Source organism: Algoriphagus litoralis, assembly GCF_003259255.1.
GTDB lineage: Bacteria > Bacteroidota > Bacteroidia > Cytophagales > Cyclobacteriaceae > Algoriphagus > Algoriphagus litoralis.
In genome coordinates, this window is the sequence record NZ_QGOL01000006.1 from 115344 (window position 1) to 173014 (window position 57671).

General features: G+C 44.6%; 46 protein-coding genes (2 of these 46 cut by a window edge). 25 read left to right on the forward strand and 21 right to left on the reverse strand.

All coding sequences use genetic code 11. The annotated features are described in order from the left end of the window. Positions 1-539, forward strand: the 3' portion of a protein-coding gene (locus DK188_RS06250; RefSeq protein ID WP_111669954.1) for a helix-turn-helix domain-containing protein. The gene continues 541 nt to the left of window position 1, outside the view; 539 of the gene's 1080 nt are visible here — the last part of the coding sequence; the start codon falls outside the window, past its left edge; it ends in the stop codon at positions 537-539. Then, positions 539-1048, forward strand: a complete 510-nt coding sequence (locus DK188_RS06255; RefSeq protein WP_111669955.1) for a PIN domain-containing protein — start codon at positions 539-541, stop codon at positions 1046-1048. The genes DK188_RS06250 and DK188_RS06255 overlap by 1 nt, the downstream gene beginning before the upstream one ends. Before the next feature lie 109 nt (positions 1049-1157). Here DK188_RS06255 and DK188_RS06260 read toward each other — a convergent pair whose 3' ends face one another. Further along, positions 1158-1673: a hypothetical protein gene (locus DK188_RS06260; protein ID WP_157963179.1), complete on the reverse strand. Its 516-nt coding sequence runs from the start codon at positions 1671-1673 to the stop codon at positions 1158-1160. 65 nt (positions 1674-1738) lie between these two features. Beyond that, a complete protein-coding gene (locus tag DK188_RS06265) occupies positions 1739-2155 on the reverse strand; it encodes a helix-turn-helix domain-containing protein (RefSeq protein WP_111669957.1) in 417 nt (138 codons plus the stop codon). Positions 2156-2547: 392 nt separating this feature from the next. Here DK188_RS06265 and DK188_RS06270 point away from each other — a divergent pair, with 392 nt between their 5' ends. Beyond that, positions 2548-2874: a hypothetical protein gene (locus DK188_RS06270; protein ID WP_157963180.1), complete on the forward strand. Its 327-nt coding sequence runs from the start codon at positions 2548-2550 to the stop codon at positions 2872-2874. A 95-nt stretch (positions 2875-2969) separates the two neighbouring features. On the opposite strand, the gene DK188_RS06275 is transcribed toward DK188_RS06270, so the two are convergent. From DK188_RS06275 to DK188_RS06285, 3 genes are all read right to left on the reverse strand, one after another. Then, entirely contained in the window at positions 2970-4349 is a 1380-nt protein-coding gene (locus DK188_RS06275) for an MATE family efflux transporter (protein ID WP_111669959.1), read from the reverse strand. A gap of 161 nt (positions 4350-4510) precedes the next feature. Continuing rightward, the gene (locus tag DK188_RS06280; protein ID WP_111669960.1) at positions 4511-6202 is read right to left on the reverse strand and encodes an AMP-binding protein; all 1692 of its coding nucleotides are present in this window, start codon (positions 6200-6202) and stop codon (positions 4511-4513) included. 74 nt (positions 6203-6276) lie between these two features. Continuing rightward, on the reverse strand, positions 6277-7434 hold the full coding sequence (locus tag DK188_RS06285) for an acyl-CoA dehydrogenase family protein (RefSeq protein ID WP_111669961.1): 1158 nt from the start codon (positions 7432-7434) through the stop codon (positions 6277-6279). 144 nt (positions 7435-7578) lie between these two features. Between DK188_RS06285 and DK188_RS06290 the strand changes: the two genes are divergently transcribed. Further along, positions 7579-8541, forward strand: coding sequence for a phosphotransferase (locus DK188_RS06290; protein WP_111669962.1), 963 nt, complete (start codon positions 7579-7581; stop codon positions 8539-8541). 2 nt (positions 8542-8543) lie between these two features. After that, a complete protein-coding gene (locus DK188_RS06295) occupies positions 8544-9788 on the forward strand; it encodes an ADP-ribosylglycohydrolase family protein (protein WP_111669963.1) in 1245 nt (414 codons plus the stop codon). Between the two features lie 50 nt (positions 9789-9838). Here the strand turns inward: DK188_RS06295 and DK188_RS06300 are convergent, their stop codons facing one another. Together DK188_RS06300 and DK188_RS06305 are read right to left on the reverse strand one after the other, a co-directional pair. After that, the gene (locus tag DK188_RS06300) at positions 9839-10429 is read right to left on the reverse strand and encodes a hypothetical protein (RefSeq protein WP_111669964.1); all 591 of its coding nucleotides are present in this window, start codon (positions 10427-10429) and stop codon (positions 9839-9841) included. A 367-nt stretch (positions 10430-10796) separates the two neighbouring features. Next, a complete protein-coding gene (locus DK188_RS06305; RefSeq protein ID WP_232825671.1) occupies positions 10797-11366 on the reverse strand; it encodes a hypothetical protein in 570 nt (189 codons plus the stop codon). A 213-nt stretch (positions 11367-11579) separates the two neighbouring features. Here DK188_RS06305 and DK188_RS06310 point away from each other — a divergent pair, with 213 nt between their 5' ends. The 4 genes from DK188_RS06310 to DK188_RS06325 are packed head-to-tail and all read left to right on the forward strand — an operon-like array spanning position 11580 to position 13827. Further along, positions 11580-12107 carry a hypothetical protein gene (locus tag DK188_RS06310; protein ID WP_157963181.1) on the forward strand — a complete coding sequence of 176 codons (528 nt, stop codon included), beginning with the start codon at positions 11580-11582 and terminating at the stop codon, positions 12105-12107. Positions 12108-12112: 5 nt separating this feature from the next. Then, positions 12113-13180 (forward strand): alpha/beta hydrolase, encoded by a 1068-nt coding sequence (locus DK188_RS06315; protein WP_111669966.1) that lies wholly within the window; start codon positions 12113-12115, stop codon positions 13178-13180. Positions 13181-13240: 60 nt separating this feature from the next. Beyond that, positions 13241-13471, forward strand: a complete 231-nt coding sequence (locus DK188_RS06320) for a hypothetical protein (RefSeq protein WP_111669967.1) — start codon at positions 13241-13243, stop codon at positions 13469-13471. A gap of 11 nt (positions 13472-13482) precedes the next feature. After that, complete coding sequence (locus DK188_RS06325) at positions 13483-13827, forward strand: type II toxin-antitoxin system VapC family toxin (RefSeq protein WP_111669968.1); 345 nt, start codon at positions 13483-13485, stop codon at positions 13825-13827. On the opposite strand, the gene DK188_RS06330 is transcribed toward DK188_RS06325, so the two are convergent. From DK188_RS06330 to DK188_RS06350, 5 genes are all read right to left on the reverse strand, one after another. After that, the gene (locus tag DK188_RS06330) at positions 13824-15728 is read right to left on the reverse strand and encodes a sialate O-acetylesterase (protein WP_111669969.1); all 1905 of its coding nucleotides are present in this window, start codon (positions 15726-15728) and stop codon (positions 13824-13826) included. The genes DK188_RS06325 and DK188_RS06330 overlap by 4 nt on opposite strands. Positions 15729-15781: 53 nt before the next feature. Beyond that, positions 15782-17095 (reverse strand): xylose isomerase, encoded by a 1314-nt coding sequence (xylA, locus tag DK188_RS06335; protein ID WP_111669970.1) that lies wholly within the window; start codon positions 17093-17095, stop codon positions 15782-15784. A gap of 36 nt (positions 17096-17131) precedes the next feature. Next, the gene (locus DK188_RS06340) at positions 17132-18640 is read right to left on the reverse strand and encodes a xylulokinase (RefSeq protein ID WP_111669971.1); all 1509 of its coding nucleotides are present in this window, start codon (positions 18638-18640) and stop codon (positions 17132-17134) included. Positions 18641-18649: 9 nt separating this feature from the next. Next, on the reverse strand, positions 18650-20293 hold the full coding sequence (locus DK188_RS06345) for a sodium/sugar symporter (RefSeq protein WP_111669972.1): 1644 nt from the start codon (positions 20291-20293) through the stop codon (positions 18650-18652). A gap of 125 nt (positions 20294-20418) precedes the next feature. After that, positions 20419-21222 (reverse strand): aminotransferase class IV, encoded by an 804-nt coding sequence (locus DK188_RS06350; RefSeq protein WP_111669973.1) that lies wholly within the window; start codon positions 21220-21222, stop codon positions 20419-20421. 165 nt (positions 21223-21387) lie between these two features. On the opposite strand from DK188_RS06350, the gene sdaAB reads away from it, so the two are divergent. Genes sdaAB through DK188_RS06365 form a run of 3 tightly spaced genes read left to right on the forward strand, consistent with a single transcriptional unit; the run spans position 21388 to position 24780 of the window. Continuing rightward, positions 21388-22065, forward strand: a complete 678-nt coding sequence (gene sdaAB, locus DK188_RS06355) for an L-serine ammonia-lyase, iron-sulfur-dependent subunit beta (protein WP_111669974.1) — start codon at positions 21388-21390, stop codon at positions 22063-22065. Between the two features lie 36 nt (positions 22066-22101). Further along, complete coding sequence (locus DK188_RS06360; protein WP_111669975.1) at positions 22102-23454, forward strand: TolC family protein; 1353 nt, start codon at positions 22102-22104, stop codon at positions 23452-23454. 3 nt (positions 23455-23457) lie between these two features. Continuing rightward, positions 23458-24780: an efflux RND transporter periplasmic adaptor subunit gene (locus DK188_RS06365; RefSeq protein ID WP_111669976.1), complete on the forward strand. Its 1323-nt coding sequence runs from the start codon at positions 23458-23460 to the stop codon at positions 24778-24780. 102 nt (positions 24781-24882) lie between these two features. Here the strand turns inward: DK188_RS06365 and DK188_RS06370 are convergent, their stop codons facing one another. Beyond that, the gene (locus DK188_RS06370; RefSeq protein ID WP_111670204.1) at positions 24883-27162 is read right to left on the reverse strand and encodes a TonB-dependent receptor; all 2280 of its coding nucleotides are present in this window, start codon (positions 27160-27162) and stop codon (positions 24883-24885) included. 201 nt (positions 27163-27363) lie between these two features. On the opposite strand from DK188_RS06370, the gene DK188_RS06375 reads away from it, so the two are divergent. Then, a complete protein-coding gene (locus DK188_RS06375) occupies positions 27364-28023 on the forward strand; it encodes a metal-dependent transcriptional regulator (protein ID WP_111669977.1) in 660 nt (219 codons plus the stop codon). Between the two features lie 283 nt (positions 28024-28306). Here the strand turns inward: DK188_RS06375 and DK188_RS06380 are convergent, their stop codons facing one another. Together DK188_RS06380 and DK188_RS06385 are read right to left on the reverse strand one after the other, a co-directional pair. Continuing rightward, positions 28307-28660, reverse strand: coding sequence for a hypothetical protein (locus DK188_RS06380; protein ID WP_111669978.1), 354 nt, complete (start codon positions 28658-28660; stop codon positions 28307-28309). Between the two features lie 60 nt (positions 28661-28720). Beyond that, complete coding sequence (locus DK188_RS06385) at positions 28721-29833, reverse strand: hypothetical protein (protein ID WP_111669979.1); 1113 nt, start codon at positions 29831-29833, stop codon at positions 28721-28723. A gap of 408 nt (positions 29834-30241) precedes the next feature. Here DK188_RS06385 and DK188_RS06390 point away from each other — a divergent pair, with 408 nt between their 5' ends. Beyond that, positions 30242-31192 carry a YihY/virulence factor BrkB family protein gene (locus tag DK188_RS06390; RefSeq protein ID WP_111669980.1) on the forward strand — a complete coding sequence of 317 codons (951 nt, stop codon included), beginning with the start codon at positions 30242-30244 and terminating at the stop codon, positions 31190-31192. A 113-nt stretch (positions 31193-31305) separates the two neighbouring features. On the opposite strand, the gene DK188_RS06395 is transcribed toward DK188_RS06390, so the two are convergent. Further along, positions 31306-32508: an NAD(P)/FAD-dependent oxidoreductase gene (locus DK188_RS06395; RefSeq protein ID WP_111669981.1), complete on the reverse strand. Its 1203-nt coding sequence runs from the start codon at positions 32506-32508 to the stop codon at positions 31306-31308. Between the two features lie 300 nt (positions 32509-32808). Beyond that, positions 32809-33747: an alpha/beta hydrolase gene (locus tag DK188_RS06400; protein ID WP_111670205.1), complete on the reverse strand. Its 939-nt coding sequence runs from the start codon at positions 33745-33747 to the stop codon at positions 32809-32811. A 356-nt stretch (positions 33748-34103) separates the two neighbouring features. Between DK188_RS06400 and ggt the strand changes: the two genes are divergently transcribed. The 3 genes from ggt to DK188_RS06415 all read left to right on the forward strand — a co-directional run bounded on the left by ggt (position 34104) and on the right by DK188_RS06415 (position 37177). Continuing rightward, positions 34104-35807, forward strand: a complete 1704-nt coding sequence (ggt, locus tag DK188_RS06405; protein ID WP_111669982.1) for a gamma-glutamyltransferase — start codon at positions 34104-34106, stop codon at positions 35805-35807. A 25-nt stretch (positions 35808-35832) separates the two neighbouring features. Beyond that, on the forward strand, positions 35833-36261 hold the full coding sequence (locus DK188_RS06410) for a hypothetical protein (RefSeq protein ID WP_111669983.1): 429 nt from the start codon (positions 35833-35835) through the stop codon (positions 36259-36261). A 280-nt stretch (positions 36262-36541) separates the two neighbouring features. Further along, positions 36542-37177: a putative polyvalent protein kinase domain-containing protein gene (locus DK188_RS06415; RefSeq protein WP_111669984.1), complete on the forward strand. Its 636-nt coding sequence runs from the start codon at positions 36542-36544 to the stop codon at positions 37175-37177. Between the two features lie 35 nt (positions 37178-37212). Here the strand turns inward: DK188_RS06415 and galE are convergent, their stop codons facing one another. The 3 genes from galE to DK188_RS06430 form a co-directional block, all read right to left on the reverse strand. Further along, positions 37213-38223 carry a UDP-glucose 4-epimerase GalE gene (gene galE, locus DK188_RS06420; protein ID WP_111669985.1) on the reverse strand — a complete coding sequence of 337 codons (1011 nt, stop codon included), beginning with the start codon at positions 38221-38223 and terminating at the stop codon, positions 37213-37215. Positions 38224-38386: 163 nt separating this feature from the next. Further along, positions 38387-41524, reverse strand: coding sequence for a PKD domain-containing protein (locus tag DK188_RS06425; RefSeq protein ID WP_111669986.1), 3138 nt, complete (start codon positions 41522-41524; stop codon positions 38387-38389). Between the two features lie 29 nt (positions 41525-41553). Beyond that, complete coding sequence (locus DK188_RS06430; RefSeq protein ID WP_111669987.1) at positions 41554-44700, reverse strand: PKD domain-containing protein; 3147 nt, start codon at positions 44698-44700, stop codon at positions 41554-41556. Positions 44701-45300: 600 nt separating this feature from the next. Here DK188_RS06430 and DK188_RS06435 point away from each other — a divergent pair. From DK188_RS06435 to DK188_RS06460, 6 genes are all read left to right on the forward strand, one after another. Continuing rightward, on the forward strand, positions 45301-46920 hold the full coding sequence (locus DK188_RS06435) for an ABC-F family ATP-binding cassette domain-containing protein (RefSeq protein ID WP_111669988.1): 1620 nt from the start codon (positions 45301-45303) through the stop codon (positions 46918-46920). Between the two features lie 11 nt (positions 46921-46931). Continuing rightward, positions 46932-48329 carry a sodium:solute symporter family protein gene (locus DK188_RS06440; protein WP_111669989.1) on the forward strand — a complete coding sequence of 466 codons (1398 nt, stop codon included), beginning with the start codon at positions 46932-46934 and terminating at the stop codon, positions 48327-48329. Further along, positions 48316-49497: a class I SAM-dependent rRNA methyltransferase gene (locus DK188_RS06445; RefSeq protein WP_111669990.1), complete on the forward strand. Its 1182-nt coding sequence runs from the start codon at positions 48316-48318 to the stop codon at positions 49495-49497. Before DK188_RS06440 ends, DK188_RS06445 begins: the two co-directional genes overlap by 14 nt. Positions 49498-49565: 68 nt before the next feature. After that, complete coding sequence (locus DK188_RS06450) at positions 49566-50000, forward strand: hypothetical protein (protein ID WP_111669991.1); 435 nt, start codon at positions 49566-49568, stop codon at positions 49998-50000. Between the two features lie 443 nt (positions 50001-50443). Continuing rightward, positions 50444-52753, forward strand: a complete 2310-nt coding sequence (locus DK188_RS06455; RefSeq protein ID WP_394335840.1) for a TonB-dependent receptor — start codon at positions 50444-50446, stop codon at positions 52751-52753. Between the two features lie 12 nt (positions 52754-52765). Continuing rightward, complete coding sequence (locus tag DK188_RS06460; protein WP_111669992.1) at positions 52766-53362, forward strand: hypothetical protein; 597 nt, start codon at positions 52766-52768, stop codon at positions 53360-53362. A gap of 65 nt (positions 53363-53427) precedes the next feature. Here DK188_RS06460 and DK188_RS06465 read toward each other — a convergent pair whose 3' ends face one another. Next, on the reverse strand, positions 53428-53937 hold the full coding sequence (locus DK188_RS06465; protein ID WP_232825673.1) for a hypothetical protein: 510 nt from the start codon (positions 53935-53937) through the stop codon (positions 53428-53430). A 130-nt stretch (positions 53938-54067) separates the two neighbouring features. Here DK188_RS06465 and DK188_RS06470 point away from each other — a divergent pair, with 130 nt between their 5' ends. Both DK188_RS06470 and DK188_RS06475 read left to right on the forward strand, forming a co-directional pair. Further along, a complete protein-coding gene (locus tag DK188_RS06470; protein ID WP_111669993.1) occupies positions 54068-55660 on the forward strand; it encodes an ATP-dependent DNA ligase in 1593 nt (530 codons plus the stop codon). After that, positions 55650-57671, forward strand: the 5' portion of a protein-coding gene (locus tag DK188_RS06475) for a ligase-associated DNA damage response DEXH box helicase (RefSeq protein WP_111669994.1). 438 nt of this gene lie beyond the right edge of the window; 2022 of the gene's 2460 nt are visible here — the first part of the coding sequence; the start codon lies at positions 55650-55652; the stop codon falls past the right edge of the window. The genes DK188_RS06470 and DK188_RS06475 overlap by 11 nt, the downstream gene beginning before the upstream one ends.

Consider the following 57671-nt stretch of genomic DNA (forward strand, 5'->3'; position numbering starts at 1 on the left):
GGTTTTCTACCTGGGTGAATGGGAAAAATATTCCGTTGATTGTCCTCAATAAGGCAAAGCTGAATGATGCGCCTGACAGAAAAAGATTTACTGCCTTGCATGAATTGGCGCATTTGCTCTTGGAAGTAAATCATTTACCGGAGAGAGATAAAGAAAGGTATTGTCATGCTTTTGCAACTGCGATGCTGATTCCTGCAGAAACTTTAAAAAATGAATTAGGTGGAAAGAGAAGCAAACTTTCTTTTAACGAATTGGCCGCTATCAAGCAGCAGTATGGAATTTCTATGCAAGCCTTGGTCTTTCGTGCCAAGAATGTAGGCCTGATATCCGATAATTACTTCAGGCAGTTTTATGCAGTCTTTAATCAATTGGGCTATCGGAAAACCGAGCCCGTAGACTTTGTGGGTACTGAGCATTCTAACCGATTTTCCCAATTACTTTTCCGGGCTTTAGCAGAAGACTTCATCTCCATGAGCAAGGCCGCGGCGCTTAAGAATCAGAAACTGGCGGAATTCAGAAAGGAAAACATGGTGATTTGATGCGAGTAGCGGTTACGGATGCCTGTATTTTAATAGACCTGATCGAGCTGGATATGATTACTTCGTTTTTTCAACTCGATCTTGAATTACACACCACTGTGGCCGTATTCAATGAACTCTATCCAGAACAAAAGCAAATTCTGCAAGCCAACCAATCCGTCGGCAAACTACATGTGCACAATCTAAAGGACGATGATTTTCAGGAAATGAAGCAGATTACTTTTCCCCGAGGATTATCGCAGGAAGACCGTTCTGTACTCTTTTTGGCGAGGAAACTTGGCGGCGCGATTGTCATCAGCAGTGATAAGCTGGTTCGTGACTTTGCAGGCAAACTAAACCTCCCCTACCATGGGATTTTCTGGATATTGGATCAGTTGGTTGATGGAATGCTTGTTTCCAAATCGAATGCAATTGGCATATTAACCAGAATGCCCCAAGTAAATTCTATGTTTAAAGTGACAATGATGAAAAAGGAAATAGAGAAAAGATTGTCTCTTTGGGAGAAATAAAGACTGTAACTGAAAGCAAAAATAGTTTTAGGAAACCTATTCTTAAAAATTACAATGTTTAAAACGGAAGGATTATTTAATGGCTTCAAACATTTAGAGCCGGTAATTCTTATTGTGCTTTAAATAGTCCCTTCGTCTTAGTTTCGACGGTGTCATCTCTCCACTCGATCTGTATCGTGCCTTCGTAATAGTTAACCATTAGCCGATTCACTTCTCCTTTCCAGATAAACGTGTCGCCGAATTGAGTTTCAGTAGCTGGTCCGAATTTATTCGAAAAGTAAGAAATGAAGTTTTTAAAGACCTCCTTTGGATTCGGGAAGCCCTGCTTGTCAAAAGTCCACCTGCATTTGAATAACGAATCAGCGAAATAAGTCACTCTTAGATCCGGCGATTCAATACCATTTACAATATTCAAGGTGTGACCAAGATAGATGCCCTCTAGAACTCCGATCTCTAAGTTCCTTTTGACGTGTCTTGCTAAGTAATCATGGTTTTGAAAGATTGTTTCATTACCTGTGATCAATTGTAGATCACTTTTCAGACTCTGTAGGGAAGAGGATAACTCCAGTCCATTGATGCTTTTTACCTGATCTATTGACTCTTGAGCTAGTAATAAATTCCCCAAAAAAAGGAGAACAATTGAAAGAATTAACTTTTTAAAAATCATAGATATTTATTGATAGATTTTACTTACCCCCCAATCAACTTCTCCAACCTCGCCATCATCTCGTCCTTCTCTTTCAGCATTCGCTCGTATAGTGCGATTTTCTCCTCATGGAGCTGGATGATTTTATCTATAGGATTAAACTGACACTTGTATTGCTCAACATAGGCAGATGCTTCGTCATGAAAAGTATTTGCAATAATATTCACTGCCTGTTCCTCATCAAAGTTTTGGAAAGCTTCTACAGGAAGTTTAAGCACCTCGGCGATTTGAGCGAGTAGGCTGGCTTCGATTTCTTCCTTTTGCTCGAGTAGGGAGATCTTTTTCTGGTTCCAGTCCTCCCCTAGTTCGTAAGCCAAAGCTTCTTGTTTGATGCCGAGCATTTCCCGGAAGCGTTTGACGTTTCTGCCCTGGTGGATGGATTTGGATGGGGATTCGCTCATGGTTTATAGTTTTTATTCCGGTTTGTGGTAATTTATCATTTGCCAACCCTTGGAACTTTCTGACTCAGGTTAGTCAGATGCTCAGAGCGAAATTCTCGATTAATGTCACTCTGAGCGGAGTCGAAGAGTCCTCGACTCCGCTCGGACTGACAATCATTGGCAGTAATTCATTTTTCCAGTTTGTGAAGACACAAACCGGGGCGATGTTTATGCGATAGGTTACCCATATCAAATTTAAAAAAAATCACCAAACGGAGGATAAAACAGAAATTTAATTCTTAGGTAAAATAGTGATTGGAAGGGGATATTTTATCCAAAATCGGAATAGGATAGTCATGGGCATTTTAAAAAATTCGATCAAACAATTTCAGAAACTTCAAATTGTAGCGATCATGGAAACCAAGCAAACCCAATCACTCGAAACCTTGATCAAAGAGTTGATCCTTGCAGACCTTCGGCACAGTCAGTTGATCTTCGGTTTGGAAGCACTTCAATTGGCTCCAATGGATTACCATTTTCTTAATTTATACCAGTTGATCGCAAATTGGATGGGATTTAGGGCAGATGAGGAAATGGATACTTTCATGGATATCTATCAATCCTTTATGTACAAAAGCACTTCTTATCCGATTTCACCCCATGGATTGGATTTGAGACCCTTGGTTGATCAATGTTATTTAACCTTATTTCAAAAGGTTAAAAAAATCGAGATCACCTAAATCATCAGCCGTTAATTGTCTAGGAGATTAAGTATAACGTTAAGATTCAACCTCAGTGTAATTATTTGGTAGCATTCTCAAAACCAAATTAATTACTACACCACCTTCGTTTTCCATTTGCCCTTTTTGAAAAAATAAAGCGAAACCAAAGCATGAAAAGAATGGCAGAATGCAATTGCAATGAAGATCCCCAGGTATTTCATCCCCATAGGAAAGGCAAGAAAGTAAGCCAAGGGAACTTCCATCCCCAAAAGTACTCCGGTATTGATCCAGGCAGGTGTTTTGGTATCTCCGGCACCATTGAAAGCCTGAGTCAGCACCATCCCTACTGCAAAAAACACATACCCAATCGAAATCACCCAAAGTCCCTGCGCAGCCACAGACTGGACCTCCGGGATATCTGTAAAGAAGCCCGCCAACTGTTGGCTGAAAATGAGGTAAATACCTGTCACCGAGGCCATGAAGATCACATTGTACCTAGTGGTGAGCCAAACGGCTTTTTCGGCACGGTCGATTTCTTTGGCTCCCAAATTTTGGCCAACCAAAGTCGCGGCTGCACCTGAAAGTCCCCAAGCCGGTAAAATCGTGAAAATAAGCACCCGGAAAGCAATGGTATAGCCAGCCAATGCTGCCGATCCAAATTCCGCATTCATCCGCGTCAACGCCACCCAAGAAAGTGAATCGATCAGAAACTGTCCCATTCCACCGATGGAGAGATCAATGATTTTGCGGATAGTTTCCCACTTCACCAGAAGGTTTCTCCGAAGGATTTTCAGTTTGTGCTTGCCATTAAACAAATGGTAAAACTGATACAAGACTCCCATGCTTCTGCCGAAAGTGGTAGCAATCGCTGCCCCATCGAGTCCAAATCCAGCCCAGGAGCCGATCCCAAAAATCAACAAAGGATCTAAGACGATATTCAATCCATTGGCGATCCAAAGTGATCGCATGGCCAGATGCGCTTGTCCCGCTCCTCGAAATGCTCCATTGATCAAAAAAAGCAGCATGATGGCAGTATTTCCAGCAAAAACGATTTTGGCGTAATTGGCACCGGACTGCACCACTGCTTCCTCAGCGCCCATCAAGCGAAGTAGATCTGCGGCGAAGATCCAACCGCCAAGTCCTAGCAAAACGGAAATAGTCATGCCTACAACCAACAGTTGAAATGTAGCATTCCCAGCCTCTTCATACTCTTTTTCACCAAATCTTCTTGAAATCAAAGCAGTAGCCGCCATGCTGATTCCAAAACCAATGGCGTAAGTCAAGACGATCACGGATTCGGTCAATCCTACAGTGGCGATTGCATGTTCGCCGAGTTTGGCTACAAAGAAGATATCCACCACAGCGAAGGCGGACTCCATCATCATTTCCAGAATCATCGGAATCGCCAAAACAAAAATCGCGGTCTTCAAAGGAAGACTGGTAAAATCTTGTTCTTTGCCAAGAATTGCGTCTTTTATCAGTTGCCAGGACATTTCAATCGGATTGAAAAATTGGAAAATTTAAAATTGGAAATTTAGAGATTCGATTGTCAAGTGATTCCTGACGATTTTCTAAAATTTGATTCCCAAAAAAACAAAAAAAACCGCGATTTGCGGTTTTTTTAAAATTATGAATTTGCTGGATTTAATGACTCTTATTCCGTTTTGACTCCGAGTTTTTCCAGGTGTGCTTCTTTGATTTTTCTTCGCAAGATCTTCCCAACATTGGATTTTGGAAGTTCGTCTGTGAAATAGACCTCTTTAGGCACTTTGTAATTAGTCAGAGATTCTTTGCAATGGTGAATTACTTTTTCTGAGGAGAGTGAATCATCCTTTTTGACAACATAGGCCACAACTTTCTCCGTGGATTTGGGATCAGGCATACCGATCACGCCAACCTCCACGACCCCCGGACAAGAAGCTATCGCATCTTCCACTTCATTTGGATAGACATTGAAGCCGGAGACTAGAATCATTTCTTTCTTCCGATCCACGATTTTCACAAAACCATCACTGTCCATTACGCCAATATCCCCAGATTTAAACCATTCCCCGTGCATCACATTGGCGGTTTCTTCCGGTCTGTTCCAATAGCCTTTCATTACTTGCGGGCCCTTGATCAGGATTTCCCCCCGCTCACCGATCGGAAGTGCATTGCCTGCATCATCTGCGATCAAAATTTCAGTATTGGGAAGCGGGACTCCAATGGTTCCGATCCGCTCTGTGCCATCTATGGGATTGCAAGAGGCCACTGGGGAAGTCTCGGTCAAGCCATAGCCTTCGGCCAAAGGCACTCCAGTGACTGATTTCCACTTTTCCGCTGTGGCTTTTTGCACAGCCATTCCTCCACCTACTGCAATTTTCAATCCCGAGAAATCAAGCGCTTTAAATGTCTCCTGATTCAGCAGGCCATTGAAGAGGGTATTTACACCTGTCATGACTGTAAACTTCTTTTTGGCTAAATCCCCAATGAAAGCCTTCATATCTCTGGGATTGGTAATCAGCACATTATGTGCACCGATTTTCAACATGGCCAGGCAATTTACCGTCAGAGCAAAGATGTGATACAGCGGCAGGGCAGTAATCACGATCTCCTCGCGCTCTTTGAGTTTTGGCTTCATCCAGGCAGAGATTTGCTGCATGTTGGCCACGATATTTCCGTGAGTGAGCTCGGCTCCCTTACTTACTCCGGTAGTTCCTCCGGTATATTGAAGAAATGCAGGCTCAGAAAGCGACATTTTCACCGGCTTGAAAGATAGCCCAGACCCTTTTGCCAAAGTAGATTTGAATGAAACTGATCCAGGAAGGGAAAATGAAGGCACAAGTTTTTTCACGTGCTTCACTACTAGATTGACGATAAAGCCTTTTAATCCGCCCAGCATATCTCCCAATTCAGTGGTGATGATGTGCTTGGCTTTGATTTGAGAGCGAATCTTCTCCAGATTGGAGGCAAAATTCTCCACGATCACGATCACATCTGCGCCGGAATCATTGAACTGATGCTTCATCTCTGCCGGCGTATAGAGCGGATTGGTGTTGACTACGACCATTCCGGCACGAAGGGCACCAAACATCACCACAGGATATTGAAGGATATTGGGCATTTGAATTGCCACTCTGGCCCCCTTCTCTAGCTTCAAAACCTGCGTCAAATAGTTGGCAAACTGGGTGCTATACTTGTCCAGTTCAGAAAACGACAAGGTCTTACCCATACACTCAAAAGCTACCGCATCTCCGAACTTCCTGACACTTTCATCAAAAAGATCAACAATACTGGAGTAAGCTTCATAATTCACTTCCTTGTCTACTGAGGCAGGATATTGTTTGTGCCATGGAAATTCGGTCATAACAGGATTTTTTGGGTGATGGTTAATTCATGGGTTTCCCTAAAAATAATGGAGGCAAACCAAATGTTTACTTTTTACTTAAGAATTTTTCTGGCGATTAATTCTTTCATGATTTCATTGGTTCCAGCATAGATTCGCTGGACCCGGGCATCGGCATAGGCTCGGGCCACCCCATATTCCCACATGTATCCATATCCACCATGTAGCTGCACACATTCATCGGCTACTTTGCACTGAAGCTCGGTCATGTTGTATTTGGCTGCAGAAGCCATAGCGGAATCAAGTTTGCCTTCATTGTGAAGCAGGACTAAGTAGTCACAGTAAATCCTTCCCTGCTCTAAGGCAGCAGTCATCTCCGCCAGCTTGAACCGGGTGTTTTGAAAATCGGAAATACTTTTCCCGAAGGCTTTCCGCTCTTTGACATAATCAATCGTAGCCTGGAGCATGTATTCACCAAGTGCTACCGCTGCCAAAGCAACCACTAATCGCTCCTGGGCGAGTTCGGTCATGAGGTATTTGAAGCCCTCGCCCACTTTACCCAAAAGGTTCTCTTTGGGAACTTTGACATCCTCAAAGAATAGTTCGCAGGTGTCCTGCGCATGAAGTCCTACTTTATCAAAAGGAATTCCTTTGGTAAAGCCAGCCATGTCTTTATCAATCACCAAAAGACTGATACCTTTTGCCCCTTTGCCAGGATCGGTTTTTACCGCCACTACGACTAGATCGGACAGATATCCATTCGTGATGAAGGTTTTTGATCCATTCACCAAAAAGTGATCCCCCTGGTCTACTGCGGTGGTTCGCATTCCTTGAAGATCCGATCCGGCCCCTGGTTCCGTCATCGCTACTGCGCCGATATACTCTCCAGTCACCATCTTGGGAATATACTTCCTCTTGAGTTGGTCAGTGCCATAGTGAAGTAAATATGGCATGACAATGTCAGAGTGAAGGGGAAAACCAATAGCTGGTCCTGAGCAACCGCTCAATCCAAGTTCCTCTATCAGGATGGCATTGTATCGGAAATCTTGGATATTCATTCCTCCAAGCTCTTCAGGAGCTTGAATTCCCAAAAATCCATTTTCACCCAACTTCAACCAAGCTTCCCTGGAAACCATCTTATTCTTTTCCCATTCTGAATTGAAAGGCGATATTTCTTTTGCAATGAATGCCTTAACGCTTTCTCGGAACAAGTCATGCTCCTCATTAAAAAGTGATCTGTGAAGTCCGAACATATTTGGGTTTAGTTTTGTAGTTTCCCAAAAATAGAAAATTTGGTCGGTTTGTATTTTGCCATCTATCAGACAAAAGGCCAATTAAGATGGATTTTCGTAGGTAATTGAAATGCCTCAAGTTAACCTTGGAAAAAAATTTATTACATGACAGAACTGAATGAAAACTCAGGAATAGCTGAACTACAAAAATTACCATTTTGGAATCCCGAAGAAATCCTACTCAGTGTGGAGCCTGCCGGAGAAAGTAATATGAACCTTGTGCTGCGGATCAAAACCAACACGCGAAACTTGATCCTAAAGCAATCCAAACCCTATGTCCGCAAATACCCGCAGATTCCAGCGCCAATTGAGCGGATTGAGGTGGAGCATCAATTTTTGCAGCTGATATCATCCGATGAAGTCCTGGCAAATCAAGCGCCTACTGTCATTCATTTTGAGCAGAAAGAGCACATGCTGATCACAGGAGATTTGGGCAAAAGCGCTGATTTCTCACGAATATATTCTGGAAACGCGTCTCTGGAAGCAGCCCATATTCGGGAATTGACCAAGTTCTTAAACCGCCTTCACAAGCTAAACGCAGGTGGATTCCCCGATAATATGGCCATGCGAAGACTCAATCACGAACATATTTTCCACTTTCCATTCCTGCTGGATAATGGATTCGATCTGGACCAAGTTCAGGCAGGGCTTCAAGAGATCAGTCTTGTTTACAAAAAAGATGAAATCCTCAAATCTGAAATAGAAAAACTAGGAATCCGCTATTTGAGTCGGGGAAGTTCCTTGCTTCACGGAGACTATTATCCGGGAAGTTGGCTGGACACGCCATCAGGAGTCAAAGTCATCGATCCGGAATTTGGGTTTTTGGGTGATCCAGAGTTCGATTTGGGAGTGTTCTTAGCTCATTTGGATCTGGGAAGGCAGGAGGAAAAATTGAAAGCCCTTGTTTTGGAAAATTATACCAATCCTGTAGACAAAAAGCTGGTGAACCAATATCGGGGAGTAGAAATCCTCCGAAGATTGATTGGCATCGCGCAGCTGCCTGTACACTTCAGCCTAGAAGGTAAAAGTGAATTAATGGAATCTGCCAAAAACTTTATTCTAAACTAATCATGCGATACCTAGCCATTTTCCTGCTTCCATTTTTTCTATTCGCCTGCGGCAAAAAAACTGCTTCACCAGAGGAAATTACTTTTTCTTCAGAAATAAAAACCGACTCTGGGCTCTCCGAATCCGAATTGTATGACAAAGTCCTCGGCATGCTGGTGGGCTCAGCCATCGGAGATGCAATGGGAGCTCCTACAGAAATGTGGAGCCGGGAAAGCATCCAACTGGAGTATGGCTTTGTAGATGGATTGGATTCGATGGTTCGGGAAGTTTCTCCCGAAGGGACTTGGAAACCCAACTTGCCCGCAGGTGGCACGACTGATGACACTCGGTGGAAGGTACTCACGGCTACTTATTTGCTTTCGCAAAGCCCCGGAACTCTTGACCCAAAGGAATTTGCTTCGCATATCTACAGTACCTATGAAGATGGATTGAAGCAATTCAAATCAATCGAAAGTTCCGATCCAGAGCCCTACGAAGCCGCCATGCTGGAGATGAACTGGCTTTCTGAATGGGCTAAAGTCAGCAAACCTTACCTTGATAATAACCTGACCGGATATGCCGATTCACTTTCCAAGTTTTATGGCGGAGAAATGGTCTGCGCAGGGCTGCTTTACGCTCCGGCTTTGGGAGTATTTTTCCCTGGCGACCCTTCGCTGGCTTATCAAGAAGGATTTAAACTTTCGATTTTTGACTTGGGCTATGCCCGGGATCTGAGTGCACTGGCGGTCGCTATGACTGCAGCTGGAATGAAGCCCAATGCCAAGAAGGAAGATTTACTTGCCACACTGCGGATCGATTCGGAGGGATTTTTCCAAAGCAGACTCGTTGGGCGGACCTCCCACCGAATCCTGAAAGACGTCCTGTGGATCAATTCAGAATCCAAAAAGCTGGACAGCCTTTCCCATCAACTGAATCCCACTAGTCCCGCCTTGGCTTATGCTTTTTCCCAACTAGACCAAAAGCAGCAGGACATGCCGTTCCATGCCGGGGAGATTTATCTTCAAACACTGCTGGCAATGGTCTATACCGACTTTGATTTTGAAAATACCCTGTCTTTCTTGGTAAACTATGGCCGGGACAATGATACCACAGCAGCACTCGCAGGAGGAATCTTAGGGGCTTGGTACGGCTATGAGAAGTTGCCCAAAACGGAACGCGAAAAGGTATTAAAAGTGAATCAGGAAGAGTTGGGTATAGATCTGGAAGAATTGGCTCAAAAGCTCACCAGCCACATCCTCAAAAAATAAAAGCTCCGAATCGTTCGATTCGGAGCCCTTCTACAACAGGTTGGTTTTGATTATTCAAAGTGGATGGTTTTACTTCTTCCTTTTGCGTCTTCTAGATAAATATAGACATCCTCTGGGGAAACGCCTTTCAATTTGAAGTTTTTCTTAAAACCTTCCGGCTGGGAAACTTCCTCAGTATGAATGGCCTTGTTGGTAGATTCAGTCCGGATCTCCACTTGTACTCCCGGCTCTTCTAGGCCAATGACTACTAAGTTTAGTGTTTCGTCATCGAGAACTTTTCCGTATGCCATCAGTGGAAGCTCAGCAATCGGGGCCGGATGCTCAAATGTAGCCACGGTATACACTACTTCTTCCTCATCAGTGCTGATTTTGACTTGATATTCCCCGCATGGCAGACTTGTTAAGTTGTAAGGAATCACCAGATCTCCTTCTCCTACGTTTACTTTGCGTTGGTGAAGTTTTCTGCCAGACTCGTCAAAGAGCGAAACTTTGGCTTCGCCTACCCCGCCTTTAAGTAGGACGTTTACTTTTTTGAAATTTGCCTTTACGTTTGACAATGCCATCAAATCATCGGCTGCATGGGCTGCGAGGCTGCTAAAAGATAAAGCTCCTGCAAGTGCGAAAGTGAATAAGGTTTTCATAAATGTGTTGGTTTAGTGTTGTGCTTATCCTTATGCGAAGCACATACCAACACATTTTGGCATGCCTGAATGGGGTAAAAAGGGCCCTGAGAAATTAGGGTATTTTAAATCTTTTATCTAAAAATCAGATCCACAAAGAAACGATTTGGTAATCCATACTTGGTCGATCTTGGGATTTTAGCGTTTTTTTGTCACAAGAGCGGACAGATTTGGCTAAAAACTGAAAAAATGCAGGTTGCATCGTATTGCATGATGTTATGAAAATTTAATTTTCAAAAAAATATAAGTCACTGAAAACAAATTATTTGAAAATAAAAAACCTGTACGATTGCGTACAGATTTTGTCCGATAGGACACATAAAAAAGGCTAAAAGGCATAACCAAACCCAATTCCGGCATAGAGCGGCCAAAAGCCATTGTTATTGAATATGGGTGTCAGGTTAAATCTCCAGGTAAACCCACCGTCGACAGGAATTCGTCTGTATCCTATATTTATTGTTCCCATTACACTAGGAGATCCGTCTACAGGCAAGATGAATTGATAGTTGCTTTCTTGGATTACGGAAGAAGTACAGATAAAAACCCCATTCGAGTCAAAATATCCACTTTCACAATAGGTATAGTTGGACTCATCATACGCGAAAAATGTGGCTCCAAAGCCAAATTCAAAATAATGGGGTCCTTTGCCGTATAATTTATTTACCATCACTGGCAACGAAAAAAAATGATCTTCCTGTGTGGAATAACCTCCAGCTCCCACACGCATTCCCCAGGAATCCATCCGCTCTTTGTCAAACCGGAAGTCGTAATTGAAACTATATGGCAAGCCAGCTCCTCCGAGTTCGAGAAAAACCGACCGGGTTGGAAGTTTATCTTGAGCTGTAGCCTTGAAGCCAATAAAAAGTAGAACGAGCAGGGTAAGTGTTTTTTTCATCATACAAATTAAAGGATAATAATTAGTCTAGGTACGTGAAAAAGCACCGCAGTTGCTACATTTTGCGGTAAGGATTCTTCACTTTTAGATCATTTTCTGGATGATTCCAAAGATTGATTACTTTTATCTATGCTTAGCTGGGTCAGTTTAAAGAAATTCAATTTGAAAAAAGTATCCCTTACTCTTGGGCTATGCTTTGGCTATCTTTTTATACTCATGACGGCATCCTGCATCGATAGTGTCGAACCCGGGAATGTGGATGGCTGTCCTAGACCTAAGGAAGCTGATGCGGTGGGAATCAAAGCGGTCTTTTTTAGTCCCTATAAAAACAATCGCTATGCTATCGCCTCGGATACCGTCAGTCTAGCTGAGTTTGGATTCAATTTCGAACTTGAAATCCAGGTGAAAGAAAACTCCAATTCAGGATCTTTGCCTGGACAAGCCTTTGCCCTGAGTTGCATTCAGAGTTTTAACATCCGCAACATTTCCGACATCACGGTAATCCTGACCGCTCCTTTTGCAGGATTACCCATTGGGACAGATATCTCCTATTTATTATTCACCCCAGACAAAAAGCGTCTTTCCGAACTCAAGGAATTTGAAGCGATTTCCGTCTATTTTGGAACTAGTCTGGAAACTACCCCTGCCAATTATTCCCAATTGAAAACCCGTACTTTTCTATTTTTGAAAAACGGAACCCAAACCTTCATCGACTCCACCTCTCCCTACCTCAAAACCAACTGATCGGTATGCTTCGTAAAATTTTCCTTGGCATCTTCGCCACCGCCATGATTCTGGTCATAGTCTATATGCTGGGCCCAAAGGTCAAAAGAAAAGACCTAGTCATCCAGTTTCCTGAAGTCCCCACCCGATTGTCTGAACTCAGCCAATACGTCCAAAATCGCGAGGACACCGTCATTGGCTTGAAGCCAGGAAATGAGGCATACATCCAATGGGCAGACAGCAGCAACAAGGCTAAGACACCCTATTCGATCGTTTATATCCATGGGTTTGGTGCAAGTCCAATGGAGGGTGATCCAGTGCATCGGTTTCTAGCAAGCCACTTCGGCGCTAATTTATTTGTAACCCGACTGCCAGAGCATGGAATAGATCGGGCAAATGGCATGGAATACATGACCGCCCAGAAACTTGCCGACGCCGCCGGTGAAGCTTACCAGATTGGAAAAAGCCTTGGCGATTCTGTGATTGTCGTAGGTACCTCCATGGGCGGGGCACTCACGCTTCTTTTGGCCAGTCAGCAGCCCGAGATCAAAGCAGTGGTAGTTTACTCTCCTGCCATTCGCGATGGAGGTGAGCAATTGGAGGCTTTCTTTTCTCCCTGGATGAAATTGATCATGGAAAAGACTATGATGAAAAACAAAGTCATACATCAGGAAAAAGAAGGGGACAAGAAAGCCTACTGGTCGGAAGATTACCATATTAATGGCTATGAAAGTTTGGCCACACTGATCTACAGTGAAATGAAACGAGAGACTTTTGCCAAAATCAAGCAACCTCTTTTTTTGGGTTACTATTATAAGAGTGCCGAAGAGCAGGACTTTGTAGTCTCTGTGCCTAAAATGCTCGATATGTACAGCCAACTTGGAACTCCAGCCCCATTGAAAAGGGAGCAAGCATTTCCAAAGACCGGCGATCATGTCATTGCATCCTCCATCACCTCGGATGACTGGGAAGGAGTAATGTTTGCCACCATTGATTTCTTGGAGAAAGTAGCCAAGGTTCCAGCCAAGTCCTCGTTTCAAAATCAGATCGATGATATGCTAGAGGCTAAAGAAGTGATGGAGGGAAACAAGTAGTTTGATTTCAACAAGCGAGAATCTCAAAAAAAGAATTTAACTTACTGAAAATCAATAATTATGGAGACGGTTTTAATTCAAATAAACGATAAAAAAGCATATAAGCTCTTGGAAGATTTGGAAGACCTTCAGGTGATTAAAGTGCTAAAAAAATCCAATTACGATGGTCAAAGTCTTTCTGAAAGATTTGGCGGAAAACTTTCCTCAGAAGTCGCTGAGGATATGCAGGAATATATTAATAGAAGTAGAAAAGAATGGGAGAACAGGGATATTTTATTGATTCAAATGTGATATTTGACTGATTGGCAGGGAGTTTTAAAGATAAGGCCAAATTATTTCTTAATGATATAATTAATGATTACCCTCAGATTTATATCATTTCCAAAATTGAAATTTTAGGCTTTAATTCTAGTGAAAAAGATCAAAAAATCTTGGAAGAATTTATTTCTGAATCTCTGATTTATAACCTAGCAGGTGACATCATTTCTATTTGTATTTCGCTATGGAAAATGCATAAAATCAAACTACCGGATGCAATCATTGCAAGTACAGCTTTAGCCAATAATTTCATTTTAATAACAAGAAATAGTAAAGACTTTGATAAACTCGAGAACTTAAAAATTTTAAATCCCTACGAAATTATTTAAAGGTCCGTCTTGAAAGGCACAGCAGGCAAATTCAACTCATTCACCAAATTCACCTCAGGGTTGTCAGCCCATGCATAGCGAATTGCTACAGGGACGAAGTCAGCTGGAATTGCCAGTTTCACTTGTGAATTAGAAGAGATTATTCCTGAGGCAATCTCAAATTGCCCTTCAGCATCTTCCAAAATAAAGCCCTTGACTTCCGACCCAACAGTCAATTTGAGTCCTTCACCTACCTCCGCGAATGTCACCAGAAGGGAATCCCCCTCGATTTTGGCTTCTTTAAAAACCGGTCCTGTGGCTAGAATATCTTCTCCAAAAGCCACTTTTTTAGCCTGAAGCCAAAGCCGCTCGCCTACATCTTTCTTGTTTCTCGGATGGATGTCTTCCGCTTCTCCGATATCGATGATTGTAGCCATGCCTGTGGCGGGAAGTTCTAGGGTCTGAGTCTGTGCCTCTCTCAGGTAGGCCCAACTGCTCTCAGGCTGAAGTTCTTTCCGCTCCATGTAATTAGCCAATTGTACAAAGAGGAACGGAAAATCTCCAATGTCCCATCTCGCTCTCCAATTGGTAATCATGGCGCTGAAGAGTTCCTTGTATTCTGCATGCCTTCCAGCATTACTTTCTCCCTGATACCAAATGACCCCTTTGATTCCATACTGGGTCAGTGGAGCAATCATTGCATTGAACATAAAACCAGGTCTCCAATTGTGAAATTCCACCAGTGGAAGCTTGGGCTCGACACTATCATTGGAATAAGTCCAAGCACCCTCAAGGTTGATTTTCTTTCCGTTTTGGGTGAGATACATTTGGTCTTTTTTGCCGATGGAAGGTCTATTGTTCCAAGTATTGATTGCCCGGATGGTCAGCACATTTTGTCCTGTATTCAATATGTCTGCAGGAATGGTCAACTCAGGAACAGGCTCTCCCCAGTTTTTGTAATGAATCTGCACCCCATTTACATAGATATATGCCATCTGATCAATGTCCGGCAATGTCAGCTTGACTTCACCTGCTGCTGACAGATTAAATTTCTTTCTGACCCATGCAATATGTTCAAGTGGATTAGCTGCAGGAAGACTGATCGTACTCCAATTGCCGTCAGAATAATTGATTGAGGAGACTTCCCCTGCCAAAAGTGAATCAGGCCGGATGACCATCTCATCTCGCAGTTTTCTACGTTCTTCATTCTCAGCCAGGATTTTTATCCATTTAGAAGAGTCAGCCAGGATTTCCGAGGCCTCTTGGGTATAGGATCTGTCCTGAATGGAAGCCAAAACTTTGGCTTCGGTCCATCCTTCTGCAGGAGTTCCTCCCCAGTTGGACTCGATGATTCCCACAGGCACGTTTTTCTCCAGGTGATTTTGCTTCGCAAAAAACCATCCTACTGCGGAGAAATCCGGAAGATTTTCTGCATTTGCTACTTTCCAAGCACCTCCTTTTACGTCGCTTTTTTCCAGTGAGCTGTAGTCTTTTTCAACTTTAAAGAAACGGATCTCTGGGAAATTTGCATTTGCAAATTCCGCCTCTGCCCCAATTACGCCTTGCTTAAGCGGCCATTCCATATTCGACTGACCTCCGGCCACCCAGACATCTCCGATGTACACATCTTTAACAGCTTGAAGGTTTACCACAAGATCATAAGGCCCTCCAGCAGGAAGAGGGGGCAAAAGAACAACCCAAGTACTGTCCGGAAGCACCTGCGAGCTACCCACAGCACCTGCTATGCTTGCGCGAATTTTTTCATCAGGAATCCCCCTGCCCCATATTTTGATTGGGAGGTCTCTTTGAAGGACCATTCCATCTGAGATTAATTTGGGCAACTGAACCGCTGATTCGGGCTTGTCAAGTTCACATGCAAAAAACAGCGGTAGGGCGAGTAGAAAAACTAGGATTCGTTTCATTCTGAGAACATATTAAGAACAAAAAAGGAGACCAAAGTCTCCTTTCAATTTTATCAAATAAACCGATTGATCAGATTTTCGAAATACTCTTGCTTACCGCTAAACTGGGTCGGCTCACCTACTTCGAAGGCATATTTTCTCAAGTCTTCCAGAGTCAACTTACCTTCTTCGAAAGCTTTTCCTGAGCCAGAATCAAAACTTGCATAACGGTTTTTCCTACGCTCCAAGTAATCTGATTTTTCAAGTATGTCGTTGGCGATCAACATTCCTCTGGCAAACGCATCCATTGATCCGATATGAGCCAGGAAAAGATCCTCAGGATCTGTGGAGTTTCTACGCACTTTTGCGTCAAAGTTTACTCCACCGCCTTTGATACCTCCTGAAGTCAGGATGACCAACATCGACTCAGCAAGCTCTTGAAGATTAAGCGCAAACTGGTCGGTATCCCAGCCGTTTTGATAATCACCTCTGTTGGCATCAATACTTCCCAGCATATCAGCATCGGCTGCTACCTGCAATTCATGCTGGAAGGTATGTCCAGCCAGTGTCGCATGGTTTACTTCGATGTTCAGTTTGAAATCTTTGTCCAGTCCGAAGTGTCTCAAAAACCCGATTACGGTCGCTGAATCGTAGTCGTACTGATGCTTAGTCGGCTCCATTGGCTTAGGCTCAATGAAGAATGTGCCCTTGAATCCATTTTTTCTGGCATAGTCTCTAGCCATGGTCAGGAATCTAGCGAGGTGCTCGGTTTCACGCTTCATGTCAGTGTTGAGCAATGACATGTAGCCTTCTCTACCGCCCCAGAATACGTAGTTTTCTCCACTCAATTTAATTGTGGCGTCCAGTGCATTTTTCACCTGCGTACCTGCAAAAGCCAACACATCAAAGTTTGGATTGGTAGACGCACCGTTCATGTAGCGAGGATTGCTGAAGACATTCGCTGTACCCCAAAGGAGCTTAATTCCAGAGGCTTTCTGATGCTCCAATGCATAATCGGTGATGATCTGCATTCTTTTTTCATAATCAGCCAAGGTCGGTCCCTCATCGATCAAATCGATGTCATGGAAGCAATAATACTCAGCGCCGATTTTAGAGGTAAATTCAAAAGCCGCATCCATTTTGTCTTTGGCCCGCTGAATCGGGTCAGGGCTAGCATCCCATGGATGCACAATAGTACCTGGACCAAATGGATCCCCACCAGTTCCACAGAAGGAATGCCAGTAGGCAATTGCAAATTTGAAATGCTCCTTCATGGTCTTTCCTGCTATGACTCGGTTTGCGTCATAGAATCTGAAAGCCATCGGGTTGTCACTTTCCTTACCCTCAAAAGGGATTTTGTCGATTGTCGGGAAATAGGTCTTAGCCATAGTTCTCTTGGTTATTTAGGTAAATAGGTTTTGATTTTAACCGGCAAGGCCGGATTTAAGTAATTCATTCAGTTTGGACTCCCAGTTTGCATAAGCTTCCTGGTAGGGTTGGTTGAAGGTCGGATTGGGCTCCAAGGTTTCCAATAGACTTAATCCCTGAAAGGCTTCAGCCTCGGATCCAAACACTCCGGCTCCAATTCCTGCCCCTCGTGCTGCACCTTGAGCCCCATCGGTATCGTAGAGCTCAAGATTGACCTGGTTCATCTGAACGAAGGTCTTGCGGAATAGCGGACTTAAGAACATATTCGCTTTTCCTGCTTTGACAGTCTGAAGGTTCATTCCCATGTCTTTCATGATCCGAAAACCATAAGTCAAGGAGGCTACGATCCCTTCTTGGGCTGCGCGAACCACGTGCTTTTTGTCATGCTTGAGTAAGTCCAAGCCGAGCAAATGCGCTCCAACAGATTTGTTTTGCATTATTCGCTCTACTCCATTCCCAAATGGAATAAATGTCAGCCCATCGGATCCAATCGGTGCTCCTCCACCCATGGCATTCATTTCTTCATAGGAAATCCACTTGCCTCCCATGACTTTTTTAAGCCAGGAATTGAGAATTCCTGTGCCATTTACACAAAGTAAAACACCATAAGAAGGTCTTTTCTTTGAATGGTTGACATGGACGAAGGTATTGACTCGAGAGTGCGGATCGTAAAGCGGTGTATCACAGACCCCATAGACCGTTCCTGAGGTTCCAGCAGTAGTGGCCAGTTCACCAGGTTTTAATACCTGAAGGGAGAAGGCATTGTTAGGCTGATCCCCTGCTCGGTAAGAAATCGGAACCCCTACTTCGAGTCCGGTTTCCTTAGATCCTTGGGCGTTCACTTTTCCCTGAACAGAAAAAGAAGGCACTGCCTGAGGAATCCAAGCTTTGGGAATCTCCATCTGCTTCAGAAGCTTATCGCTTAAGCCGTTGTCTTTGAAATCCCAGAAAATCCCTTCCGAAAGACCCGTTTCAGAAGTCAAAATCTCCCCGCTGAGTTTCATCGCGATGAAATCTCCCGGAAGCATGATTTTATGGATTTTCGCAGCCACCTCTGGCTGATTTTCGATTACCCATCTAAGTTTGGAAGCCGTGAAATTCCCGGGAGAATTCAGCAAATGTGGCAGACAATAGTCCTTTCCCAAGAATTTGAAGGCCTTTTCTCCGATCTCAACCGAGCGGCTATCGCACCAGATGATCGACGGCCTTAGGACTTTTTGATCTTTGTCCACACAGACCAAGCCATGCATCTGATAGGCGATCCCGATGCCTTTGAGTTCTCCTTTTTTAATGGCGGCTTTTTGGTGGACATAAGCTATGGTCTCCTTGACATATTTCCACCACATTTCAGGGTCCTGCTCTGCCCAGCCTGTTTGCGGAGCATTCATTGGCATTTCTTCTTCGGGAAAAGCCTTTGAGGCAATGGACTTGCCTGTGGTAGCATCGAGTAAAGAAGCTTTCACCGATGAGCTACCGATATCAAGCCCTAAAAGCAATTTTCTCATAATTTAGTATTACCAGAATATGGTGTAAAGTCCTGCAATTATCCCTGCGATCAGGATCGCTCCAATTTTAAATCCGGTCGAGGTCTTGAACAATTCCGCATCGACTTCGATGCTGTTGGGATGATCTTTTCCTTTGCCTTCGACTAAGCTGATGATGATCATCAAGGCTGCCAGTACCAGGAATACAATCCCCATTCGATCTAGGAATGGCAAAAGCGGAAAAGCAATTTTAAGTACAACAGAAAGCGGAATACTCAAGGCTGCTCCCACAAGAGCGGCATTGGATGTGGTTTTTTTCCAGAAAACTCCAAAAGCGAAAATCGCAAATACCCCAGGGCTGATGAACCCGGTGTATTCCTGAATGAACTGAAAGGCCTGATCCAATTGCCCTAATGCCGGGGCTACAATAGCAGCAATGATAAACGCAACCACTGCAGTGATCCGGCCTACTCTTACCTGATTGGTTTCAGAGGAGTTTTTGCCGAAATATTTGCTATAAATATCCATGGTGAAAATAGTAGAGGTACTATTAGCCATGGAAGCAAGTGAGGAAACAATTGCTGCTGTGAGCGCAGCAAATGCCAAACCTTTTAACCCGGTAGGTAAAACTTGAAGCAAAGTGGGATATGCCCGGTCAGACTTGATCAAACCGGTAACTGGATCTTTCATAGATTCCATAAAGCCGGCATCAATTCCATTATTCACAATTACTAAAGCAGCAATACCGGGAATGACCACGATCAAAGGCATCAAAAGCTTAAGAAAACCTGCGAAAATCATCCCTTTTTGGGCTTCATCCAAGCTCTTGGCTGCGAGAGCCCGCTGGGTGATATACTGGTTGAATCCCCAATAGCTCAAATTGGTAATCCACATTCCGCCGATCAAAACAGACAATCCAGGCAATTCCAGATACGCGTCTTTTGTCCCACCTTTTCCGTCAGGAATCATCATTTCACCTTTACTTAGAATCATGGAGAAATGGCCCGGCACTTCTTTTCTAAGAATCCCCAATCCTTCCCATGCATTACCGCTTCCAACCATTTGCAAAGCAATGTAGGTAGTAGCCAAGCCTCCGGCAATCAAGAAAACAACCTGTACTACATCTGTCCAGGCCACAGCTTTGAGTCCACCGTAAATCGAATAAATCATCGCAAAGAGAGCCAAACCTATGATGCCATAGGTCATCGGCACATTCAGAATCGTATTCAAACTAAGCGCTCCCAAGTAGAGCACCGAAGTCAGGTTCACAAAAACATACAAAAGGAGCCAGAAAACGGCCATCGTTGTGCGTACGCGTGTATCGTATCGATCTAGTAGGAATCCCGGCATGGTATAGATGCCCTTTTTCATGTAGACTGGCAAAAAGAAAATCGCCACCACCAATAAGGTAGCCGCAGCCATCCATTCGTAGGTAGAAATTGCAAGTCCCAGTGCGAATCCTGAACCTGACATCCCGATAAACTGCTCAGCAGAAATATTGGATGCAATCAAGGAAGCACCTACTGCCCACCAAGGAAGGGCTTTGGACGCAAGGAAATAATCTGAGGAGTTTTTGACGTGGCCTTTTTTCTCTCTAGAGACAAATATGCCCATTCCAATAATGAGGAAACAATAGCCAAAGAAGACTACTAAATCAATTGGTTCTAATAGCATGGAGATAGGTTGATTGAGGGTTTTGGGTAATGATAGGTATTTGTAGTTTAAATTTTACAAATTAAGGTCGATAAAGATAAGAGTTTGATGCAAACGTCTGCATAAAAAAAAAGAACCGAATGATTTTATTCAAAAATTTCGGAAAGAGGATCCCATCTTTCAGTAGAAAATTCTAAAGAATCGATTTTTTCCAAATAACTAATACCCGTTACATTGGATACCCATACTTGATCGGCTTTGAGCAGATCGTTTGGACCGAAAATACCCTCCATGATCAAGCGGGGTATTTTACTCAAAATTGCCCTTCTCCCTACTCCATCTATCCCCCCACAGCTCAGTGAAGGTGTAAAAACCTTATTCCCTTTGCGCCAGAAAATATTCGATGCGCAAGCTTCCGCTACTTTCCCCGTGTAATCAAGTAAAATCAATTCATCCAATCCCCGCTCAATTCGCTCCTGTCCAGCCATCACGTAGGGAAGTGCGCTTAGCGTTTTGAATGGACTCCAAGGCGAAGGGTAGAGTGAAACCTGTTCAGAAAAAGAAGATTGGGATTTCACCAGAGGAGCAAGGGTAAGTTTTTGAATCTGAAGGGTCTGGATGCCGACTTTTGATTCAGGAGTATATTTTCCGGTACCTGCTCTGAAAATATTCCAGCGAATTCGGAGATTTTGTCCTGCAAAATATTCCAAAATCCAGGATTCAAGTCGCTCCAGGGATGAATGTGGAATTTCTAGTTTTAATACTTCCAGTCCTCGTTTCAGTCGATCAATATGGTATCCGAAAAATTTGATTTTTTCTCCACCAAAAACCATCGTCTCAAATAATCCGTCACCAAAATTCATCGCCCGATTGGGGATGGAGATCTGATCGATTTTTTGCCAATCAGGATCTGTAAATAAATAAGTGTAAACTGTATCAGTTTCGCTCATAAAAGTGTCCGTATTCGTCCACAAATAAAATTTGTTCAATTACCGTAATGTTAAAAGTAGCAAACAAAACCACCTTTGGAGGCTTCCACCGCTAAAACAAACTGAAAAATACCTTAATCTTGAATTTAGTATCGTGTTAGCATTAAAATTGGTGAAAAGGTACCCATGGCAAACAAAAGTAGTGTATTTGATATGATCGGTCCTGTGATGATTGGCCCTTCATCCTCACATACTGCCGGAGTGGTCAGAATCGCCCGAGCGGCTATTCGGATTTTGGGCGGAACTCCCGATGAAGCAGAGATTACCTTCTATAACTCCTTTGCAAGGACGTATGAAGGACATGGAAGCGACAGAGCTATTTTGGGGGGCTTGATGGATTTTAAGACCGACGACTCACGAATCAAGAACGCCATCGAGATTGCAGGAGAGAAAGGCCTCATTTACAAGTTTAAATCCATCGGCAACTCATCGATCCATCACCCAAATACGATCAAACTTAATCTCAAAAAGGGTATGCGTCAGATCGAGGTGGTGGGTGAAAGCTTGGGAGGTGGCGTGATAAATATTGCTGAATTGGATGGCTTTACCGCCAACTTCTCGGCCCAAAATCACACGCTAATCATCAAAGCGGGTGATATTTCCGGTGCAATTGCCTTCATTTCAGGTGTAATTGCACAGGAAAAAACCAATATTGCGACGATGTCGGTTTCCCGAAAAGGAAAAAACGATGTAGCTTGCCATGTAATCGAAATGGATTCTGGCATCCGGGAGATCACGACTGAATACCTCAAATCACTTCCCTGGATCTCTGAATTAATCTACATTCCAGATATTGATTTGTAAGAATCTTATAATTAACTCAAACTAAACCAGCCAAATATGAAGAAAATTTTTCTTGGAGCTATTTTGACTGTATGCTTGGCACTTATCAGCGAAGCTCAGGTCCAAAACTACGAAGGGCCTTACACCTTAGAGCAATGCGTTGAAATAGCTTTATCAAACAATTTGACTCTCAAGAGAACCGAATTGAATCAACAGATCACTGAGGCAAATCTTCTGGAAAGTCAAGGACAGCGAATCCCCTCGCTTTCAGTTGGAGGTAGCGCAAGTTATCGTTGGGGTCGATCACTCAACCCGGTAACCAACCTCTATGAAACCAATGAATTGATCACATTCAATCCATTTGCAGATGCTAGGATTACTGTTTTCAATGGAATGAGAAATACCAATACCATTGCGCAGTCTAGGATTGACCTAGAAGCCGGGCTATTGGATATAGAGGCAAGCAAAAATCAAATTTCGCTGGATATCATTAACCAGTTTATCAATGTGGTCTTCAATCGGGAGCAGGTAAAAATTGCGGAAAATCAACTCAAAACCTCCGAAGAACAACTCGAGCGAACCAAAAAATTGGTGCAGGCGGGTACTTTGGCAGTGGCGGAGCAACTTGATCTACAATCCACCACTTCTACCAACCGGGTCGAAGTCATCAATGCCAAGAATAACCTTCGCCTCGCCAAATTAAATTTAGCTCAAGCGATGCAGATTCCTTTTACAGAGGATTTTGATGTGATAGAGCCTGAATTTGAGATTAATGAATCTTTAATGGCGACTGAAGACGCTAAAAAAATCTATGATGTAGCGGTGGACATCATGCCGGAGATTCAGTCAGCTACCAAAAAAGCTGAAAGTGCTGAGCTGGGTACTAAGATCGCTAAAGCAGGATTTTACCCGCAGTTGTCGATCAGTGGTAACGTTTTCTCCAACTTTGCCGATCAGCCTAAAAATAACATGGCAAATTTTGACCCTTTCAGTGATCAAATGAGAAATAACCTCTCGCAATCTTTGGGAGCTTCGCTTAATATTCCGCTTTTCTCCAATTTCTCCAATCGGGCCTCAGTGCAACGAGCCAGAGCACAGTATCAGATTAGCCAAATCGCAGAAATTGAAGCTAAAAACCAACTCAGACAGGATATTGAAACGGCTTATAACCAAGCTTTAGCTGCAGAGGAAACTTTTGAAGCGACCGGATTGAGGGTACAAAGCCTTCAGGAATCTTTCCGGGTTGCCCAGCAGCGATTTGATCTCGGTGCAATCAACTCTGTGGATTTCCAAGTCGCTCAAAACAACCTGTTTAACGCTCAAGCCGACCTGCTAAACGCAAAATACACCTACATCTTTAGAGTAAAAGTACTTGACTTCTATCTCGGTAACCCCATCAACTTAAACTAAATCATGGCTGCTAAAAAGTCCAATAAACTCTTGTATTACCTACTGGGAGCAGTAGGCCTTATCATTGTCATTGCCATCATAGGCAGATCCGCCGGATGGATCGGGGGAGTCAAAGAAAAGGAAGTAGAATTTGCTACTGTTAAAAAGACGACTATCATCGAAAAAGTCAGTGCCTCAGGTGAGATTCAGCCTGAAGTAGAAGTGAAACTTTCCCCGGATGTGGCAGGTGAAATCATCGAACTCAATGTGGCAGAGGGTGATTCAGTGGAGATGGGTAGACTTCTGGTGAAAATCCGCCCTGATAACTTTGTGTCAGCCCTCGAGCGAAGCCGCGCGAACCTCAATCAGCAAATGGCAAACCTTGCTCAAACCAAAGCAGCCCTTCAGCGATCAGAGGCCCAATTCACACAAGCTGAATTGAACTTCAACAGACAAAAAGGTCTCTATGAGCAAAAAGTTATTTCAGACGCAGATTTTGAAACTGCCCGGGCAAACTACATCACCGCGGAAAAAGATCTGGAAGCGGCAAAACAGAATGTGATTGCCTCTGAATTCATTGTGAAAAGTTCCCAGGCTTCAGTCAATGAAGCTGCCGAAAACCTACGGTTGACTAATGTAAACTCACCTGTTTCCGGTATCGTATCCAGCCTTTTGGTTGAGCAGGGAGAGCGTGTCGTGGGTACACAGCAAATGGCCGGTACCGAAATGATGACCATCGCAGACCTTTCCAAAATGGAAGTTCGGGTGGATGTTAATGAAAATGACATCGTTCGCCTGAGCTTAGGAGACACGACTTTGATCGATGTGGATTCCTATTCCAATCTGAACAAGAAATTCAAAGGCATCGTGACCAGTATTGCCAATACTGCGAATACAAAAACTTCGGCTGATGCTGTAACTGAATTCAAAGTAAAAATCAGAATTCTCAATAGCTCTTACGAAGACTTGGTAAAAGCAGGAAACAAGTATCCATTCCGTCCAGGTATGACTGCCTCTGTGGAAATCCTTACCACATCCAAAAGTGATGCGCTAGCCATCCCGCTAGCTGCTGTCACGACCAGAGAAACTCAAGTGGATACCCTTGCAGGTGGTACTACTAGAAATAAAGAACTTGTTTTCGTGAGTGAAAACGGAATCGCAAAGCTCAGGACTGTAAAAACAGGTATCTCTGATTATGAAAACATCGAGATTCTTGAAGGCCTGAAAGAAGGAGAAGAAATTATTTCAGGACCTTATTTCACTGTCAGTAAAGAACTGAAAGAAGGTGATGCAGTAAAGAAAATGGGAGGAAGCGCTCCCAAGACTGAGACACCTCCTGCTAATTAAACCTGTCAACTAGCTAAGAAGCCCGTGATGAAGATTCATCACGGGCTTTTTTTATGATGTGAAAACCGGTGTCCATTTTCCCCAGTAAACTTGACGATCATCTTAGTCTAAGGTAAACCTCAGTCCCAAAAACCCTCTGATTCCCTGATTGGGAGCAAAAACATAGGTAGGATCAAAGGTCAACGCATTGGGATTGGCGGGTGTAGAAATCACATTTCCACTTGGATCAAACTCCACTCCCCGGTCAAATGGATCAAATGCCCTAGCAATGCTATTGGCCGGAGGAGTAAAATTCAACAGGTTTTTCACCCCTCCATACACTTCCCATTTCTTGCCAAATGATTTGGTGAGCTGGATGTTTTGAATGCTCCACCAGGGAGAAAATTCAGGTCGATCATCCAATTCTCCTAGCAACGGTAATCGCATCGGACTGTAAACATTGCCCGTATAATCCAAGGTCAAACCCAGATTTTGAAAAGAATATCCAATTGTCCAGACTCCTGAAAAGCGTTCGGTAAGCAACTGACGCACCTTTTCTCCCCCCTCTTCTAAGCTCACGTCCATGAGTGTGGCTCCTGCCAAAATCTTAAATCCTGAATTCCATACCGCATCCAAATTCAAAGAAATCCCTTTGGAGACTGCGCTCCCGTCCAGATTGGCATAAATGATTTGATTTGGGTTGCTCTCATAGTCCGGCACGATTCGGTTGGTGAAATAGGTGTAGAAAACTGCACCGTCCAATCCTAAGTAATTCCCCTGATCGGTGTATAACTTTTTTACCAGATTAAGATTGGCATTCCAACTGCGCTCAGGGTTTAATTCCTCTGTAAATACCACTTCCCGAGCTCCAGTCAATGCTGCATGGTCTTCTGTGAAGACATTTGCTACGCGAAAGCCATTACCAGCAGAGGCTCTGAATACTGTACTCTTATCCGCTGAGACCCATTTATAATTTAATCTGGGAGACAGAATGCCCCCGTGTACACTATTGTAATCGTACCGCAGGCCCGCCAAAAGACTGTGTTTGGGACTAAACCGAATCTCATCTTGCAAGAAAACTCCTGGCAGGTGGATCTCAGATGGGAAATTCCTACTTCCGCCTTCACTGGAAGTGGCTGGCGTATTGTCATCGTAATAGGTATACCGATAGGCCGATCCAAAAAGCAGATTATGCTTTCCTGCCTCCTTTATCCAGGTCAGCTGGCCAAAGGCTATCGTCTGATCGGCCAGATAAAAGGTTTCTCCATAATAGGAATCTTGTTTGTGGCCATTTGCCGAAAACTGAAAATTGATCAATTGCTGGACAGGAAGCTGGTAGGTACCGAAAGCTTCCCAGCGCTCGGTAAGGATACTTTCTCCGTAGATTTGATCTCCTCCCCGATCCGATTCGGTCCAATTCACCTGACCGCCCCAGCGATTTTCGTTTACATAGCGACCCGCTAGGGTAAAAATCCGTCCTGCCTTTCGTTGGATTTCAAATTTCTGAAAAAGTGACATTCTCTTTTGCAAAGTAAGATCTGTAAAACCATCTCCATTGTTGTCGATGGGGTTATCGTACCAAAAAACATTGATGCCACTGAGGGAATAAACTGACTTACCGAGTTTGCTTCTCCATCCCAGATCAGCATTAACTTCTCCCCATCCACTGGCAAACGCATCTACGGAGACAGAAGGTGCAAGTTCGGGTCGCTTGGTAATCACATTGATCAGGCCACCGACAGCCTCGGAGCCATAGAGAGTTGAGGCAGGTCCTTTTACCACTTCGATCCGGTCGATCAGAGATTGTGGAATCCCCGTCAATCCATAAACCGTAGCCAAGCCGCTTACGATCGGCATCCCATCGATCAAAATCATGGTATAGGGACCTTCCAGCCCATTGATATGGATGTCTCCCGTATTGCAGACATTGCAATTGATCTGCGGTCGGACGCCGTTCACATTTTGAAGAGATTCAAAAAGCGAAGGTGTAGGGTTGGTCTTGAAAAATGCCGCCTTGTACACCTCAACCGGCACCGGACTATCCAATCGTGAAACTTCCTGCATTGTCCCGCTGACCACGACCTCATCCAAAGAGCTGTCAAGCTGATCCAGCGTAATGCTAAGCTCCTGACCGGCAAAGGGAACTGAAATCCGTCTGGAATACGTGGAATAGCCAATGAGCGAAACTTGAAGTGTGTATTGTCCCGGCTCCAAATTAATCAACTCAAACCTCCCAAGACTGTCTGTGATCCCTCCAATGCCCTTTTCTTTGATCAACACATTGGCAAATTCCAATGGACCTTTGGAGTCTTGAATTGTTCCTGTCAGTTTTTGCTGCGCATACCCAGCTGAAGACAGCAGGAATAACAAGATCAAACTGGAAAATAGAAATGCGTACTTCATAAGTGCTGCACTATTGCATTTACCTGAAATTTCCCAATCCGCTTTCCCATTTGTTGAAAAAATGGGTGACAAGTGTAATGAGGGGACTTTCATTTTTCGAATTATTATGTTAGAACAACAAAGATAATATGTTAGACTATTCTAACAAATTTGTTTTTCTAATATACGTTGATCATTTTTGAACTGGATCACACTAGCAACATGGCTTCTACCACCGAAGAAAACTACCTCAAGGCCCTCTACAATCTTTCAAATTCCCAAGGAGAAGTGAATATCTCCGAGCTTGCCCAGAGTCTCGGGGTGAGCATGCCTACTGCCAACAGTATGGTAAAAAGTCTTCAGAAGACAGACTTGGTCGTCTATGAAAAATACAAGCCAGTAACCTTGACTCCCAAAGGACAAAAAGAAGCCGCCTTAATTATTCGCAAGCACCGATTGACTGAAATGTTTTTAGTGAAAAAAATGGGCTTTGGCTGGGAGGAGGTTCATGAAGTGGCTGAGCAAATTGAACATATTCACGCGCCTAAGTTTTTTGAGCGAATGGATGAAATGCTGGGCCATCCGACCATTGATCCGCATGGATCACCGATTCCTGATAATCAGGGAAGAATGCAGGAGTTTTCCTACACCCCGCTATCCTCCTGCAAAGCTGGCCAAATCGTTCAGCTAACGGCTCTAACAAATTCCTCGACAGAATTTTTGGAGTTTTTAAATAGCCGGAAATTGTCCCTTGGAATTGAAATGAAAATTCTCTCAAGGGAAGCGTATGATCTCAGTTTGGTAGTAAGCTATGCAGATCATCTCCAAGAAACCCTGAGTGAAAAAGTGTCAGAGCGATTGCTAGTGAGGATAATCGGGTAAATAGTAGGTTTAATCTATACCTTGTAGATATTTAACCGATAAGATTTTTATTGCCTATCCGCTTTATTACCAGTAATCAAATTTATTTAATCCCACCCCGACCTCGCGCGGTGCCAGATATTAATTCTATTTTGGGGAAGAGGGAAAATGTGGCAGCGTAGCATTTCCCCTATTTTCCAATTCGTGTCAAACTCGGTAGCCGAGCCCGTAAACTGAGCTGGCCGAAATGTCGAAACCATTTTGAAATACTAGTACCACTCTGGAAAATCAGAAAAATCAAACCTTAGGAACTGAAAGCATTTTTTGGAAAAGTGCTCAGATAATATTCCAAATAGTTGAGATCAAGTGATACAAACCCCTGACCTACAGTAGTTTCATTTTCTATCTCTTTGACAATATCTTCTTTGGTGTACGTTTCCCCGTTTAACGTGGAAACCATCATCTCTTCTCTAGCGGATTGGTAGCGCTTGATGGCTAATATTTTTCGAGCGTCCTTTTCCAATCGCGAAAAAGGATAGATTTTCTGCTCTCCACTTGCCACCTTGTCGTAATAAATAAATTCACCTGATTGGGGATTATAGCTTAGCGGTTTTGCTTTAGCTTCTATAGCGATAGGTGGGAGTAGTATCTTTTCCATAGCATTAAAGTTAAAAAAATAGCAGTTGTCTATCTACGTAAACAACTGCTATATACTTTACTAAAAACGTCTCATCGCGTAGTCAGCCAAGGTCATATTGTAGAAAAGATATGGTTGAATCTTGGCGGTTTTGCTGCCCCAAGCACTTCCCGACATAGCAGAGCGCATTAAGTCACGGTTTTGCATGAGCAATGCGGCCGTAGTCGTACCTGGAACCATGGCCATTCCTATCATAAACTGAGCAACTGTATCTGCTACAGCCTGCTGCACTGACCTTCCCAGAGCCATACTAATGTCATATTGGGAATCAGCTTTCCAAAAGAGTGTCGAATTTGACCAAGTAAATGTGAAGTTTTCATTATATCCCATAAAGGATACTGCTCCTTTGGTCACTGTATTTGGTCCCAAATCTCTTCCCGTTCTACAGCTCAAAAGGTGAATAGAGCTATGGTTAACTTCATCTGAATCAAACGAACCCACCCGAATCAAACTGGAATTACTATGGCCGGTATAATTATCATAATTGCCATGCCCAATCCCACTGATGTACACCACTCGCGATTCTTTTGCTCTATCTGCAAAATTTGTTCGATTGTTATTCACACCAGTCAATTTTATCACTTCAAATCCCCGATTCTCAAAAACGGGATGCACATTGTTAATTCTATAGTTCGCTGCTTCTAGGGTGACATTGTCCGTCGTATTTTCACAGAAAAGAACCTTATTAGAAAAAAGAACCCATTTATTCTTAGGGATTATTTTCCACTCCGTTGGTAGTGTGGGCAAAGCTTCTGCTTTTGGCATCACGAATGGCCTGGATGCTGTAGAAATTTTACCCAACATCTGGTTAAGCATGTATTCGGCATACTTTACCTCAGCGTCAGCAATCTGCTTCCCAAAAGATGTTTGTCTTTCTATATGGGATATGATTTCGGCTTTGCTGTAAACTCCTGCATTGATCACCCCTATTTTCAAGTCCGGCTCCAGCTTTATCCGTTGAATTGCCATCTTGGCCTTGTTGTCTAAAGAGGTAAGATCAAGTCCGAACTTTGGAGGAATTTTTCCAGACAAAACCTCCTTCGCGTACATTAGTGATCCATCTCCACGTACTCCAATTGCTTTTTCTGCTGCAAACTCAGGTAAGGAGAGTTTGCCAAGTTTAATTGTTTTCATTTGGTATTGATGTAAAACTTTTTGCCTACTATTAGCGGTTTCGGCTATCCGTTCCTAAATAGATTTCGTCATCGTATTTAGTTAAAAATTAATTAGTTACGAAAAAATCATTTTCCATAAACAGGAATAAATTTAGAAAAATCCCAAATTTTCAATTTTCAATTTTTATGATTTTCATAAATATGTTTTGCGAAAATCAATAATTAAAATTTACTCACTTTGCCATTCTAACCCTCGAAAACCTATCCGAATTGAAACATGGCAGATATGTTGAATGGGTCTGCTGAGTAAAGCAAAAAGGTTGAATTGGGTATATGGACTTAATTAATACCTTTTAGCAGTTGAGTTTTGAGGAGACTCTGGCTTTTAACCAACTCTTGGCTGCTTTTTTGCGCCCTCTTTTTACCTATGAAATTAACCGAACCAGAATTTAAACTCGCTCACCTACCCTCCCTATTAAAGGACACTTTTAAACTTTGGAATAAAAATAATCCCTGGCGGCTTGGTGCTGTGGTAGCATACTATGCAGTACTTTCTCTGCCCGGACTATTGATTATCGTAGTCAACTCTGTTGGAGCTATTTGGGGGCAGGAGATCGTCCAAGGTCAAATCACCCAACAAATCGCAGATGCGATAGGACAGAATGCCGCTGATTCTATTGTGACCATCATCGAAAATTCCCAAAAGGAAGATCAAACCTTCTTGTCCACAATCCTGGGGGTGGTGATTTTGGTTTTTGGTGCTACGGGGGTTTTCTATCAGCTACAGATCTCCATGAATGAAATCTGGAGCGTCAAAGTAGACCCCGATGCAGGTATCTGGAAACTGGTCAAGGATCGAGCAATCAGCTTGGCTTTCGTCATGGTAATTGCCTTTCTGTTGATTATTAGCTTTGTCATTTCAGCCGCTTTGACTTACCTAAGTGACTTTCTCTCCTCCCTTTGGGAACCGCAATACATCTCTTATGCAAAAATCCTTCAATTTGGCCTTTCCACCCTAGTTTTGGGATTTCTCTTTGTGCTCATCTTCCGCTTTATGCCTGATATGCGGATCAAGTGGCGCTCAGTTTGGCTAGGCGGCTTCCTGACTGGATTTCTGTTCAATCTGGGTGAGATCCTCCTGAATTATTATTTCAGCCTAGCCAGTCCTGATTCCACGTATGGTGCTGCTGGTTCGGTGGTGTTGATTTTACTTTGGGTGTCCTATTCCTGTCTGATTCTGTTTTTTGGAGCGGCATTTACCCGGGTCTATGCAGAGCGGTATGAAGAAAATGTCCTCCCAACTACCAATGCCATCAGAGTAGAACTGAATGAAGTGATCATCGAAAAAGGAAGTGACACCCCCGAAGAAATAGAATAAATTGACTTGAACTTAGGATCGTCCACCCCGTGGACCCTAGTACATCTTCGGTTTTAGAAATCAGCTTTCCATGGATAGTGCCAAGAGCACATTTTGCCTATAATCACAAGTCCTCAGCGGCCGAATCGATAAAATTTCGCCAATGGATGGGGTTTTCCTTGGAGCATATTGACTACCAGCTCCATTCCCTGCACGGAAAATGTAATGCCATTCCCTCCGAAACCGAGTACAAACAGCATATTGTCAAACTCTGGACTTGCTCCGATGTAAGGTAGACCATCCTTGGTCGTACCAAAAGTACCTGCCCAACTGAAATCCTCTATAAACTCAATCTCCGGCAGGATTTTCTCCAGCTTTTTGATCAGGATATCCGATTTTCTTTCTTTGATCCGTTGCTGAAAAAGCGGAATGTTAAACGCAGAATCTTCTCCTCCTATCAGAAATCTTCCATCATCTGTAGTTCGCATATAGAGGTAGGGATTCGCGGTATTCCAAAAAATCGTTCGCTTGACCTGCTCATTTACCAGAATGCCCTGTTCGCTCACTGTAGCGTAGGTGTAAAACAGATCAGCTACTTTTTCCTTCAGCATCTTGGTGCTTTCAAACCCTGTGCAACAGATTATTTTCTCCGCCTGAATGGTATTCCCAGTGGACAGCAGCACGCTTGGCTGTGGCGTGGTGGTGACGATTTGGTCAATTTCAGTCTGGTCATACACGGTCATGCCCCGCTTCACATTGTATTGGATCAGCTCATGGGCCAACTTGTATGCATCCACACTTGCAGCTACCTCAGACAGAATCGCGCCATGACTAATCATTCCATAGCGTGCTGTCACTTCCGAGGCACTCAACCACTTCACGCCCAGCTCATGTTTTTCCCTAAGTTTAAATTCTTTCCTCAGCCAGGTCGATGCCTTTTTACTGTGAGCCAGGTAGAGACTCTCTTTCATTTCAAAGCCGCAGTCCAACTGAAGAGAATCCACGAGTTGCTTCAGATTAAAAATAGCCTGCACTCCCGCCCTATAGCAAGTGGCCGCTGACTCCTCTCCGATCATTTCACTCAATTCATAGAGCGGGACGTCAATTTCATATTGGAGCATACTAGTCGTGGCACTGCTGCTTCCCATGGCAATATCTCTCCGGTCAATGAGGGTGACCTGATAGCCGGACTCCATAAGTGCATGACTGGTCAAGGCACCTGTGATGCCTCCACCAATGACCAAAATCTCAGTCTTTAGGTCCTCCTGAAGCGAAGGATAGCTGTACAAAATGCCGTTTTTTACAAGCCAAAAGGATTCAAAAGTTCTTAATCTCATACTTGCGATTCTGGAAATGTAGGTTCGATTTCAAAAAGCGATCCAAATCTCAGGGATTCTTTTCCTGACTTTGGCTTTTAAAACTCAACAAAATTCAAATGAAAATACCTCAGCTAGTTACTCTCCTATGTCTGAGGCTTGGTGATGCATAGGTAGTCAAAATACACGGAAATTGACTAGCCGAATAGCGAAAATCAAGCTTCAGAATAGGCTCTTCAGACAAAAATAGGTTTTGAGGAACCATGCACTTTCCCGGTTTTGATCTTGGAAGCGAAAACCATAAACCAGGCTTAGACCCAATTATCGGATAAATCCCAGAAGGACCTCGATCAATCCCTCTTTCAAGGGTAAGTCCGGCATCGCATACGTAGCAATGTTTTTTGCACGGTCTGATTCTGCCTCTTTCAGGATGTGGTTCATCCCTTCGATGATGTACAGTTCAGCCTTTGAATTGGCTTTGGCCAACTTTACGGCATCAGAAACTCCCACCTGAATGTCCGTGGTACCTTGAATGATCAGGATTGGTTGCGCAAGTTTTGCCAGTTCCTGTTGGGGATCGTACTTAAACCATGAAATGATATAGGGCTGTACACTGGGGCGGAAAAGCGAAAAAAACATTGCAGGCACATCAGCCACTGTTTCCCCCTTCTCCAATTTCTCAATTATGGGCAAGGATTGCTCCAAAACAAACGGAGGTTGGGCTTTCAATTGCTCTCGGATGATATCACCGGCTGGAGAGCCAACTCCCGCCACAGAAATAAACTTGTCTACCCTGGCACGCTGGGCAGCAATCATCCCGATCAATGAACCCTCACTATGTCCGAGAACGATGATCTCAGAAAACCTGATGTCTTTCCCCAATAACTCCACCCAAGAAACTGCATCCTCCACATAGTTCTCAAAACGCAATTCACTCTCACTCAGGGCAGCATTCTTACTTTCCCCCACCCCTCTTTTGTCATATCTGACTGAGGCTATTCCATTTTGCGCAAACCCTTCAGCGAGCATTTTCAGAGAGTTATTAACCATGGATGGATTGTTCCCATTTCTATCAGTAGGACCTGATCCGGCGATTATCAGGACTATCGGCACTTTTTCCGCTGTCTCTGGCCTGAGCAGTGTTCCTTCTATTTTGCCAGTCCCAGTCTCCAGCGTGATCGGCTGATCCGCAACCTGAGCAAACAAGTTGGCACTGAGAAGAAAAAGAATGGCGCTCACAAACATCAGTTTCGAAAACATGGATTGGGATTTTGATTTCCTGTCAAAATAGGAAAACCTCAGCATAAATTCCTGAATCATTTGAAAAGCCTCCTTTGCAAGAATCCAAAGCGGAAGGAGAATACCTCCTACTACCCAATCAAATGAGCAGTCAGAAGGCCCTAATCCAAAGCATCAAGCCATACGCTTGGGTACACCAAACAACTTGAGCATGGGGAAATCTTTTCCCCAACAGGTAGGTCTTAGGAACTGAATGGAAGAAGGTAAATCGATGTCCATAAAATCACTAGTCAATCCCGCCGGATGATTTTTACATTTTCGGTAATCAAAAAGTCTTCGCAAGGGGTTAGTTTCAAATCCAGTTGAATCTACACGCCATGCGAACCACCAAAGCACTTTTACTCTTCATCACAGGAATTCTCCTTCCCCTCTGCTCCTTTTCTCAAGATCGAGTCACTGGCAAAACCTTCACCACCCGATCCGAAGTCCTCGCCCAAAATGGAATGGCCGCCACCAGCCAACCCCTAGCCACGCAGGTTGCTTTGGACATTCTGAAAAAAGGGGGTTCGGCCATGGATGCCGCCATCGCTGCCAATGCCATGCTTGGTCTAGTCGAACCCAATGCCTGTGGAATCGGAGGCGATGTCTTTGCCATTATTTGGGATGCAAAGACCAAGAAACTCTACGGCTTCAACGGCAGCGGAAGAGCTCCCGAACTGCTCACGATGGATGTTTTCAAGGAAAAAGGATTGACGACTGTTCCCTTGCTTGGACCTCTGCCCGTGTCTGTTCCGGGTTGCGTGGATGGCTGGTTTGAGATGCACAAGCGCTTCGGAAAGCTCTCCATGCAAGATATTCTGCAGCCAGCCATCGATTATGGGAACAATGGTTTTCCGGTCTCCGAGGTGATCGCTTGGCAAATGGATCACTATTACCCACGAATGCAGGATATTCCCGGTTTCCGCGAAACCTATATGCCTAACGGAAAGAACACGCCCAAAAAAGGTGAAATCTTCAAGAATCCGGATCTGGCCAATAGCTATGCCTTGATTGCAAAAGAAGGAAGATCGGCTTTCTACGAAGGAGAAATCGCCCGGACGATTGATCGATTTATGAAAGAAAATGAGGGCTATCTCCGCTACGAAGACCTGCAAAAGCATACTTCGGAATGGGTTGATCCCGTCAGCACGAATTACAGAGGCTATGATGTATGGGAACTTCCGCCAAACGGTCAGGGCATCGCTGTCCTTCAAATGCTCAACATTCTCGAAGGATATGACATCAAGTCCATGGGCTTTGGAAGTGCAGAATACCTCCATGTGCTGACCGAAGCCAAGAAACTGGCTTTCGAAGACCGCGCGAAGTTCTATGCAGATCCGGCATTCAATGAAATCCCGGTGGAACTTCTGATCTCAAAAGGATATGCAGCAGAGCGACGAAAATTGATCAATCTAGATGAAGCCGCCATGGCCTACCCCGAAGGCGATATCGAAAAGGGCAACACGACCTACCTGACTGTGGCAGACAAAGAGGGAAATATGGTTTCCTTTATCCAGAGCATTTACGATGAGTTTGGATCGGGCATGGTACCGGATGGACTGGGCTTCGTCCTGCAAAACCGCGGTCAGCAGTTCAATGTCCAAGACCCCAACCACTATAATTCATTAGCTAAGGGCAAAAGACCTTTTCACACGATCATTCCGGCATTTATCACCAAGGATGGAGACCCTTGGCTGAGCTTTGGGCTGATGGGTGGATCGGTACAGCCGCAGGGACATACTCAAATTGTGGTCAATCTGATCGATTTTGGCATGAATCTGCAGGAAGCAGGCGATGCTCCGCGGATGCGGCATAACGGTTCATCTGAACCCACAGGCTCCAAGATGACCAATGGAGGTTCGCTCAACTTGGAGAGTGGATTCGACTACGAAGTCATCCGCAAACTGGAAGAAATGGGTCACCGCATCGAATACAGCATCGGACCCTATGGAGGCTACCAAGCCATTTTCTACGACAAAGTTCGAAAAGTCTATATCGGCGCTTCGGAGTCCAGGAAAGACGGACAGGCGGCGGGGTATTGAAATGAAAAAAAATTAAAAATGGACCATGGAAGACTTATCTACCCAGATACCCTTTGACTATTGGAACAAACTGGCAACCCAGGTAATTACGATCAGCTCCCTGCTCGGCGGATTTTCGATTGCCATCATTGCAAATATTCTGGTATCCCAACTTGATACCCGATTGGTAAAAGTAATTCTGACTATTTCCACTTTGGCCGCAAGCTTCTTTTTGGTGGCAATCTTTGCAATGACTAAGCTGATGTTGATGACTACGGATGGCTATCCGTTTCAAGTGGTCGCTGAGGAACTGAGCTTTCCCAGATTGATTGGTTCGGTATCTTTCTTTTTGGGGATTTTTTTCCTGATCACGATGATATCTCTATCAGGCTGGACCAAGTCAAAAATTATGGGAAGACTAACCACTGGAATTGGAATTTTTACCCTGATTCTGATTCTCCTTATGACCAGCTAGCAAATTGATTTTAACCAAATAAATAAAAAAAGCGGGCTTAACCCCACTTCATTTTTTTACTTCAATCCTTTTTGCCAATTCCAGCTATCCCGCATCGAGTCTTTCAGTGAATACTTTGGCTGCCATCCCAGCACCGATTTGATCTTGGTGGTATCAACCAATGTACTATCTTTCAACCCATCGGCGTAACTATATCAATTGGTAATAATTGTGTACTTAAGATAGCGTATGAACTCTTCAAGTTTTTTTGAAGTTAACGTCAATATGTATCTTTGGAAAGATGCAAAATCAGCTAAAAAATGAAATCAGAGCTATCCTTTCAGGAAAGAGCCAAGTTAGGCATGGAACAGCTATCCAAGCAGCCTCCAGTCACCTTGGCCATGGCACGTCAACAAGCCCAAAATCTAAAATCTCAAAGCAAGTCCGAGAACAAGAAACAAAGGATCTAGAAGGATTTATTTCACAGAATAATCTTTGGATTTATGATTTAGACTTTTCAAATTATGTCAGTGAAGGTGCCGAACAACGCGTTTATTTAAAAGATACTGACAGAGTCATCAAACTCAACGACGCTATTTATTACAGTTCTTGGAAAGACTACTTCACCAATCTTCTTTTACATAATTTTTTCTTTCCTGATACTTCCTATGAACTTATTGGATTCACTAAAGAAAATGGTTCTTTATATGCCACAGTCCAGCAAGAGTTTGTTACTATGACTGAACCTACAGACATTGAAAAAGTAAAGTCATTTTTGGAATCCAATGGCTTTTTAAACACAAGGAATAATGACTATTTCAGTTCAGAATTGGGCATAATATTGGAAGATCTACACGATGAAAATGTTTTAACAAGGAATGGCGTTTTATATTTCATTGATACAGTCTTCTATTTGACCGAGCAATTCTGGGAATAAACAAAAAAAGCGGGCTTAAACCCGCTTCGTTTTTTTTACTTCAATCCCTTCTGCCAATTCCAGCTATCCCGCATCGAGTCTTCCAGTGAATACTTTGGCTGCCAACCCAGCACCGTTTTAATCTTGGTGGTATCAGCCCAAGTCTTGACCACGTCTCCCGGTCTTCGGGGACCGATGACATAGTTGAGCTTTTGCCCACTTACTTTTTCAAAGGCATAGATCACTTCCAGCACGGTGTTGCCATTGCCTGTCCCTACATTGAACACATCATAAAAGTTCTCAGGCTGCTGATTCAAAAATGAGAATGCCTTCACATGCGCATCGGCCAAATCCACCACATGGATATAATCCCGCACACAGCTGCCATCCATTGTGTCGTAGTCCGCACCAAAGACCGTCAATTTCTCACGAATTCCAGCTGCCACCTGCGTGATAAAGGGAACCAAGTTATTTGGCGTACCCAAGGGCAACTCCCCGATCTTTGAACTGGGATGTGCACCCACTGGATTGAAATACCGCAATGAGATCACTCGGATCCCGGGTTTACTTTTGACATAGTCGATCAGAATATCCTCACAGATTTTTTTGGTATTGCCATAGGGACTCTCCGCCTCCTGTCTTGGGGTAGCTTCAGTCACCGGCAAAACCTCCGGCTGACCATAGACGGTACAGGAAGAAGAAAATACCAAGTCCTTGATCCCTTGCTCCTGCATGAACTCCAGCAGCAGCACCAGTGAACCAACGTTGTTTTTATAGTATTTCAGTGGCTTGGCGGTACTTTCTCCCACAGCTTTGAATGCCGCAAAATGAATGACGCCTTCGATCTGATGCGCTTTTCCGATAGAATCCAAGACAGTTTTGTCATTGCAGTCACCTTGGTAAAAAGTAAATCGTTTTCCGGTGATTTCTTCCAGGCGATCGAGCACTTTTGCCTCCGAATTGGAAAAATCGTCCAAAATGATCGGCTCCATGCCTGCATTCCATAGTTCGACAGCGGTATGTGATCCGATGTAGCCAGCACCACCAGTGATCAGAATTTTCTTCATAGGACTAAAATTTGTTTTATTTTAAAAGGCTAAACGAAATCTTCTCATGAATTGCAGTCATTCCTTCCTGTGTCACCAAAAGAGGCATGCTAGATTTCATATAGTTTCTAAAAAGCTTTGTAAGGCAAAACTATTCAAATCTTCGAAATAGTACCTAAATACCTCATCGAATCAGGGTAAAGCTCCCTCTTTTCTCTTCGCTGGCTTCTTTGCCTTCCAGTCTATAGCGATAGCGAATAAAGTAAGAATACGAATCGGCGGGAGCCTCCACGCCATTGATCAGGCCATTCCAGCCTTCTGTGCCAAAGTAAATAATGCCTCCCCAGCGATCCCAAATGCTGATTTCATAGGCAATGGTACAATTGGAGATCGGCTGAAAGACCCCATCCCGAGGATCAAAACCTGTAGGCAGACGTACTTCCGGACTAGCCTGATTGACCACTGCAACACCTGTAGCTACGCAACCATTTGAGTCTGTGACGGTATAGCTGAATTCGCCATAAGGCAAGTCTTCCAGTCGAGTACCGACTTGGCCCGAATCCCAAAGCACGGTGTAAGGTCCAGTCCCGCCAGCAATCTCCAATTCCAAAACTCCATCCAGACTTCCCTCACAGCCGGGATTTTCAACTTTTGCTAAAACCGAAATTTGCTCTGGGCCGAGTAATTCGGCATCGACTGTCACACTGCAACCTCTGCTGTCCTGAATTAGCAATTGGTAAGAACCCGGTGCTACGCCAAAAACCTGCAGCGTCGATCCATCCCAAATCGATTGCATTCCGGCGACCGTGAACGGAGGATTTCCACCGACAGGCTTGATCAAAAACTCTCCATCGGCAACCCCAAAACAGGTATTGGGAATGGATTCGATGGGTTCATCGACCCGGAGGGTTTCCGGTTCGACCAGTGAAAGCTTCAGCTGCTCTACCGCACAGCCGGTCTGATCAGATACGGTCACCTCATAGTCTCCGCTGGGCAAGTTTTCCGCCAATGCCCCATTCAAATTCGGATCATGCGACCAGGAGAAGTTGTATTTTCCGGATCCGCCGGTTGGGTTGAGCTGAATTCGACCATTTCTTTCCCCCGGACAGGCGGGGTTCAGCATTTCCACTTGCCCCAGTTGGAATTCAGGATAGATGATCACTTCCAAAATCTCAGAAGTACCGGCACAGGCCCCATTGATCGTACTTGTTTCTTCGTAATAGATGGTCTTTGGGGAGGCATTGAGATCCCAAAGAATCTCCACCTGAGGTGAATTTTGCCCCGAAATCAAATTCCCTCCGGCGACAAACCAGGTATAATTCCTTCCGGTAGTCTGAAAAGGGACTTCGTACACCAAGACTTCATTGGGTCCACAAAGTCCCGAATTGCCCTTGGGCAGGCCTGGTTCGATGGTTTCGGTGACGTTTACATTCAGAATCAGTTCTTCTCCCGGGCATCCTTGATCGGTATACGGAATCGCAGAAAGCTTGGCATTCGGATTTGGAGCCCCCCATCTGACTTTCACAGAAATAGGCGTCTCTTCCAAGATCGTCCCGCCGAGGATTGTCCACTCAACCCGATCTAGGTTTGTCGTATCCTCCAAGGTGTAGGTAAACTCATCAATCAAGGGACAAACTGATTCTGGCCCAAGCAAAATTGGGGATAAGTCTTTGACCTCTACCTCGAATCGAAATGTTTCTTCCTTTTCGCAAAGCCCTTCTCCGGTAGAAGCCAAAACAGAGACCATGAATTTGCCGGGATTTTGAAAAGTATGGGAAACTTCTTTTCCCTCTACTACCGGAGAGCCGTCTCCAAAAGACCAGGTAAACTCACTGTATTCCTGATTTTCAGGGAAAATCTCCCAAGTTCCTTCCTGATTCAGACAGGCCACTTTATCTCCAATGACTTCAAATGGATAGGTAGTTTCAGTCTCATACTGGATGCTTTCCACACCAGTGCCTACCACAAAACCATAAGACTCGACCTGTCCCGAACCATAAGCATAGGCGATAAATCCCTCAGAATTGACCAGTGAATTAACCCCTTCGGGAATTTGAATTTGGGCATATTGAAAGTTAGCTCCCGGCACGGCCTTAAACTGCGATCCGATATTCTGACCGTTGAGAACTGTCTTGGCGGCTTCACCTTTGGGCACCAGGATATTCAGATAATGGTCAATGCTCAAGTTAAATCGACCATAAAGCAAGCCGGTGGAAAACTGGATTTCCTTGATCATTTGGCCGTTTGGGGAATAGGAGAAAAAGTTGGGATCACCCAAGGACGCCGCAAAGAACTCATTGCAAAAACCACTTTTCGAGATCACCGCAACAGAGGCCGGTTTGGAGGTTTCGATGGAGGCCACTTCATTTTTGCCAAATTCAAAGCGCACAAATTTTCCAGCGTTTAGTTTGGTCTCCAGCTTCCCATTGACCCTGACCTCCGTGTCATTTTCCAAGGCCAAAACTTTTACAAATTCCCCAGAGGTTCGGTCTTTTTGAGGAATGTGGACATAGGATTTGCCCCAGGTCTTGGTGGGATAACTTTGCTGGAAAAAGTGATCCCCGGTCGTGCCGCAAGTACCTGCACTGGACATGCGGTTTCCAGCAAAGACGGCCACATTTTTACAGTTGGTATTGTTGTCATTGAGTACTTTGACACGGGTACCACTTAGGTCACCATCTGATTTGAGCTGATAAGATTCACCTGCGTTGAGGGTGATTTTCAGGGAATAATTAATGGGAATACCGGAAGTCGTCCGGGCAGAAGGCAGGATCTCGATCTCCGTATCGTCTTCTGTCCCCACCACGATCATAGAGCTTTCGAGTGTGGTATGGTTGAGCGAGGAATTGGTCACATAGGCCCGCTCATGATGCGACATGACCATGTAGTCCAAACCTAGGGATTCCACCGGAAGGACTACAGTTCCGCCGGTGCTATAGGCTCTTCCATTTAGGGCATGGAGCGCGATGTTTCCGGTCGACACCACATGTAGAAATCTTGGCGCCACCTCCTCAGATCGAGGATGGATCAGTCCCTCACGGATCGCGTCAAATTCCTTCACCAGACGTTGCCCTTTTGCCAGATCAAAAGTCAGCGTCTGGGAGGGAGTCGTGATTGTGCCGGAAGTTTTCTCATTGGCTGTGATGATCAAAACCGCCTTTTCGGATTGGACATTGACCGTATCGAGGCTTCTTCCATTTTCCAAAAAACCCACATAGAATTCCCTGCCGACGGTATTCAGCTGCGCAAAAGCAAAAAAGCTGTTCCCCAAAGCGAAAAACAGCACTACCAAAAGTCTAGCCAGCGGTAATTTTGGGTTCATAGTATTTCTTTCCTCTCTGCACTACTTTTTTACCTGACCAAAAGAAACGAACCTCTCTTTTCTACAAACTCCTGCTTTCCCTCCAAAACGTAGGAATATCTGGCAAAGTAGCTGTAAGTCCCGGTACCTGCATTTTCACCGTTGATTTTGCCGTCCCAGCCTGTCACTCCAGAATAAATCAGCTGCCCCCAACGATTGTATATCAACAACTCAAAATTGACCTCACAGTTTGAAACACCCTGATAGAGTCCTTCATTTTGTCTTGGATCAAAGCCAGTGGGCATCCTGATCTGAGGGGCATTTTCGGAAACTACTCCCCTGCCGATACTGATGCACCCGGAGGCATCTTGCACGTCCAGATTGTATGTACCTGCAGATAGACCAGTCACCAGATTGCCTCTTCCCCTGAGATTGACATCTTCCCATAGGTAAACAAAAGGTCCTGCCCCACCTGAGGGAAGCGCCAGCAATTCCCCATTTGAACCACCCGGACAGGCAGGTTTTTCCATCCGCACCTCTACTTCCAGCGCGGCCGGTGAGGTAATTTCAAAACTGACCGGAATGGTACAACCATTTGCATCTTTCACTTCCCAAGAATAATTTCCCTGCGGCATATCTGCCAAAGAAATGGAGCCAGAGAAGGATTTAAGCCCTTCATAATCAAAGGAATAAGGTGCTACTCCTCCGCTAATTGTCAAACTCAATTCGCCATCAGGTTTCCCATAGCAAGACACCCCAACGGGACTGATCGATGAAATAGTCAATGCAGCAGGTTCCAGGACTTCAAGATTCTCAATCAAACGGCTACAACCGAGCTGATCGATGACTTTGACCGAGTAAGTGCCTGCTACGAGATTGGACGCAGTCGCCGAATTGAGCTGGGCATCATGTGTCCATTCAAATTGATAGGGCGCGATTCCACCCTGAATGCTCAGTGAGATGCTTCCTGAATTCAATCCCGTACAGGCGATTGCAACAATATCATCCACACTTGCTTGAAATTCTTCGGCTACTTCCACCTGGATAGGCTCTGCTTTTCCTTCGCATTGATTATCCAGTAAGCTATAGGCGGTGTATTCTACTGTCCCGATGATCCCGGGTTGATCCCAACTCACTTCTATGGCTGATTCACCCTGACCGGAAAGGATCTGTCCACCTGTCACGATCCAATCATACCCTCTCCCTGATGAGGAGTTTGGAGCAGAATAGCCGTGAGGAACACTAGGATCAAAGCACACTTGAAGCTCACCTACTGCAGCATTCACATTAATACGCTGATTGATGACAACGGGCAATTCGATGGGAGTTCCGGGACATCCATTTGGTGTCAAAGGAATCAGCCGAAGGACTGCATTGGGATTGGCAGGACCCCAATTGACCAAGACCGAATCTCCATAATCTTCGATGATCACGCCGCCTTCTACCTCGAAAGTAGCCTGATCCACGTTGATCAAGTCCTTCAGCCGATACATCACTTGCTCCACCTGAGGACAGACAGAAGTCTCACCCAGCAGCTCCCCTTTGGTCTCGAGCACCTCCACTTCAAAAGTCACCTCCTCCTGCTGATCACAGGAATTGGGGCTCAGGGCAGCTAGGACTTTCACTTGGTAGGTTCCGGGTTCGGTGAAGGTATGACCTACTTCCTTGCCGATTTGGGTATCGGATCCATCTCCAAAATCCCAAACGAAATAGGTGAAGTCCGCATTTTCGGAATTGATATCCCAAAGTCCCTCCTGGTTGAGACAGGCGACTTTTTCTCCATCCACGTCAAACTCGTATTCAGCGTCAGTTTCAAAATTCAAATTGTCCAACGCTGCTCCCGCGGCATAGCCATAGGACTCCAATTCGCCAAATCCATAGACAAAAGCCGAAAAACCATCCGGATTTCGAAGTTGGTGCACGCCTTGACTGATATTGATTCGGGCATATCGGAAATTGGGGTCTCCCGGAAGGGTATTGAATCTTCCTCCTACATTTTGTCCGTCAAGAATTGTGGAATTTTCCGTTCCCGATTTGACCACCACATTCACATAGTGATTGGTAATGGATGGGAGATTGAGCGCATTGAACGTCAGCGTAGACAAGAACTGCTCACTGGGACTGTAGGTGATCATGAACGGATCTCCGGTCATGGCACCTGGCGCCGTGGGTTCATTGCAGGCCATACTTTTGGAGAAAACCGTCACCGAAGCGGGTTTTGAGGTGTCGATTTTCCCCGATTCATTGATTCCAAACTCCAGTGGTAAAAACTCTCCCCGATCGATCACTCCTCTGGAAGCTCCATTCACTCGGACCTCAGTATTGTCCTCTGAGGCAAGCACCTTTACCAATTCGCCTGATGTCCGTCCAGAAAGTGCCACATGGACAAAACTCGTCCCCCAAGTATTCACCGGATAGGCCTGCTGAAAGAGATGGTCATTAGCCTCTCCGCAGTTGCCAACGGAAGTCCATTTATTCCCACCGAAAACGGCGATTTTTTTGCATTCATTTGTATCGCTACCAATGACGCGAACACGTGATCCTGTAAGGTCTGCTTTGGCTTTGATCTGATAGCTCTGCCCTCTTTGGAGTGTGATGACCGAAGGGAGTCCTGCCTGATTTCCACTGAGTGAACCGACACTTGTGGTGATTTCAATATTGGTATTGTCCTCGGTAGCTATCACCAAGAGCGTACTTTCATCGTTGATGTTTCCATTGTAACTCACGTCGGCAGTAAGGGTCTCAAAGTGCGAAGTGATGTAATAATCCCTTCCCAAAGCTCCCAAAGGCAAAACAACCGTGCCGTCAGCGCTTCGAAAGCGCTCATTGAATGCATGAACTGCAATATCTCCGGAGGCAGCGATGTGAATGCCCTTATTTTCAATAACTCCAGAACTCCGGTGCAATAAATCCAAATCCTCCGAAGGAACGCGTAGGGTAAACTGCTGACCTGCATTTAAAGTAAACGGAGCCGACTGACCCCTATACTGAATTGCCCCGGTGGTATTTTCATTGGCTGTAATGACCAAAACAGCAAAATCCGGTGCGCCGGGATTGTTTCCAGAACCTGCTACCCGGTTGTTGTCCATGAAACCAACCCAAAATTCTCTGCCGACGGTAGAACTTTGACCAAGTGCTGAAAAACCGCAGCCCAACAGCACAAAAATCAAAACCAACCGCAAAAACTTTAACAGCATATCTCTCAGGGCCTTTTAAGGACATTCAAGATAGTAAAAGGGATAAAAAAACTGTGATTATTTGTCATAAATGCAAAATTGGAGTTGTAGCTGACATCTCTTCAATTCGCTTCAAGGTTTGGCGTAATCCAATGCCTTCTTGTTTTGAGTTTCTGTGGACGCTAGGTGTAGATTACTTCTAAATCTTTCTTTTGGATATTGTAATTCCATTTCCTACAAGTCGAACCTCGTGAAATCGCTCTTAACTATTTAAAAAAAATAATATCACCCCTTTGGGGTTATACTACCTGAAAAATGCTCTAAAAGCTATAATCCTTTCATCCCTGCGGGATTTAAAGCCAGAATGGCTGGAATTATTATAGAATAAATAGGATTGCCTGGGATAAAACCCCGAAGGGGTGACATAGAATTTAAAATCGATTTCCCTTCCCCTCCCCCAAACTTGGCTTTTCCTCTTCTTACCCCTACCTTTGCCAATCTTAAAACTCGAAGGCGATTCGAGTTTTTTCATTGAACCCAAGCCTAGTAATCAATCTTAGCACATCCCGTGATTTATTCAGCGCCTATTCCGCTGAAAAAACAACAAATTAACAATCAATTATGATTTCAGTAGATAATTTATCCCTCAAGTTTGGTAAACGAACCCTCTTTGATGAGGTCAGCCTGAAGTTCACACCCGGCAATTGCTACGGGGTGATCGGTGCAAACGGCGCGGGAAAATCCACCTTTTTGAAAATTCTAGCCGGCGAGATTGACTCGACCAGCGGATCTGTAAATATCACTCCAGGACAGCGGATGGCTGTTTTGAGCCAAAACCACTTTGCTTTCGACGAAGTCGAAGTCTTGAAAACCGTGCTGATGGGCCATAAGAAGTTGTTTGCCATCATGACCGAAAAGGACGCACTTTACCTCAAGGAAGACTTCTCCGAGGCAGATGGACTTCGCGCTTCTGAGCTTGAGTCTGAGTTTGCAGAAATGGACGGTTGGAATGCCGAATCGGATGCCGCTTCCCTCCTTTCCGGCTTGGGGATCTCCGAAGATATCCACTACCTACCCATGAATCAATTGGCCGGTAATCAGAAGGTGCGGGTTTTGCTGGCCCAGGCACTTTTTGGCAATCCTGACATCCTGATTCTCGATGAACCTACCAACGACTTGGATGGAGAGACCATCGAATGGTTGGAAAACTTCCTCTTGGACTTCAAAAACATCGTGATCGTCGTTTCTCACGACAGACACTTTCTCGATGTGGTATCGACCCATATCGTAGATATTGATTTCGGCAAGGTGAAAATCTACTCCGGTAACTATACGTTCTGGTACGAATCATCCCAGCTTGCATTGAAGCAGCGATCCGATTCCAACAAGAAAGCCGAAGAGAAACGAAAGGAATTGCAGAGCTTCATCGACCGATTTTCTGCTAACGTGGCCAAATCCAAACAGGCCACTGCCCGGAAGAAGATGATTGAGAAGCTCAATATTGACGAAATCGAGCCTTCCTCGAGAAAATACCCAGGCATCATGTTCAAGCCTGAGCGGGAAGCCGGTGACCAGATCTTCATGACCGAAAATCTGGAGTTGAAAGCCGACGGGGTGACCTATTTCACCGATGTCAATCTGATGGTAGACAAGGGTGACAAAATCGCCTTTATCTCCAAAACCAAGCAGGCAGTCAACAAATTCTTCCAGACCATCATGGAAGAAATCCCCGCCACCAAAGGCTCACTGAAATGGGGAGTGACGATCAATAAAGCCTATTTGCCAAACGACAACTCTGAATATTTTCAGACTGATCTCAACCTGATCGATTGGCTCAGACAGTACTCTACCAATCAAGAGGAAGCTTACGTGCGAACTTTCTTGGGAAGAATGCTCTTCACGGGAGAAGAAACACTGAAAAAATGTACCGTTCTCTCCGGAGGCGAAAAGGTCCGCTGCATGATTTCCCGCATGATGCTGCAGAATCCCAATCTCCTGGTCATGGACGAACCTACAAATCACCTCGATCTGGAATCCATCACGGCCTTTAACAATGCCATCATCGAATTCCCAGGTACTGTATTGCTGAGTTCGTATGACCATGCTTTTGTACAATCCTCCGCAAACCGCATCGTAGAATTCACCCCAAAAGGAACCATCGACCGCAGAATGCCTTACGATGACTATTTGGCAAGCGAAGAAATCAAAGCACTTCGGGAGAAAATGTATGGCAAAAGCTAACCAATAGATCATTGCTGCTCACTGCCATCATCATCTATCTCGCAATCACAGTTGCTGTAGGAGCTTGGGCATCCAAGTTGGTAAAGAATTCCAATGACTTTGTACTGGCAGGGCGATCCCTGCCACTTTTTCTTTCTGCCTCAGCACTGTTTGCAACATGGTTTGGTTCTGAGACGATCTTTGGCGCTTCCTCGGTCTTTTTGGAAGATGGGCTTCAAGGCGTGATGGAAGATCCCTTCGGCGGTGCACTCTGTCTGATTTTGTTTGGCATGTTTTATTTGCGTCCGATGTATCGCATGGGCGTGCTGACCTTGGGAGATGTTTTCAGGCGTGCATTTGGCAAAAAAGTCGAATTCTTCGCGACCGTTTTTATGGTTCCGGTTTATTTCGGTTTCGTAGCCGCTCAGCTCGTGGCGCTCAGTTTGATTTTTGGCACAGTGACAGACCTGAGTCTATCTCAGGGAATCCTCCTATCGGCGGGAATAGTAGTCATTTACACCTTCCTGGGCGGAATGTGGGCGATATCAATCACGGATTTCATCCAGACGACGATGATTGTGATTGGGCTTATTTGGGTGACTATCATGATTGCGCAGGAAGCTGGTGGAGTAAATGAAATTCTGTCCAAAGCTCCAGCGGGCAGCTTACAGTTTTTCCCGGATGCAGGATTTACCTCTTGGGTGAATTACCTGGGAGCTTGGATCATCTTGGGACTTGGAAGTATTCCCAGTCAGGATATCTATCAGCGGGTGATGTCCGCCAAATCCGAAAAAGTCGCCGTGCAGTCCACTTACCTTGCGGGAGGTTTCTACTTGACTTTTGGGCTTTTGCCCTTATTTATCGCGCTTGGCGCGAAAGTACTTTACCCCGAACTCTACCTTGAAAACAAGCAAATGCTGCTTCCTTCGATGGTTTTGGCACATGGAGGACTGCCAGTGCAGATCATTTTCTTCGGTGCGCTGATCTCAGCAATCATGAGTACGGCAAGTTCGGGCCTACTCGCGCCAGCGGCGCTGATCTCTGAAAACTTGATCCGTCCGCTTTTCAAAGAAAAACTGAAAGACACTCAGCTGCTTTGGGTATTGAGATTCAGCGTGTTGGCTGTGGCGATTATTGCGACGTACATGGCTTCCCGTGATTCCAATATCTATGAACTAGTAGCAGGAGCTTCGATTCTCCTGTTGGTATCCTTATTTGCGCCATTGACCGCAGGACTCTATTGGAAAAAAGCCTCCAAAACCGGAGCAATCCTATCCATGTTCATCGGCATGGGAGTCTATTGGATTTGCGATCATCTGGAATTTGAGATCGCTTCCCATATTTTTGGCCTTTTGGCGAGTATCTTTGCGATGATCTTGGGAAGCTACCTTTTCCCAACCAAGTCAGAAAACAACTATGAATTATCCTAAAATCATCCTCCAGCGAGGAAAAGAGTTTTCCCTCCAGCGTCGACACCATTGGGTGTTTTCAGGTGCTATTGCCAAAGCTGATCCTGGTCTGGAAAGTGGCGATTTGGTGGCGGTTTTTTCGGCCAAAAACGAATTTTTGGGGATTGGACATTTCTCTCAGGGCTCGATCATGGTTCGGATCATTTCCTTCGAAGAGCGGGAAATTGATCAGGCCTTTTGGAATGAAAAAATCGCTTCGGCTTACGAATTAAGAAAGAGCCTTGGACTTACTGATAATCAAGAGACGAACGTTTTCCGATTAGTTCATGGAGAAGGCGATTTACTTCCGGGTTTGATCATCGATTACTACAACGAAACGGCGGTCATTCAGGCGCATCATGTCGGAATGCACAGGCATATCGCTGAGATTGGGACAGCGCTTCGGGAGGTTTTAGGAGAAAAGCTTAAAGGCGTCTACGACAAAAGTGCGGAAACTCTTCCCAAGAACCTCGGCATCGAATCCAATGAATGGGTCTGGGGAAAAGCGGAAACCGATCTGGTACAGGAGTATGGAGCGACGTATCGGATCGATTGGGAAAAAGGTCAAAAAACCGGATTTTTCATCGATCAGCGGGAAAATCGAAAGCTCGTTTCGACGTATGCGAAAGGAAAAAAGGTCTTGAATACCTTCTGCTATTCGGGCGGATTTTCGGTTTTGGCCCTGAACGAAGGCGCATCGGAAGTTCATTCAGTTGACATATCTGCTAAAGCAATTGCACTCACCGAGCAGAACGTGGCGCTAAACCCGGGTTTTACTGGAAAGCATGAATCCATCGTGGCTGATGTGGTGAAATACATTCGGGAGATTGGCGATGACTTTGATTTGATCGTCTTGGATCCACCTGCTTTTGCAAAAAACATCAAGGCCCGGCACAATGCAGTTCAGGCCTACAAGAGATTGAATGCCGAGGCGATTCGTAAAATAAAACCGGGAGGAATCATCTTTACTTTCTCCTGCAGTCAGGTTGTGGACAAAAGCCTCTTTGCCCACACCATCGCTGCAGCCGCTATGGAGACGGGCCGCAAAGTGAAAGTCCTGCACCAACTTTCTCAACCTGCAGATCACCCAATCAATATTTTCCACCCTGAAACTGAATACCTGAAGGGCCTCGTGCTGTATATTGATTGAGATTTCAAACAATTTTAGGCCTTCTCTTATTTCTTTTGCAGTAATTTCACCCAACAAAATCTAAAAACATGTACACCGGACTTCAACATTTACACTCTGGAATAGCCTATCTCGCGTTAGCCGGGTTGGTTTTGGTCATTCTATATGCGCTGATCGGATCACTCTCAGGAAGAGAATTCACCGAAAAAGACAGGAAGATCGCCATGATTGCTTTTATCCTTTCACATATTCAGTTATTGGTCGGCTTGATCCTATATTTTGTCAGTCCACTTGGATTTTCATTGCTTACCGGCGGAGGTGCCATGTCTGATCCAGCAGCACGATTGACTGCTTTGGAGCATCCTTTGATTAACATTATTGCGATTGTAGTGATCAGCATAGGATATATCCGTGCCAAAAAGATAACCAACTCTAGGTCTAAATTCAGAAGTATTTACATGATGTATGCGATCGGATTGGTCTTGATTCTGAGCAGAATTCCTTGGTCCAACTGGTTAAGCTAATCAACCCCAAATTCCTATAAATCCGGTCGAAAGCCGGATTTTTTTTGTAATTCCCGCAGACCTGCTTACAGCATGCAGGCTTTCGCAGATTTTTTGGTTTTGATAGGTACTAGTTTTAGAAACCCCAGAAGGGTGTAACTATTTTGGAAAAATCAGATTAGGATCTATCTCCATAACCCTGTAAGGGTGGAATTTCTTAAAACCTTATAGGGATAGAATAATTTCACCCCTTCGGGGTTTTTAAACCATAGTCACAATTCTCTTCTATAATAATTTCATCCCTTCGGGATTATCATGCGGAGCTCTTTGAAATATCCCAAACTCGAAATCTCTTAACCTGGGTGATTCTACACCTGACTTCATTTTTTCACCACTCAACACCTTCTGCAACTTTGTTTCAAAAACTTTGGTTTAATAGTTTGGCAAAACTTACTTTTGCAACCGTGTTACACTTGCGACTCATCCTTTCATTTGCTTTGATTATGTTTTTTGGCACTCGAGCAAGTGCCCAGAAATGTAATTTGATATTGCGGGGCAAGATCCTGCATCAGGAAAACGATGATGCCATTGAGGCAGCATATGTCTGGATTTTGGAGACCCGCACTGGAGGAGTATCAGACCAGAATGGCAACTTTGTCATTCGAGACCTCTGCCCTGGAACGTACACGGTCACTATTCAATACCTCGGACACAAAGAAATCAGGCAAACTATTGACCTGAGCAGCAATACTACGGCGCAGACTTTCCGCATGGAAGAAGAATCCATGGATCTAAGCGGCGTGGAAGTGCACGGTCATCGGGAGGCAGTACAGACAACGACAGCAGTGACTTCATTGTATGGCGAAGCCCTTCTGGAATCCCGGGGAGAAAGCCTCGGTGAAAGTCTGAAGCGGGTAGCCGGCGTCACCACTTTTTCCACAGGAAACACGATTTCAAAACCGGTAATCCATGGCATGCACAGCAATCGAATCATGATCCTGAATAATGGGATTCGGCTGGAAGGGCAGCAGTGGGGAGCTGAGCATGCTCCAGAAATCGACCCTTTCCTTGCAGATGAAATTACTGTGATCAAAGGTGCAGAGACCGTACGCTTCGGTCCTGAGGCCATGGGTGGAGTGATTTTGGTCAATCCTCCTGCGCTGCCTACTTCCAAAAAACATGTAACCGAAATCAACCTACTCGGAGCTAGCAATGGCCGCATGGGAAATCTGGCAGCTTCTCATCTGGGCGGATCGGAGAAAGTAAAAGGGCTCGGATATCGAGTTCAGGGCTCGGTCAAAAGAGCCGGAAATGTCCAATCCCCTGACTATTTCCAATCCAATACAGGCATGTCGGAGTATAACTTTTCAGGTTCGGCCGGTTACAGTTCGCAAAAACTTGGCATGGAAGTATACTACAGCTACTTCAATACCGAGATAGGAATCCTGAGAGATGCCCATACCGGAAATCTCTCCGATTTGGAAAGTATAATCGAAAATGGAAGGCCATTCTCTGACGGTGAATTCACCTACGAAATCGACAATCCCAAACAGGTAGTAGCCCATCATTTGGCCAAGGTAAAGTCCCATTATCATTTGAATCCCAATTGGAAACTGAATTTCCAATATGGCTTTCAACTCAATAATCGTCAGGAATTTGACCGCAGAAGAGGAGAACTCAATTCTAGACCCAGCTTAGATCTGGAGCTTTTCACGAATACGCTGGATCTTTTTTTGGATCATAACCTAAAGTCCAATTGGAGCGGTTCCATTGGATTCAATGTCATTCAGCAGGCCAATAGCAACGTCCCGGGAACAGGTGTGACACCGTTGATCCCAAATTATGACATGTTCAATGGCGGAATCTACGCGATCGAAAAGTATGTCAAAGGCCCACTGGAACTCGAGGGGGGATTGCGGTATGATTTCAGAACTGTCTCTGCCGCCAGATTTGTCAACAACGAACTGCAAGAGGCTGATTTGGATTACCAAAATTTCTCAGCCTTTATTGGCGGATTGTACCAACTGAGTCCAAATTTCGCATTTACGAGTAATCTAGGAACAGCCTGGAGACCGCCCAATATCAATGAACTCTTCAGTCAGGGCCTGCATCATGGAGCAGCGGCAGTGGAGATCGGAGACCCGAATATGGTCTCTGAAAACTCACTTAAATGGGTCAATGGACTTGAATTTGAAAATGATAAGGCACTCGTGGAAATCACTGCCTACGCGAATCAGATTCAAAATTACATCTATCTCAATCCGACCGGAGAGACTTTTGTATCCCTTCGTGGCACATTCAATGTCTATGAATACCTGCAGGCAGATGCATTCTTCTATGGGGTTGATGTTTCGGGGAGTTACACCTTTTCCGACAGGATCAATGGTTACCTGAAAGGATCCATCATCCGGGCAAAAAATACAGATGAGGGCAACTTCTTTCCATTTATCCCATCTGATCGGATGGACTGGGGTTTTTCTTTCGCCTTCGGCAAAAAAACAAACCCGACTTCTGACCGAATTACAATCAGCAATGTACTGGTCGCTCAGCAATCTAGAGAGCCAGATTTTGATTTGGCACCAGCTCCACCTGCCTATGCCTTATTCAATTTAGGTTATCAGAAGAAAATTCAAGTCGCTGACAACCAATTCAATATTGGTCTTCAGATAAATAACGTATTCGATACCGAATACAAAGAATACATGAACAGATTCCGCTACTTCACTGCGGACATGGGACGAAATATCTTAATTAAACTCAACTATCAATTCTAACAATTACTAACTATGAAAAACCTACGAAAACTTCCTCTGTACCTATTTGGTGTCTTGGCAATGGGATTTGCATCCTGCGACAGTGATGATCCGACTCCAGAAAACGATGGTGAAGTAATCACTGATGTGACGCTAAACTTCCAGGAATTAGATGCAAGTGGCAATCCTGTGGGATTAATCACTTCCTTCTCAGCCAGTGATCCCGAAGGAATCGAAGTCGGTGCAACTCCAACCATTGAAACCGTTTCATTGACTCGTGGCAAAAAGTATCGAATGACTATTGAAGTCTATAATGGAATTGCGGACGAGGATATCACGGAAGAAGTTTTGGAGGAAGCTGATGAGCACCAGTTCTTCTTTCTAGGATCAGCTTTCTCAAGCAACATCCTGACCATCGCCTACGATGATCCAAGTGGAGAATTGATTGGATTACAAAATACACTGAACGTGTCATCCTCTCCAGGAACAAATAACACATCCATGCAGGTAGTGTTAAGACATGATCTTGACAAAAACTTCCCAGGTGCCACTAACCCGAATTTTACAAATTATGTTCAAGCGGGTGGAGAGTCTGACTTGGATATCACGTTCCCGATTGTGATAAATTAATCATGAGGTAAAAAAAGTAAAGGCAACCTGACTAGGTTGCCTTTTTTATTTTCGTTGGTTTGGGATTAAAAATCCTTTCCGCAAATGGCTATTTTGGAAGGATCAAATCCAAGTTCCGCATTGAAACCTGCACCGACATTTCCGGCAACAAGGATCACATTGTAGTCAGGTCCTTCATTGGCTAAGTGAATTTTAACATGACCGTCGAAGCCCTTCATCTGCTCAAAACTTACTTTTGATCCATCTGACAGCGTATTAAGAACGGTAACGCTTCTAAGATTAGCTCCTGATACTGGAGTTAATAGTTGGGCTATTGGCGCATCAGCACTATCATATCCTCCAAAATGCAGGTGAGCCGGATAGGAAATATTCGCAGATCTTGCACCTTCCAAATGAATAGTAAATTCCACACCACCTGTTCGTAATTCCTGAATGGAGAGCGTGCCATTGTAATCAAAATCGCTGGACTTAAAGAGTTGGAATTCAATTCTTTCTCCGGTATAAATATCTGGTTCGGGATCGCTGCAAGACCAAAGCCCCACTAGAATCGACAAACCAAGGATTAACTTTTTCATGTGTATCAGGTTTTGTACAGATAACGGACGGAATACGAATGCTGTTTTATTCCGGATTAAATTTATCATTTTCAGCAAGAAACTTGGTATGCAAAGTCACCAAACCCAAAATTTGTCTTTTAATTGATTCATGAAGCATTTCGCAGAGTTGATCACCAAACTCGACCAAAGCAACAAAACAAGCGATAAAGTAAATGCTTTGGTTGATTTTTTTAACAAAGCCGTCGATGAGGAAAAGATCTGGGCAGTGGCAATCTTCTCCCATCGCCGTCCCAAAAGACAAATTTCCACGCGACAGCTTCGTGAATGGTGCCAAGACCTTGCACAGATCCCCGATTGGCTTTTTGACGAGTCCTATCATGTGGTAGGAGATTTGGCTGAGACGATTGCCTTGCTTTTGCCAATGCCCACTTCGGGAAATGATAAAAACCTCGGTCAGTGGATCTCCTTTTTACTGGAGCTAGAAAAGCAACCAGACGAAATCAAAAAAGAAAAGATTCAATCCGCTTGGTATCAATTAGACCGAACAGAGCGGTTCATTTTCAACAAAATCATCACTGGCGGTTTCCGAATTGGGGTCAGTCAAAGTTTGATGAGTCAGGCCTTGGCCAAAGTACTCCAACTTGACAAATCCAACATCGCACATGCATTGATGGGCAGCTGGGATCCTCGGGAAATCAGTTTTTCAGCTCTATTTGATGCCCGGGAAATGAAGCTTGACAATTCCAAACCTTACCCCTTTTTCCTTGCGCATCCCTTGGAAACCGAACCCGAGGAACTGGGTGAAATTCAAGATTGGCAAGCCGAATGGAAATGGGATGGAATCCGCGGCCAGTTGATCCGGCGAAATGGAGAAACTTTCATCTGGAGTCGTGGTGAGGAATTGGTCAATGAGAAATTTCCCGAACTACTGGATTTTGCAAATTCACTTCCGGACGGCACGGTGATCGACGGCGAAATTATGGCGTTTCGTGATGGTGCTCCCCTGCCTTTTTCGCTTTTACAAACAAGAATCGGGAGAAAAAATCTCAGCAAAAAACAGCTACAGGAGGCTCCCGTTAGTCTTTTGGGCTATGATCTTTTGGAATTTAAGGGGAAAGACATCCGGGAGCTTTCTTTGCAAAATCGGAGAGAACTTTTAGAAGACCTGCATCACGCCTTCCCTCATGAGCGATTCCAACTTCCAAAACTCATTGTAGCAACAACCTGGGAGGAATTGGGGGAAATTCGATCGCTCTCAAGGGATCACCTGGCTGAAGGATTGATGCTGAAACGCAAAGATTCTTCTTATGAAACCGGTAGAAAACGTGGAAGCTGGTGGAAGTGGAAGATAGATCCGCTCACGATCGACGGGGTCATGATCTATGCGCAAAAAGGCCACGGCCGGCGTGCCGATCTGTACAGCGACTACACCTTTGCGGTCTGGGACGGAGACAATTTGGTGCCATTCGCAAAAGCCTATTCAGGTCTTACCGATGCCGAAATGCGAGAGGTAGATGCTTTTGTCAAGAAAAATACCCGCGAACGCTTTGGTCCGGTCAGGACAGTCAAAGCGGAATTGGTGTTTGAAATTGCCTTTGAAGGAATTCAAGACAGTCCCCGTCATAAAAGTGGGATTGCACTGAGATTTCCGCGAATATTGCGCTGGCGCAAAGACAAACCCAAAGAGGAGGCAAATACGCTGGAAGATCTGAAAGCCATTCTAAAAACCTATGGAGGATAAGCGCTTAGCGATTGGCTTAGAGTATTTCAAGAAAAAGGGATGGACACCCTTTCCCTTTCAGATCGAAACCTGGCAAGACTTTTTGGATGGCAAATCTGGATTGCTCAATGCGCCAACAGGATCGGGTAAGACCTTTGCGCTATGGTTTCCCGCACTTTTGGAATACATCCAAAAGAATCCAAACACCTGGCAAAAACCCCAAAAAAACGGGATTCAACTGATTTGGGTGACGCCGCTCCGAGCTTTGGCACAAGACCTCCAAAAGGCCATGCAGGAAGTCTGCAAAGCGATCGGTCTACCTTGGCAGGTCATGGTCAGAAATGGCGATACCGATCCCAAAACGCGGGCAGCGATGAAGCGGAATCCACCCGAATGCCTGATCACCACTCCGGAAACGCTGCATGTCCTGATTTCTCAAAAAGACCACAGGGATTTATTTCAATCCATTCAGGCTGTGGTCGTGGACGAATGGCATGAACTGGTAGGAAATAAGCGTGGTGTGCAGGTGCAATTGGCGCTGGAGTACATTCAGTCGATCTGTCCGGGGACGTTTCGCCGCTGGGCTGTTTCGGCGACGATTGGCAATCTTCAGGATGCTGCCAAAACACTTTTGGGCGATCATCTTCCACTGCATATTGTCAAAGCCAAAGTGGCAAAAGAGATCTTGATTCGCTCCGTTTTCCCAGAGGAAATCGAAAAATACCCCTGGCATGGACACTTGGGAATCCGAATGATGGATCAGGTGATTGACATCATCGAAGCAGGTCGCACAGTTCTGCTTTTTACTAACACGCGTTCCCAAACCGAGATTTGGTATCAAAAAATACTGGAAGAACGACCCGATTGGGCGGGTTGGATTGCGATGCACCACGGTTCGCTGGATAATTCAGTTCGTGCTTGGGTGGAAAATGCGCTGCATGAAGGAATCCTAAAGCTCGTCGTGTGCACGTCAAGTTTGGATTTGGGTGTGGATTTCCGTCCGGTGGATCGGGTGATTCAAGTAGGCAGTCCAAAAGGTGTATCCCGATTTGTGCAGCGTGCAGGTCGGGCGGGACATCAGCCGGGTTTGCCATCAGAGATCTTTTTTGTTCCGACTAATTCCCTCGAATTGATTGAAGCCGCTGCACTTCGTGATGCTATCGAACAGGAGGAAATGGAGTCGCAATTCACCCCCCAATTGCCCTATGACGTCTTAATTCAGTTTTTGGTAACGCTAGCCGTTGGGGATGGGTTTGACCCGGATTCGATTTTCCCAGTAGTCAAAAGAGCCGCGTCTTTTGCTCAACTCTCGCAAACGGAGATGAACTGGATGATGGATTTTATCACCAAGGGAGGAAATTCATTGGGCAATTACGAAGACTTTCTGAAAGTAAGCTTGGATGAAGATGGCTTATACAAGGTGAAAAGCAAAAAAATCGCCATGAAGCATCGGCTGAGTATGGGAACAATAGTCTCTGATGCGATGATTAAGGTGAAGTTTAAAAACGGGGCATATCTCGGGACAGTGGAGGAATATTTCATTGCCAAAATGAAAATTGGCGACCGGTTCTTTTTCGCAGGCAGGAGCTTGGAATTGCTTCAGGTGAAAGATTTGAATGCGTATGTGAAAATCTCCGAAAAGAAGACCAACAATGTCGTCAGTTGGATGGGGGCCCGGATGTCACTTTCCTCCAAGCTTTCGGATAAGATTCTGGAGATCTTTCAGGAATACAATTCAGGGATCATCAAGTCAGAGGAAGTGAGGCGGGTTTTGCCAATCCTAGATCTTCAGGACAAGCTTTCGATTGTACCGGATAAAAACACATTTCTAATCGAATCGCATCGGAGCAAAGAAGGCTATCATTTGTTCTTTTACCCATTTGAAGGGCGAATGATGCATGAGTTGATGAGTGCATTGATCGCGTATCGGATATCCTTGAATTTCCCCATTTCATTCAATATGGCGATGAATGATTATGGATTTGAGCTGCTGACAGACACGCCGATCACAGCCGAAGATATCTTGGAGGAG

Coding starts and splice junctions, on each gene's coding strand:
- DK188_RS06255 (WP_111669955.1), top strand. CDS start 539: ATGCGAGTAGCGGTTACGGATGCCTGTATTTTAATAGACCTGATCGAG.
- DK188_RS06265 (WP_111669957.1), bottom strand. CDS start 2,155: ATGAGCGAATCCCCATCCAAATCCATCCACCAGGGCAGAAACGTCAAA.
- DK188_RS06270 (WP_157963180.1), top strand. CDS start 2,548: ATGGAAACCAAGCAAACCCAATCACTCGAAACCTTGATCAAAGAGTTG.
- DK188_RS06275 (WP_111669959.1), bottom strand. CDS start 4,349: ATGTCCTGGCAACTGATAAAAGACGCAATTCTTGGCAAAGAACAAGAT.
- DK188_RS06280 (WP_111669960.1), bottom strand. CDS start 6,202: ATGACCGAATTTCCATGGCACAAACAATATCCTGCCTCAGTAGACAAG.
- DK188_RS06285 (WP_111669961.1), bottom strand. CDS start 7,434: ATGTTCGGACTTCACAGATCACTTTTTAATGAGGAGCATGACTTGTTC.
- DK188_RS06290 (WP_111669962.1), top strand. CDS start 7,579: ATGACAGAACTGAATGAAAACTCAGGAATAGCTGAACTACAAAAATTA.
- DK188_RS06295 (WP_111669963.1), top strand. CDS start 8,544: ATGCGATACCTAGCCATTTTCCTGCTTCCATTTTTTCTATTCGCCTGC.
- DK188_RS06300 (WP_111669964.1), bottom strand. CDS start 10,429: ATGAAAACCTTATTCACTTTCGCACTTGCAGGAGCTTTATCTTTTAGC.
- DK188_RS06305 (WP_232825671.1), bottom strand. CDS start 11,366: ATGATGAAAAAAACACTTACCCTGCTCGTTCTACTTTTTATTGGCTTC.
- DK188_RS06310 (WP_157963181.1), top strand. CDS start 11,580: ATGACGGCATCCTGCATCGATAGTGTCGAACCCGGGAATGTGGATGGC.
- DK188_RS06315 (WP_111669966.1), top strand. CDS start 12,113: ATGCTTCGTAAAATTTTCCTTGGCATCTTCGCCACCGCCATGATTCTG.
- DK188_RS06320 (WP_111669967.1), top strand. CDS start 13,241: ATGGAGACGGTTTTAATTCAAATAAACGATAAAAAAGCATATAAGCTC.
- DK188_RS06330 (WP_111669969.1), bottom strand. CDS start 15,728: ATGAAACGAATCCTAGTTTTTCTACTCGCCCTACCGCTGTTTTTTGCA.
- xylA (WP_111669970.1), bottom strand. CDS start 17,095: ATGGCTAAGACCTATTTCCCGACAATCGACAAAATCCCTTTTGAGGGT.
- DK188_RS06340 (WP_111669971.1), bottom strand. CDS start 18,640: ATGAGAAAATTGCTTTTAGGGCTTGATATCGGTAGCTCATCGGTGAAA.
- DK188_RS06345 (WP_111669972.1), bottom strand. CDS start 20,293: ATGCTATTAGAACCAATTGATTTAGTAGTCTTCTTTGGCTATTGTTTC.
- DK188_RS06350 (WP_111669973.1), bottom strand. CDS start 21,222: ATGAGCGAAACTGATACAGTTTACACTTATTTATTTACAGATCCTGAT.
- sdaAB (WP_111669974.1), top strand. CDS start 21,388: ATGGCAAACAAAAGTAGTGTATTTGATATGATCGGTCCTGTGATGATT.
- DK188_RS06360 (WP_111669975.1), top strand. CDS start 22,102: ATGAAGAAAATTTTTCTTGGAGCTATTTTGACTGTATGCTTGGCACTT.
- DK188_RS06365 (WP_111669976.1), top strand. CDS start 23,458: ATGGCTGCTAAAAAGTCCAATAAACTCTTGTATTACCTACTGGGAGCA.
- DK188_RS06370 (WP_111670204.1), bottom strand. CDS start 27,162: ATGAAGTACGCATTTCTATTTTCCAGTTTGATCTTGTTATTCCTGCTG.
- DK188_RS06375 (WP_111669977.1), top strand. CDS start 27,364: ATGGCTTCTACCACCGAAGAAAACTACCTCAAGGCCCTCTACAATCTT.
- DK188_RS06380 (WP_111669978.1), bottom strand. CDS start 28,660: ATGGAAAAGATACTACTCCCACCTATCGCTATAGAAGCTAAAGCAAAA.
- DK188_RS06385 (WP_111669979.1), bottom strand. CDS start 29,833: ATGAAAACAATTAAACTTGGCAAACTCTCCTTACCTGAGTTTGCAGCA.
- DK188_RS06390 (WP_111669980.1), top strand. CDS start 30,242: ATGAAATTAACCGAACCAGAATTTAAACTCGCTCACCTACCCTCCCTA.
- DK188_RS06395 (WP_111669981.1), bottom strand. CDS start 32,508: ATGAGATTAAGAACTTTTGAATCCTTTTGGCTTGTAAAAAACGGCATT.
- DK188_RS06400 (WP_111670205.1), bottom strand. CDS start 33,747: ATGTTTTCGAAACTGATGTTTGTGAGCGCCATTCTTTTTCTTCTCAGT.
- ggt (WP_111669982.1), top strand. CDS start 34,104: ATGCGAACCACCAAAGCACTTTTACTCTTCATCACAGGAATTCTCCTT.
- DK188_RS06410 (WP_111669983.1), top strand. CDS start 35,833: ATGGAAGACTTATCTACCCAGATACCCTTTGACTATTGGAACAAACTG.
- DK188_RS06415 (WP_111669984.1), top strand. CDS start 36,542: ATGCAAAATCAGCTAAAAAATGAAATCAGAGCTATCCTTTCAGGAAAG.
- galE (WP_111669985.1), bottom strand. CDS start 38,223: ATGAAGAAAATTCTGATCACTGGTGGTGCTGGCTACATCGGATCACAT.
- DK188_RS06425 (WP_111669986.1), bottom strand. CDS start 41,524: ATGAACCCAAAATTACCGCTGGCTAGACTTTTGGTAGTGCTGTTTTTC.
- DK188_RS06430 (WP_111669987.1), bottom strand. CDS start 44,700: ATGCTGTTAAAGTTTTTGCGGTTGGTTTTGATTTTTGTGCTGTTGGGC.
- DK188_RS06435 (WP_111669988.1), top strand. CDS start 45,301: ATGATTTCAGTAGATAATTTATCCCTCAAGTTTGGTAAACGAACCCTC.
- DK188_RS06445 (WP_111669990.1), top strand. CDS start 48,316: ATGAATTATCCTAAAATCATCCTCCAGCGAGGAAAAGAGTTTTCCCTC.
- DK188_RS06450 (WP_111669991.1), top strand. CDS start 49,566: ATGTACACCGGACTTCAACATTTACACTCTGGAATAGCCTATCTCGCG.
- DK188_RS06460 (WP_111669992.1), top strand. CDS start 52,766: ATGAAAAACCTACGAAAACTTCCTCTGTACCTATTTGGTGTCTTGGCA.
- DK188_RS06465 (WP_232825673.1), bottom strand. CDS start 53,937: ATGAAAAAGTTAATCCTTGGTTTGTCGATTCTAGTGGGGCTTTGGTCT.
- DK188_RS06470 (WP_111669993.1), top strand. CDS start 54,068: ATGAAGCATTTCGCAGAGTTGATCACCAAACTCGACCAAAGCAACAAA.